The following is a 57,671-nucleotide window of genomic DNA, read 5'->3' on the forward strand; positions in this document are numbered from 1 at the left end:
TACCATCATCTAAAGTAGTAACGTTTATGGTGCTCTTACCACTGCTACCACTTACACTTCCAAGAGATAAAGCAATATCACCGCCTTCAGCTGCAGTATTGAAGTGAATATGAGCTGGATGCTGTCCTCCTTCGGCGTTCCATCTAGAGAAATATTAATGTTAATAGAAGCATCTTGGTTCTCTACAAAAGAAACTTTACCTGAGATTCCTGATACATCCTTAGTACCAAGGTTGTACGTAATAGAGTTTCCCGTTGGTGTGTAAAATTTGTAATCGAAATCATCTTCATTATTACAATTGTAAAATGCAAATGATAAGAATAATAAAATTAAGTTTAGTTTTTTCATAATATTGTTTTGTTTAATTATTTTAAACCAAAGTTAAACAAAACATTATTGAAAGATTGACTTATTAAGATTAAATAGTAACTCAAATAAAAAATTAACGTAACTTTAAGAAAATTAACAGTAATTGAGAAACTTTAAGAAGTTTTAAATTTATAGAAAAGTTTCTAAGGCTTTATTGTAAGCACTTTCAAAACTCATCGGCTTTATATTTGTAAAAGCTTTTTCTGCAGTAAAATACGATAATAATTTTTCGGTTGGCATGTTACCTGTTAAGTCGTCTTTTGCCATTGGGCAACCTCCGTAACCTTTAATAGCGCCATCAAACCTATTACAACCAGCTTTAAATGCTGCGTTTACTTTTTCGTGCCATTTATCCGGTGTTGTATGTAAATGTGCCCCAAATTCTATATTTGAGTATTCGGAATTAAATTTGAAAATAGATATTCTATAACATCCGGTGTAGAACTACCAATAGTATCTGAAAGCGATAAAATTTTAACGCCCATTTTAGACAATTTTTCTGTCCACTCACCTACTATTTCAACATTCCAAGGATCTCCGTACGGATTACCAAATCCCATTGATAAATAAGCCACAACTTCTTTATTAGACTTATCTGCAATGTTTAAAATAGCATCTAAGGTTTCTAAAGATTCTGCTATTGTTTTATGCGTATTACGCATTTGAAAGTTTTCTGAAATAGAAAATGGATATCCTAAATAATCTATTTCTTCAAAAACAGAAGCATCATTTGCACCTCTAATATTTGCGATAATCGCTAATAATTTACTATCTGTTTTCGATAAGTCTAATTTTGATAAAACAGCTGCCGTATCTCGCATTTGCGGAATAGCTTTTGGAGATACAAAACTACCAAAATCAATAGTATCAAAACCAACTTTTAAAAGAGAATTTATATATAATGCTTTTTGCTCGGTTGCAATAAAATGAGATTTTATACCTTGCATTGCATCTCTAGGACATTCTATAATTTTGACTTTTTTCATCAAATCAAAGATAAAAAAACAAACTGATTTCAATGTTAATTTTAAATTGAATATTACATTCTTTTCAATAAATTTGCTTTCTAAATGAAACATCACAAATTTGTTCTACTTATAATTGTTATTTCTCAATTCTGTTGTACGTCTTTATGGTTTGCAAGCAATGCTGTATTAACAGATTTAATTGATAACTTCAATTTAAAAACTAATGCCTTAGAAAATTTAACTTCTGCAGTTCAATTTGGTTTTATTTTAGGAACATTGTTATTTGCACTCCTTTCTATAGCAGATAGATTCTCGCCTTCTAAAGTATTTTTCTTTTGTGCCGCTTTAGGCGCAGTTTTTAATGGTTGTTTAACTTTTAATGAAAACACTTTATTTAGCTTACTTATATTAAGATTCTTAACAGGAATTTTCTTAGCAGGAATTTATCCTGTTGGGATGAAAATTGCTACGGATTATTTTGAAAAAGGATTGGGAAAATCTTTAGGTTATTTAGTAGGTGCCTTAGTGTTAGGAACTGCTTTACCACATTTACTTAAAGATAGTTTACAAGACTATTCTTGGCAAAATATTGTTTTATTCATTTCGATATTAGCCATTTTTGGTGGATTACTATTATTTATTTTAGTTCCTAATGGGCCTTATCGAAAAAAAGGAACCGCTTTAGACATTTCTATTTGTTATAAAGTTTTTAAAAACGACCAATTTAGAAAAGCTGCTTTTGGATATTTTGGTCATATGTGGGAACTTTATACGTTTTGGGCGTTTGTACCGATACTTTTAATTACATACTCTAACTTACATGAAGTTAACTTTAAAATTCCATTATTATCTTTTTTTATTATTTCTATAGGAAGTATTGGATGTATTGTTGGTAGCAATGTTGCGGCGGCTATTGGTACAAAAAAACAGCTTATTGGTCTTTACTTTTATCTTGTTTTTGTTGTTTGATTTCTCCTTTTATTTTTATGGTTGATAATGCAATAATTTTTATAAGTTTTCTATTATTTTGGGGAATAGTTGTTATTGCAGATTCGCCACTATTTTCTACACTCATTGCCCAAAGTGCACCTCAAAAAGATAAAGGTACAGCTCTTACAATAGTAAACTGTATAGGTTATGCCATTACAATTTTAAGCATTCAAATAATTAGTTATATATATCATACAACCAACACAACATTTATATACTTAATTTTAGCTATTGGTCCTATTCTAGGTTTAATCGCTTTAAAAACTAGTAGTAAACTTTCTAAAAACTAATATTATTTTTAAGATTGTAAAGGTATTTACGGTAATTTATTTTTAAAACTTGGCGCATTATCTCTGTAAGAAACAAGTTTCTTTTTAGATACAAGTACAATTAAATCTTCATTTAAAGTAAATAAGCAAGCTGTTCTAAATTTATTTACTAGTAAACTTTCTAATTCTGATTTTAATTCTTCTAAAGTAAATTGCTTAAATTGATTATCATCCGCATAACGATACTTTAATTCGAAAACATCTTTATTATCAATTTTAAACAAACGTGCATATACATTTAATAAACCTTCACTTTTTCTAATCGGTTTACTAACTGTTAATTTTACAAACTCATCGTTTGTTATACTTTCCTTTAAAACTTCAAAAAAATGGATAAATTCACTCATAGTACAAATATAAAAAACGCCACTAAAAAGTGGCGTTTTTAAGATATTAATAATCTTAGATTATTATAATCAAAAAGGTATTTTAAATATTGTTATGGTCTAAAATTAATTTTACGCATACGTAAGCTTTCTGGAGTAACTTCTAAATACTCATCAGCTTTAATATACTCCATACATTCTTCCAAAGAAAAATCAATTTTCGGTGCAATTTTAACACTATCATCTGTACCAGAAGAACGAACGTTGGTTAATTTTTTACCTTTAATTAAGTTTACACCCATATCATCGGCTTTCGAGTTTTCTCCTACAACCTGCCCAATATAAATATCTTGATTAGGATCAATAAAGAAACGACCTCTATCTTGTAATCTATCAATAGCATAAGCTGTTGCTTTACCTGCTGCAGATGATACAATTGCACCTTTAATATCCTCAGAGAAATCACCTTTATAAGGTCCATATTCAGAAAAACGGTGGTTAATAATAGCTTGACCTGCTGTTGCAGTTAAAATTTTATTACGTAAACCAATTAATCCTCTTGAAGGAATTGTAAATTCTAAATGTTGTAAATCTCCTTTTGGCTCCATGATTAATAAATCTCCTTTTCTAAGAGATACTAAATTAATTGCTTTGGAAGCAACATCTTCTGGAACATCGATAGATAAAGTCTCGTAAGGCTCACATTTCACTCCGTCAATTTCTTTTAAAATAACTTGTGGTCTACCTACTTGTAACTCGTATCCTTCTCTACGCATTGTTTCAATTAATACAGATAGGTGTAAAACTCCACGTCCGAAAACGTTAAATTTATCTTCAGAATCTGTAGTATCTACTCTTAATGCAAGGTTTTTTTCCATTTCTTTAAACAATCTGTCACGTAAATGACGAGATGTTACAAATTTACCTTCTTTACCAAAAAACGGAGAGTTGTTAATAGTAAACAACATACTCATTGTTGGTTTATCAATTTCTGTTCTTGGTAATGCCTCTGGATTTTCTAAATCTGCAATTGTATCACCAATTTCAAAATCTTCTACACCAGTAATAGCACAAATATCACCACAAGGTACTTTATCTACTTGTACTTTACCCATTCCTTCAAAAACATGTAATTCTTTAATTCTTACTTTTTTAGTAGAACCATCAGCTTTACATAACATATAATCTTTACCAGCTTCTAAATCACCTCTAAATACACGTCCAATTGCAATTCTACCTGTAAAAGCAGAAAAGTCTAAAGAAGTAATTTGCATTTGTGCAGTACCTTCGTTGTATTTAGTTTCTGGAATAGATTCTAATACAGCATCTAATAAAGGTACGATATTGTCAGTTTCATTTTTCCAGTCTGTAGACATCCAATTGTTCTTTGCAGAACCGTAAATTGTAGTAAAGTCTAATTGCTCTTCTGTTGCTTCTAAAGCAAACATCAAATCAAAAACTTTCTCATGAACTAAATCTCGAGTACAGTTTTCTTTATCTACTTTATTTACAACTACAATTGGTGTTAATCCTAATTCTAAGGCTTTACCTAATACAAAACGAGTTTGTGGCATTGGCCCTTCAAATGCATCCACTAATAATAAAACACCATCAGCCATTTTTAATACACGCTCTACCTCTCCACCAAAATCGGCGTGACCAGGAGTATCAATTACGTTAATTTTTGTGTTCTTATAATTTACAGATACGTTTTTAGAAAGAATCGTAATTCCTCTTTCACGTTCTAAATCGTTGTTGTCTAGCAATAAATCTGTACGTTCTTTACGTTCGTCTAAGATTTTTGCTTGATCTATAATTTTATCAACTAACGTTGTTTTACCGTGATCTACGTGGGCTATAATAGCGATGTTTCTAATTGGTTGCATTCTTGCGTTCTTAAATTTCGTGCAAAAGTAGTGTTTTTAGTTTAAAGATTGGTTTCAAACCAAAAAAGTTTAACTATCTAATAACTATTAATATATCTAAGAGAAGATTATGGTGTATTATTTTACGAAACAACCTCCTTTTAAATTAATTAATTTTAAAGAAGGAAAATACTCTTTTAAAATTCTGATAGCCTTTGTACTTCTTACACCTGATTTACAGTAAACAACTAAACTTTTATCAACATTTACCTCTTCTAGTCTTGATTTCAAATCACTTAACGGAATATGCTGACCTCCAATATGGTAATTTATTCTCTCGTCATCTTCTCGAACATCTAACAAATTGTAATCAGAAACATTGCTTTTTAAATAAGTAAGAGTAATTTCTTCAATGTCTAACTCTATTCCGCAGAAAACATCATAATTCTCTTCTAATTTCTGAATATCAATTTTAGTGTTTTTCTGATAATTTAAAGTTACTTGCTGCATTGTTAATGTATTATATAATAACAATTTATTTGACAACACATTTCCTATTCCACAAATAATTTTTATCGTTTCATTTGCTTGAAAACTACCTATAATACCCGGCAAAACACCTAATACACCAATTTCTGAACAATTTGGTGATTCATCCGGCTGTGGTGGCGTTGGATACAAACATCTGTAAGTTGCACTATTATTGTAATTAAAAACACTTACTTGGCCTTCGAATTTAAAAATTGCTCCGTAAACTAATGGTTTGTTTGCGATAACTGCTGCGTCATTTGCTAAATATCTTGTTGAAAAATTATCGGATCCGTCAACAACAATATCATATTTTTTAAATAATCGAATAGCATTTTCTCTTGTTAATTTCTCTTGATATACATCAAACTTAATATACGGATTTAATGCTGATAATCTTTTTGCGGCAACTTTAGCTTTCGACAAGCCAATATCATCAATAGTATATAAAATTTGACGTTGTAAATTACTTTGATCTACAACATCATCATCAATAATACCAATATTACCAACACCTGCAGCGCTTAAATATTGTAAAACTGGGCAACCTAATCCGCCAGCTCCAATTACTAAAACCTTTGCCTTTTTTAATTTTAATTGTCCTTGTTCTCCTATTTTATCTAAAATAAGATGACGATTGTATTGTTTATATTCTTCGGTAGATAAATTCATATAAATTATACCTTTTCAAAATGTTCCCAATCTTTCCAAACAACCTCTAAACCATTATTTTTTAACATTTTTACAACATCTTCTGTACTTCTTTCATCAGAAATTTCGAATTGTTCTAAAGATTGTGGTTCAACAGAATATCCACCAGGATTTGTTTTAGACTCTGCACTAATAGAAGTAATTCCTAATTTAACAATATGATTTCTAAATATTTCACTTTCTCGGGTAGACATAGACAATTCTACATCTTCATCAAACAAGCGAAATGCACATATAGTTTGTACTAAATCTTTATCCGTCATTTCTACTTTTGGTTCTAAACCACCGTAATGTGGTCTTAATCGAGGAAAAGAAATCGAATATTTAGTTTTCCAATACGTCTTTTGTAAATATTTTAGGTGTAAAGCTGTAAAAAAACTATCTGCTCTCCAATCTTCTAAACCAAATAAAGCGCCTAAACCAATTTTATGTACACCGGCTTTACCTAATCGATCTGGTGTATCTAGACGATAATCAAAATTAGATTTCTTCCCTTTTGGGTGATGTTTTTTATATTCTTCTCTATGATAGGTTTCTTGATAAACAAGTACGGCATATAATCCATTTTCTTTTAAAAGAATGTAATCTTCTGTATTTAAAGGCTGAATTTCTATAGTTATGTTAGAAAATTTACTGCGTATTAATTGAATCGCATTTTTTACATAATCTACACCAACGGTTCTATTTGCTTCACCAGTAACTAACAAAATATGATCATATCCCTTCTTTTTTAGGAAGGCAACTTCTTTTAAAATTTCTGCATCTGTTAGCGTTCTTCGCGGTATTTTATTAGTCATACTAAAACCGCAATACGTACAGATATTCTGACACTCGTTACTTAGATACATGGGCGCATACATTTGTATTGTATTCCCAAATCTCTTTTTAGTAAGTGCATGACTTTTTTGAGCCATTTGCTCTAAATATGGTTTTGCTGCCGGAGACAACAATGCCTTAAAATCTTCTAAATCTAAATTATCTTTTAAAAGCGCTAACTCAACATCTTTATTGCTTTTATTGTAAATACTATTTAAAGTTTCACTCCAGTTATAAGTATCAAAAAGTGTTTTAAAGTTGCGCATCTTTTAATTTAAAAATGATGTTAACGGACTACTTGCAACTGCTTTTTTATTTACAGGAGCCAACTTCGCTTCAAAAGCCATTCTACCAGCTTCAACTGCCATTCTAAAGGCGTTAGCCATTGCTACAGGGTTTTTAGAAACTGCAATTGCTGTATTTACAAGAACTGCATCTGCACCTATTTCCATTGCAAATGCTGCATGAGAAGGCGCACCAATACCTGCATCAACAATAACTGGCACATTCGATTGCTCGATAATAATTTCTAAAAAATCTACTGTTTTTAAACCTTTATTACTTCCAATCGGAGCACCAAGAGGCATTACACATTGTACACCTACCTCTTCTAATCGTTTACACAAAACAGGATCTGCATGAATATATGGCATTACTACAAAACCTTTTTTAACCAATTCTTCTGCAGCTTTTAGAGTTTCTATGGGGTCCGGCAACAAATATCTAGGATCTGGATGAATTTCTAATTTTACCCAATTTGTCTGTAAAGCTTCTCTAGATAATTCTGCAGCAAAAACGGCTTCTTTAGCATTTCTTACGCCGAAGTATTTGGTAATAAATTAATTCTTTCATGATTTAGATGTGTTAAAATATCATCCTCCTCATTCGTCACATCAACCCTTTTTAATGCTACCGTAACCAATTCGCTTTTACTCTCTAATAGTGCATCTTGCATTAAATTAGACGAACTAAATTTACCTGTTCCGGTAAATAGACGAGAATTGAATGTTTTATCGGCAATTATTAATTTTTCCATGCTATTTAATTTTTATCAAACTTAAATATTTGCTCTTGAGCTCTATCTTTAAGCAATATTTTATGAAAGTTTGAAATTACATTGTAATTATTAGTTATTTCTGATGAAACAGCCAATCCGTAAACACCTGTTTCAATAATTGACTCTGCATCGTTTAAAGTGATACCACCAACTGCAATTATTGGCACTGTAGTTTTTAATTCTTCTAAAATAACTTTGTAACCTGCTACTCCTAAAACCGGACTTAAATTTTCTTTTGTATTTGTAAATCTAAACGGACCTAAACCAATATAATCTACTTTTTTCTATTAAAGCTTCACAATCTTTTAAAGTGTTTGCAGTACCACCAATAATTTGCCAAGACGCTAATTCTTTACGAACCAAATTAGGACAAGCATCTGTTTTACCTAAATGAACGCCATCTGCTTTTATAGCAATTGCAACTTTGTAATAGTCGTTTATAATTAATCTAGTCTGAAAATTATCTGTAATTTCTTTAACCTTTTTTGCTGTTTCTAAAACGATATCTTCCTCTACATTTTTTAAACGTAGTTGAACTGTCTCTGCACCAGAGCTGCATGCATTTTTAATATTTTGCAAATGCTCTTCTGGTGATTTACCTTGAGATATATAATGTAATTTACTTATCATTTTTGTTTTTGTGATTTCCTAATAAACTTGTATTAGAATTTAAAAATTGTTCTGTATATAACTTTGTTTTTCTACAAGCATCATCTATACCAAAACCCAAAGCTATATTTGCAGCTAATGCAGATGATAAAACACAACCGCTACCATGTTTCTCGTAAACTTTTTCAGCAATTGGTGGTATATTTAACTGAACCAAACTATTGTAATAAACCTCATCTAAACCTTTCTGCTCTTTTCTGTGTCCGCCTTTTAAATACAGGTTTGTTTTATTCGCTATAAAGTCTATCGTTTCTTCAATATCTTTTTTAGGAAACAAAGCCTTAATCTCATCATAATTTGGTGTAACAAAAAAACAAGATGTGAGTATTTTTTCTAAAATTTTTAGATTTTGATTTGTATGAAAATTAAAACCACTAGTAGTTTTTAAAACAGGATCTAAAATTATTTTTATTGATGCTTTTAACGCTTTTAATTTATTTATAATGTTAAATAAACGTTCCCAAGATTCAATAACACCTATTTTAACTACATCAATAGAAAACCTTTCGAATAAAGTTTCTATTTGACTAATAATAACCTCTTCTGCAATCCAAAGACAATGTTTAAAATCAATATCATTCTGAACGGTTACAGCTGTACAAACAGACAAACCATATAAACCATGTGCTTCAAAAGTTTTTATATCTGCCGTTAAACCAGCACCACTAGATGGATCTAGACCTGCAATAGTTAAAATAAAATTATTATCATCTAACATAAAAATTAACCTTTAGCTACTTTATACTGATCTCTGATACCTTTAAAACTTTCAATAGGATTTTTCGCATTCCAAACTCCACCTAAAACTCCGATACCGTTATATCCTAAGGCTAAAACTTTTGGTATTGTTTCTTTATTTACGCCTCCCATACCAATGATTGGTTTATCAATATGATTTACATCAAAACCTCTACCTTGATAACCCTGTTTTGAAATTGAAGAAAAAACCGGACTTAATAAATTGTAATCAAATTTTATTTTACAACTTTCTAATTCTTTTGGTTCATGAAAAGAACTGCTTATCGTTTTACCCTTCAAATTAAAATTAGATAAATAATCTGCTCCAATTTCTAAAACATCTTTACGCTTTTGCTCTTGAAAATGAATTCCTTTCAAATTAAATTCGTGAATCAATTCATGATAATAATGTAAAACTATCTTAGAATGAAAAGCTGTATCTATTTGGCTTAAGTATTGTAAATATTCTTCTTTCGATTTATTGGGTTTTCTTAAATGATAATACTCTAACCCTTCTTTAAACAAAGTATCTAAAATTTCTATTTCATTAGAAATATCATTTTCTAGCGCAATAAGTATTATCATAAGTAGTAAAAATTATTTTAAAAACACCTTTTAATATTTCAATAATAATCAATGTATATTAAAGAAAAGCTCAACTACGTCTCCCCCAAGACGTAGAAGCGCTTTTATGGCAAAAGTATATTATAAATATACTTCTGAACCTTTATCTTTAAATTCCTTAGATTTTTCTTCCATTCCTTTTGCAAAAACCTCATCACCTGCAACCTTATTTTCTGCTGCAAAATCTCGAACTTCTTGAGAAATTTTCATTGAACAAAATTTAGGACCACACATAGAACAAAAGTGTGCAATTTTAGCTCCTTCTGCTGGTAAAGTTTCATCATGATATTCTCTTGCTAATTCTGGATCTAAACCTAAATTAAACTGATCTTCCCATCTAAACTCAAAACGTGCTTTACTTAAAGCGTCGTCTCTGTGTTGTGCACCTGGATGTCCTTTTGCTAAATCCGCAGCGTGTGCAGCTAATTTATAAGTAACCACACCGGTTCTAACATCTTCTTTATTTGGTAAACCTAAATGCTCTTTTGGAGTTACATAACACAACATTGCACAACCAAACCAACCAATCATAGCTGCGCCAATACCAGATGTAATATGATCATAACCTGGAGCAATATCTGTTGTTAACGGACCTAATGTGTAAAAAGGAGCTTCGTCACAAGCTTCTAGCTGTTTGTCCATGTTTGCTTTTATCATATGCATTGGCACATGACCTGGACCTTCTATAAAACATTGTACTTCGTGTTTTCTTGCTATTTTAGTTAATTCGCCTAAAGTTTCTAATTCTGCAAACTGAGCTTCGTCATTTGCATCTGCAATAGAACCTGGTCTTAAACCGTCTCCTAAAGAAAAGGCTACATCATAAGCTTTCATGATTTCGCAAATATCTTCGAAATGTGTATATAAAAAACTTTCTTTATGATGTGCCAAACACCATTTTGCCATTATAGAACCTCCACGAGATACAATACCCGTAATTCTTTTTGCTGTCATTGGCACATAACGTAAACGAACACCGGCATGAATTGTAAAATAATCTACACCTTGTTCTGCTTGTTCTATTAATGTATCTCTAAAAATCTCCCAAGTCAAATCTTCTGCTACTCCGTTTACTTTTTCTAAAGCTTGATAAATAGGCACAGTACCAACAGGAACCGGTGAATTTCTAATAATCCATTCTCTAGTTTCATGAATATTTTTTCCGGTAGATAAATCCATAATATTGTCTGCACCCCAACGACAAGCCCAAACCGCCTTTTCTACCTCTTCTTCTATAGAAGAAGTAGTAGCAGAATTACCAATATTAGCATTAATTTTAACCAAGAAATTACGACCTAAAATCATAGGTTCTGCTTCGGATGATTAATGTTTGATGGAATTACCGCTCTACCTCTTGCCACTTCTTCTCTAACAAATTCAGCGATATTTTTGCAGGAATACTTGCACCGAAATCTTGACCTGGATGTTGTTTAGACAAACGTGTAATCTCATCTATTTTTTGGTTTTCTCGAATTGCAATGTATTCCATTTCTGGAGTTATTATTCCTTTTTTAGCATAATGTAATTGTGTAACATTCTGCCCTTTTTTTGCTCTTAGTGGTTTTTGTAAATGATTAAAACGTAAATGATCTAAAGTTTTATCATTTAAACGTTCGTTACAATATTTAGAAGAAAAAGAATCTAACTGCTCAACATCATTTCTTTCTAAGACCCACTCTTCTCTAATTCTTTCTAAACCATTATGAATATTAATTTCTTTGGTAGGATCTGTATACGGACCCGAAGTATCATATACAGTAACGGGCTCGTTTGCTGTTCTTTTCTTAGTCATAGAATCTACCGTATCACTTAATTCTATTTCGCGCATTGCTACTTTAATTTTTGGATACAGTTTACCTTTTACATATACTTTTTTTGAATTAGGAAAAGGATTTCTAGTGATTCCTTTACTTGGTGCTGTGTCTTTTTCTTCATTTTTTATAGTTGTAAGTTTTATCCGCCTTGAGTAGATTTTATGATTAAAACTTTATCATTATTATGAAGTAAATTAGAAGACCAATTTTCTTTTTTTATAACATTAGAATTAACGGCAATAGCAATACCGTTTGTTTTTATTTTCAAAAAACAAATTAATTCTTCTATTGATATTTCTTCAGAAAATTGTTGATTTTCTTGGTTTACATTTATAGTAATCATAAGTATAAATATTACTGTAAACCAAAGAGAGGTAGTTATATAACTAAATCTAGGTAACTTTTTCCTACGTTGGTATTAACCAAATCAGGTTCTAAGGATGTTTCTCAAACTAATTTAATAGCTACTCCTAAAGTTTACAAGACAAATATATCTTTTATTTTTTTAAAATTATATTTTTTAAAATTATTTTACATCATCTCTAAACGCTGATGGTAAAATATCTGGTATTAATTTTATTAGTAAGGGTAATAGTAATGCACCACCCGGAAGCATAAAAACAGTAAAAGCAGGTATTGCTTTGCAAATATCTAATAACTGTACTTTTATTTTTAACTTCTCTTCTTCTGTTAAAGACGAATGTGTAGATTTTCTTATTAAATGCATTGCCTCTTTACTTTGCAACAGTTCTTGGTGCAATCTAAGTTTGTTTCGATGCAACAACATTTTTATTTCATCAATCGTCTGCATTATATTTTTCTGCGTTTACGCTCTGCTTTAATCAAATTTAATTCTCTACTTGTTTGTCCAGCTACAGATGTATTTTCTTCTGCTCTTCTAATTAAGTAAGGCATTACATCTCTAACAGGACCAAAAGGAACATATTTGGCAACATTATAACCTAAATCTGCTAGGTTAAAACTAATATGATCGCTCATACCATATAATTGACCAAACCACAAACGCTTATCATCTTTAGCTATTTTATATTGTTCTGCTAATTTTAAAAGTAAATAAGAACTTTCTTCATTATGAGTGCCTGCAAATAAAGCCATTTTTTTATGCTCCATCATATACAAAATAGCAGCATCATAATTTTTATCTGTTGCTTGTTTATCTGCACAAATAGGAGATTCATATCCTTTTTCTTCTGCTCTACTTCTTTCCTTTTCCATGTAAGCACCACGAACTACTTTCATACCAATATGAAAATCTTTTTGATAAGCTCTTTCGTATAAACCTTTTAAATACTCTAAACGATCGTGTCTATACATTTGTAATGTATTAAATACAATTGCTTTTTCTTTATTGTAGTTTCCCATCAATTCTTCAACTAAATCATCTGCTGCATCTTGCATCCAGCTTTCTTCGGCATCTATCAATAAAGGTACATCTTGTTTTACTGCTGCTTTACACACAGTATGAAAACGTTCTTTTACACGAATCCATTCAGATTTTTCTTCTACTGTTAAGGTTTGTTTTTCTGTAATTTTTTGAAAAAGAGCAAACCTACCAAAACCGAAGGTTTAAAAACCGCAAACGGAATCGATTTCTTTTCTTCACCAAAATTAATAATCTTTAAAATAGTCTTTAAAGTTAAGTCGAAAACCTCTTCTCCCTCTTTACCTTCTACTGAATAATCTAACACAGAAGATACTCCTTTTGTATACAATTTCTCTATATTTGGTAAACAGTCTTCTTCTGTTACACCACCACAAAAATGATCGAATACTGTAGAACGAATTAAACCCTCTACAGGTAAATGTGCTTTTAAAGCGAAATTTGTTACAGCTGTACCTATTCTAACCATTGGTTGGTTCTGTATCATCTTAAAAAGAAAGTATGCTCTTTCTAATTCTGAGTCTGTTTTTAATGAAAATGCAATTTCAGTATTATCAAAAAATTTCATTCGTTAGATTTTAATTTAGAACAAAGATAGTCTAAGACTGTAAATAATTCAATAATTTCTATTTAATTTGCACATTCAATATTAAAATGATGAAATCTATAAAAGCCGTAAGTTATCCTGTTCATTTTCAAGAAAAAGGATACGAAGAATTATCAAACTTAATTTCTAACAAAAACTACTCTACGCTATTTATTTTAGCTGATGAAAATACTTTTGAATGTTGTTACCCTAAATTTATTCCAAATTTAAAAACAGATATTCGTATAGAAGTTATAGAAATAGAATCTGGTGAAATAAATAAAAACTTAGAAACCTGTGCTGGCGTTTGGAACGCAATAACAGAATTAGGCGGAGATAGAAAAAGTTTGGTAATTACTCTAGGCGGTGGCGTTATTACAGATTTAGGTGGTTTTGTTGCTTCTTGTTACAAAAGAGGTATCGATTTTGTTAACATACCTACAACTTTACTTTCTATGGTTGATGCTTCTGTTGGTGGTAAAACGGGTGTAGATTTAGGTGTTTTAAAAAATCAAATTGGTTTGTTTGCAAACCCGAAATGGTTATTGTTGATACCAATTATTTGGAAACAGTTACAGAAAGAGAAATAAAATCGGTACTGCAGAAATTATTAAATACGGTATTACCTATGATAGTAAACTGTTTTATGAAATTAAAAACAACAAAGGCCTAGATATTAAAGACTTGATTTTTAGATCTATAGAAATTAAAAACGAAGTTGTTTTACAAGATCCTAAAGAACAAAACTTACGCAAAATTTTAAATTTTGGTCATACATTAGGGCACGCTATAGAATCTTTTTATTTAGAATCTGAAGACAAAGAAAACTTAACTCATGGCGAAGCTATTGCAATTGGTATGGTTTGCGAAAGTTATATGTCTGAAAAACTTTTAGGTTTTCCTACTGAAAAAGTTTTAGAGATTAAAGATGTTGTACTATCTATTTACGACAAAATTGATTTATTAAAAGAAGATTTTCCTGCAATTTTAGAATTATTAAAGCACGATAAGAAAAACGTAAACGGACAAGTAAACTTCGTACTTTTAAATGATTTTGAAGATTATAAAATTGATTGCAAAGTGCCCGTAGATTTAATTATAGAAAGTATGGAATTTTACAATAATTAATATATACTTTTACTCATATAAAAAAAGCCTTTTCAATTTGAAAAGGCTTTTTTTATATGTTGTAAAAATGAAATTATACTTTCTTAACTTTTACTGCATTCATACCACGCATACCTCTTTCTAATTCGAAAGAAACTTTATCGTTTTCTGCAATTTGATCTATCAAACCACTTACGTGTGTAAAATACTTTTCGTTATTTTCTGTATCGATAATAAATCCGAAACCTTTAGAAGTATCAAAGAAAGAAACTTTACCTTTTCTTACAGGATCTTCTTCTGGTAAATCTTCTTTTTTAGTTACAGAAATTTGAATATCTTCTAATTCATACTCTACTTTTAATTCGGATCTGGCGGAGTATCTGTTAAATTACCATTGTGATCTACATAAGCAAATTGAATTCCTGTAGACCCATTCTCTTCTTTGGCAGCTTTTCTAGCTTCCATTTTTTTAATCTTATCCTGACGTTTTTTTAAACGTTTCTTTTCTTTTTCACTTTTACTAAATGTTTGCTGCGATTTTGCCATTAAAATACAAAAGGTTTTTTTTATTAATATTTCTAGAAAGATAAAATACGTTACAAGAAAATCTAATTAAGGCTAACTAGTATAATGAAGGAATTGTATTCTGTCTTACAGCGACAAAGGTACAAAATTTAAAGGAATAATACATACTTTTTAATTGCTGATTACCAACAATATGGTAAAAATTAACTTTTTTCAGAAAAAAATCATTTTAAAAAAACCATACATCAAATTACTTCGTATGTATACCTGAAAACTAAAAATAAACAGAATGAAATCTATTAAAATTATGGCACTAGTATGTGCTACTACGCTTGGTTTAACTTCTTGTTCTAATAATGATACAGATTTAGACTTAGACCTACAAACAGAAACCAAAGTTTTATTTACCTCAAATAATTCTGATGGAAATGTAAATATGTACAATGTATCTGATATGAATAATATCTCAACATCTACAATAACAACTGCAACTACAAAAGCAGACGGAATTTATTATGACGGTTCAGAAGACCTTGTTGTACAAGCCTCTAGAAGCACATTTGGTTTAGAAGGTTATACAGGTATCGATGTTTCTGGTACTTCATTAACAGCTAATGTTGGTGTTACAGGTTCTTTAGATATGACAAGTCCGAGAGAATTGGCTGTAAGTGGTAACTTTTATGTGGTTGCAGATAATGCAGATGTAGACGGAGATGATACTACTAAAGATGGTAGATTATTTATCTACTCTAAAAATGGAAATTCTTTTACTTTAAGAAATACAATTACAACAAACTTTAAATTATGGGGAATTGTATTTAAAGGAAATGATTTATTTGCGATTATTGATACTACTAATGAATTAGCAGTATTTTCTAACTTTTTAAGTAATACAAGTACAGCAACTGTAGAGGCTACTAAAACAATTGCCATTGAAGGAATTGTTAGAACGCATGGTTTAACTTATGATGCTACAACCGATGTTATGATATTAACAGATATTGGTGAAGCTTCTAACGGACAAGACGATGGTGGTTTTCATATCATTGAAGATTTTACATCAAAATTTAACGCAACAGCTAACAATGCTACTTTAGCAGTTTCGCAACAAACAAGAGTTTCGGTGCAAGTACTTTATTAGGTAATCCTGTTGATGTTTCTTATGATAGCGATACAAAAACTGTATTTATTGCTGAAGCTGGAAACGGCGGAGGAAGAATATTAGCTTTTAATAACATAAATAATGGAGGTAATTTAACACCTTCTTACAATGCCACGTTAGCTTCTGCTTCTGCTGTGTATTTACATAAGGAATAAAAATTATACAAAAACATTTTTGGTTGAATGTTTTATGTTAATGTTGGGCCTTCCGTTAATTCGGAAGGCTTTTTTTGTGTATTAATTTATTGTTAAAAAAACACCAAATTTCAGTAACACTTTCTTTTTTAATAGTAATACTATTATATTTGCAATCTAAAATAGTTTCAGCATGAAAAACTTATTATCAATATTAAAAATTACAGTACCCGATAAGATTTTTATTAAAGATCCGAAACCTCGAACTTAGGTAAAAAAATAATTGAAAATAGTATTCTTCTAATAGACGAAATTGGCTTCGAAAACTTTACCTTTAAAAAACTAGGAACAAAGATACAATCTAATGAAAGTTCTATTTATAGATATTTTGAAAGCAAACATAAATTACTATTGTATTTATCGTCTTGGTATTGGGCTTGGTTAGAATATCAATTAGTTATAGAAACATTTAGCATATCAGACAATGAATTAAAACTAGAAAAAGCAATAGAGGTAATTACTAGAACGGTATCGTTAGACAGTAATTATTCTCATATAAATGAAGCTATTTTATATAAAATAATTGTAAATGAAAGTTCTAAATCTTTCTTAACAAAAGAAGTAGATACAGATAATAAAGAAGGTTATTTTGAAGTCTACAAAAGATTAATAACAAGAATAAAAGAAATGATATTAGCTTTAAAACCAGATTATGAATTTGCACTTAGCCTATCGAGCACAATTTTAGAAGGTGGTTTGCATCAACATTTTTTAAAAGAACATTTTCCGTCTATTACAAATAGTAAAAAAGGTGCCACACCTACTCGTTTCTTTACGCAACTTGTTAAAAACACACTAAAATAAAATGAATACTACAGATAAAATAACACCATGGAGACGTTTTGTGGGACTTTTAAAACTAGAAAAAAAGATATTTTTCAAATTTTCTATTATGCCATATTTGGTGGTGTTGTAGCACTATCATTACCTTTAGGAATACAAGCAATTATTAATTTAATTCAAGGAGCTCAAATATCTACTTCTTGGGTAATTTTAGTTATTGTTGTTACAATTGGCGTTATATTTTCTCGGCGCTTTGCAATTAATGCAATTAAGAATTATAGAAACAATTCAACAAAGAATTTTTACTAGAGCTTCTTTTGAGTTAAGCTATAGGTTTCCTAAAATTAAAATGAATGAGCTACGTAATAATTATCCGCCGTAATTAGCAAATAGATTCTTTGATACATTAACAATACAAAAAGGATTGTCTAAAATATTAATTGATGTACCTACCGCTTTATTACAAATAGTATTTGCTTTAATATTGCTTTCTTTTTATCATCCTTTCTTTATAATTTTTGGCATTCTTTTATTACTTCTAATTTATATCGTTTTTAAATTTACTGCACAAAGAGGTTTAGAAACTAGTTTAAAAGAATCTAAAATTAAATATAAAGTTGCCCACTGGATTCAAGAAGTTGCAAGAACCGTTGTAAGTTTTAAACTATCCGGTAATACAAATTTAGCATTAAAGAAAAATGACGATTTGGTAAGTAAATATTTAGAAGCTAGAGAAAATCACTTTAGAATTTTAATTTTACAATTTAGCCAAATGATAGGCTTTAAAGTTATTGTTACTGCTAGTTTATTATTAATTGGTGGTGCATTAGTTCTTAATCAAGAAATGAATATAGGACAGTTTGTTGTTGCAGAAATTATCATTTTATTGGTAATACAGTCTGTAGAAAAATTAATTGTTGGCTTAGAGTCTTTTTATGATGTACTTACATCCATAGAAAAAATAGGACAAGTTGTTGATAAAGAATTGGAATCGCAAGAAGGTGAAAAACCAATTTTTAAGAAAGGTTTATCTATAGAATTAGACAACGTTTCTTATGAGGTAGAGGATAGAAAAAAACCAATTATTAAAGATATTTCTTTAACTATAAAACCAGAATCTAGAATTCTTGTACACGGAGAAAGTGGCGCTGGTAAATCTAGCCTTTTAAGATTAATTGCTGGTGTAATAGAACCCACAGAAGGTAATATTTATATCAATAATTTATCTTTAAATAGCTTACACCTTAATCATTACAGATCTCAATTAGGTTTATCTCTTTCAGATGAAACACCTTTTGAAGGCTCTATTAGAAATAATTTAGTTTTTGGTAATCAAGAAATTACAGATGACACAATTTTTGAAGCTTTAGATATTGTTGGTTTAAATCAATTTTTAAAAGAACAACCTAACGGATTAGAAACTGTTCTATATCCGAAGGTAAACAAATGTCTTATACAATTGCTAAGAAAATAATTTTAGCAAGATCTATAATAAAAGCGCCAAAAGTAATGATCTTAGAAGATCCATTAGATCAATTTAATCTAGAAGAAACTGTTAAAATAATTAGCTATTTAACAGATGCTAGCAGACCTTGGGCATTAATTGTTGTAAGTAGTAAAAAGAGTTGGAAAACACAATGCAGTCAAATAATAACTCTAGAAAAAGGAGAAATTAAATCTATAAATTAATAATCATGTTAAATATTTCTAACAATCAATTAAATAATAAGGTAGATTTAAAACAATTTAAATCTGGTAAAGATATTTTTACAAAAAACTATTACAAATCTTTAAATAAATTTTTGTTAGCTTTTGCTATTATTGGTTTTATCCTTTTATTTTTACCTTGGACGCAAAACATTACTAGTCAAGGTTTAGTTACCACATTAACTCCGAACAAAGACCACAAAGTATACAATCTCAAATACCTGGAAGAATTGAAGAATGGTTTGTAAAAGAAGGAGATTATGTAAAAAAAGGAGATACTATTTTAAGAATCTCTGAAATTAAAAGTGATTATTTTGACAACCGATTAATCGAAAGAACAAACAATCAAATAAATGCAAAAAATTCTTCTGTAAATGCATATCAACAAAAATCTAATGCTTTACAAAGACAAATAAATGCATTAAAAGACGAGCAAGTTTTAAAAACTGCTCAATCGCAAAACAAACTTTTGCAATCTAAACTTAAAGTACAGAGTGATAGTATCGCTTTACAAGCTGCAAAAACTAATTTATCTATTGCAGAAAAACAGTTTTTAAGAACAGAAACGTTACAAAAAGAAGGTTTAAAAGCCGTTGTAGATGTAGAACAAAAACGTTTGAAACTGCAAGAAACTCAAGCTAAATTAATAGCTCAGCAGAATAAATTATTAGCAAGTAAAAATGATGTGATTAATGCGAAATTAGAATTATCTAGAATTAAAGCAACTTTTACAGATAAAATTTCGAAAGCACAAAGTGATATGTTTACTGCTAGATCTAATGGTTTTGATGCTGAAGCACAAGTCTCTAAATTAGAAAATAGCAATAGCAACTATAAAGTTAGAAATAGTCTGTTATACGTAACTTCTCCACAAAATGGATACATCAACAAAGCTATTAAAGGAGGTATTGGAGGCACTTTTAAAGAAGGTGAATCATTAGTTGGTATTATGCCAGAAAAGTATGATTTAGCCGTAGAGACTTATGTAAAACCAATAGATTTGCCACTTTTACACATAGGTGAAGAAGTAAGAGTTCAGTTTGATGGTTGGCCTGCAATAGTTTTTTCCGGATGGCCAAATGTATCTTATGGCACATATGGTGGTACCGTAGTTGCAATAGAAAACTTTATAAGTGACAACGGTAAATACCGTGTTTTATTGGCACCAGACGAAAGAGAAAATAAATGGCCGAAGCAATTAGGGTTGGCTCGGAGCAAAAACAATCGCATTATTAGAAGATGTGCCAATTTGGTTCGAGTTATGGAGACAGTTAAACAGCTTTCCGCCTAATTACTATCAACCAAATACAAACAAAAGCAAAAAAGAAACTAAAAAGTAAAACAATGAAGAAGTTTTTACTAATACTAACAATGTTATTTTTTTCTACCAATTATGCACAAGAAGAAATTAGCAATCAACTAACTTTATCAGAGTTTTTAAGTTACGTTAAAAATTACCATCCAATAGTAAGACAAGCCAATTTAGTTTTAAATTCTAGTGAAGCTAAATTGTTAAAAGCTAGAGGTGCATTTGACCCCAAGATAGAAGTAGATTTTGACAAAAAACTATTCAAAGAAAAAGAATATTACAACAAATTAAATAGTTCTTTTAAAATACCAACTTGGTACGGAGTAGAATTTAAAGCTAATTTCGAAAAAAATGATGGTTTATTTTTGAATCCAGAAAACAATGTACCACTAGATGGTTTGTACAGTGCAGGTGTTTCTGTATCTTTAGCTAAGGGTTTACTTACTAATAAAAGAATGGCTGCTTTAAAACAAGCAAAATATTATGTAAATCAAGCAAAAGAAGAACAACAAATATTGGTAAATAAAATTCTTTTTGATGCTTCATTAAGTTACTTTAATTGGTTAAAAGCATATAAAGAAAAATTAGTTTTTACTTCTTTCTTAGAAAATGCAAAAATTAGATTTGAAGGAACTAAAAGAGCTTTTCAAGAAGGTGAAAAACCAGCTATAGATACTTTAGAAGCAGGTATAACATTAAACTCAAGAAAATTAAATTTAGAAAAATCTGCAATATACTATACCAAAGCATCTTTAGAATTGTCTAATTTTTTGTGGCTGAATAACAATACACCTATCGAGTTAAAAGAAAATATAATTCCGGATTTAGAAGCAAAAAACTCTGTTGATAAAACATTTAATATAGCCTTATTTAATCAAGAAGATTTCGATATCGAAAATCATCCTAAAATAAAAGCGTTAGACTTTAAGGTGAAAAGTTTAATAGTAGAAAAGCGTTTAAAAAAGAATAATTTACTTCCAAAAATAGATCTTCAGTATAATTTTATTTCTGCGGATGGAAATCAAATTAATTCTTTTAATTCATCGAATTACAAAGCTGGTTTAAATTTTAGTTTTCCAATATTTATCAGAAAAGAAAGAGGTGATTTAAAATTAGCTAAAATAAAATTACAAGATCAACAGTTAGAAGCCAAAACTGCTAAAGTCACCATAAAAAACAAATTGAATAGTTTGTTATTAGAATTAGATTCTTTTGATAATCAAAATAACTTTACAGATGCCATAGTAAGAGATTATAATGTTTTATTAAAAGCAGAAGAAAGAAAGTTTTTCTTAGGAGAAAGCTCTTTATTCTTAGTGAATTATAGAGAAGAAAAATTTATTGATGCTCAGTTAAAAGCTATTAAATTAGAAAACAAGTTCTTTAAAACGAAAGCAAAACTATTTAAAGAAGCAGTTTTTACTATTAACGACGACTAATCTGATTCTTCTAACGTAAAAAATTCATTTACAGGTATCTTAAACACTTTAGACAACTTTAAAGACAAAACTGTAGAAGGCAACATACCTATTTTTTTCTATAGAGTTTATAGTTTGCCTAGAAACACCAATTGCTTTTGCTAAATCGTCTTGAGTTAAATTTAAAATAGCTCTTTGTACTTTTAAAGTGTTTTTCATGTTATCTATTTAGTCTTTTTAACTGCCAAAAAATCATTAGTTGCACAACTAACATATAAAATAACACTTCAAAATAAGTAAAGCCTACTAATTTTTCATCAGCATTAAAAAGTTTACCCACACCATAATTAATGATTGGTTGCAGTAAAGAGTATAAAATTGCTAAAACAAAAGCTATTCTGTATGATTGTGCTCTTAAAGTTTCTATAAACTCATCTTCTTCCCTATCTTTTGATATAGAAATTAGCAACATACCAACCAAAAGTAAACCGAGATAACAACGGTTTTACCCAAATTGGTTCGTCAAAAAACTTTTTGGCAATCATCAATCCAAAAATAAAAAAGGTAGCATAATAACCAATCTTTTTAAATTTATTTGACAATTGAAATTTATTCATTTTTTCAATATAACTTCTTTCTCGTTCACAAACAGACATTTTCGACATAACAAAACTATTTTACAATTAGACAAATAAACTTTATATAATATCAAATATACTTTACATTTTATAATTTTACAAATATTTTTAAGTATATTTAAAAATCAATCAACTAAACTTTTTTTAAATGACTACAAATTCGAATAAACCTAGTAAAGCTTTTTGGATAATTGGTATACTTGCTTTGTTATGGAATTTAATGGGTGCAAGCGCTTATTTGTTTCAAACATTAGCTACAGATGAAATGATTGCAAATATGCCACCGGAACAGCAAGCAGAAATGATGATAGAACATCCGGCATGGTTAACTGCATTATTTGCATTAGCTGTGTTTGGCGGAGTTATAGGTTGTATTTTTTTCTTGCTAAAAAGAAATTTTCTTATTATTTGTTTCTTTTATCAGGAATTTGTGCAACAATACAACAGGTTTATATTTTAATAGATATCGATTTAAGCATGTACGTTATGCCAATATTGGTAATTTTAGTTTGCCTATTTTTAATTTGGTATTCTAAAAAATGTATTGCAGACGGAATTCTAAAATAATTAGTATAAATGCTATTCAAAAAAAGCAGCTATAAATTCTGCCACACAAGCTGGTTTTTCTTGTCCTTTAATTTCTATTGTGCAAGAAAAAGTAGCTTTTATACCATTTTCACATAAACTTTCTGTTTTCTTTAATTTTGAAACCATTCTTAACTTGCTGTTTACAAGAACAGGGTTCGGAAAGCGAACTTTATTCAATCCGTAGTTTAAACCCATTTTTAAACTTTTAATAGTAAAAATGTTTTCTAACAATTTAGAAATCATAGAAACAGACATAAAACCATGGGCAATTGTGCATTTGTAAGGGCTTTCTTTTAAAGCTCTTTCTTCATCTACATGAATCCATTGTTTATCTAAAGTGGCATTAGCAAAATCATCAATCATTTTTTGAGTTACTGTATACCATTCGCCAACTGGCAAATCTTTACCTTCTAAACTTATAAACTCACTTAACGTATTTAATATTAATGGCTTCATTATATCTAATTTAAATGTTAAAAAATCAACTTCTAATTTAACAAAATAAACAAGTACTAAACTATATCAAATTATTAATTTAGAAAAAATTTTAAAACCATGAAACAACTAACCTATTTCCTCATTTTATTTACGTGTATTTTAAGTGCACAAACAAATCCAAAATGGCTAAGACATTCTAGTATCTCACCGAGACGGATCTAAGATTGCTTTTACTTATAAAGGTGATTTATATACTGTAGCAAGTTCGGCGGAACCGCAAAACAACTTACTTTTCATAGTGCGCATGATTTTATGGCAACTTGGAACAAAGATGGATCTAAAATTGCTTTCGCATCTAATAGGTATGGTAATTTTGATGTTTTTGTAATGAATGCAAACGGAGGAACCGCAAAAAGATTAACTTTTCATTCAAATAACGAAACTCCGTATAGCTTTACATCAGACAATAAAAATGTAGTTTTTGGTGCTTTAAGACAAGATGATGTTCGTCACAGACAATATCCGCACGGTTCTCAAACAGAACTTTACACTGTACCAGTAAAAGCTGGTAAAGTACAGCAATTGTTAACCATTCCTGCAGAATACACACAATTTTCTAAAGATGGTAAAACAATGCTTTATCAAGATAAAAAAGGAGGCGAAAACGAATGGAGAAAACATCACACATCTTCTATTACCAGAGATATTTGGATATATAACACCAAAACTCAAAAGCATAAAATGATTACTACAAATACTGCAGAAGATAGACAACCTGTTTTTTCTTCGGATGAAAAAAGCTTGTATTTTTTAAGTGAAAGAAACGGAACCTTTAATGTATTTAAGTCTAATTTAGAAAGCGGAGCTTCTGCAGAACAAATTACAAACTTTAAAACTCATCCTGTACGTTTTTTAAGTATTGCTAATGATATGCTTTCATTTGGTTATGATGGTGAAATTTATACATTAAAAGAAGGTGAAAAACCTAAAAAAGTTGCCATAACAATTACTACTCAAGATAAAGAAAATACAGATAAATATGTTTCTGTAAATGGCGGGATTAACGAAATGGCTGTTTCACCAAATGGTAAAGAAATTGCTTTTATTGCTCGTGGTGAAGTGTTTGTTACTTCTGTAGATAAAACTTTTACAAAAAGATTAACCAACACACCAGAAAACGAACGTTTTGTAAATTGGAGTTCTGATGGAAAATCTGTAATATATTCTAGTGAAAGAAATGGAAAATGGAGCGTTTTTAAAACTGAAAAACAACGTAAGGAAGAACCTTTCTTTTACGCAGCTACACTTGTTAAAGAAAGTGCTTTAATAAATAATAAAAAAGACAATTATTTAGCACAATACTCACCGGACGGAAAAAAATTGCTTTTATTGAAGGAAGAAGAACTTTAAAAATTTTAGACGTAAAATCTAAGAAAGAAGTAACTCTTTTAACTCCTAAAGATTTATTTCACATGAGAGATGGCGACAAGAATTTTACTTGGAGTCCTGATAGTAAATGGCTACTTGTAGATTGGTCTAAAACCTTAAACAATGGTGAAATTTTATTAATGGCCGCAGACGGTTCTAAACGTGTAAATTTAAACGAAAGTGGTTATTACGATTCGAATCCTAAATGGGTAAATAATGGTAAACAAATGATTTGGTTTAGCAACAGAAACGGATTAAAATCTTACGCAACAAGTGGTAGTTCTCAAAGCGATGTTTATAGCATGTTTTTTACACAAGATGCTTGGGATGAGTTTAATCTTAGTGATGAGGATTATAAACTAATGAAAGCGATTAAAGAGGAAGAAAAGAAAAACTCTAGCAAGAATAAAGAAAAAGATACGAAGAAAAAAGATGCCGATAAAAAAGACAAAAAAGAAGTTAAACCTTTACAGTTCGATTGGGATAATTTACAAGATAGAACTAAGAGATTAACAATTCATTCTTCTCGTTTAGGTGATGCTGTACTTTCTAAAGATGGCGATAAACTTTATTATTTATCAAGTTTTGAAGGTCGTTCTAATTTATGGACTACAAATTTAAGAACCAGAGCTACAAAAATGCTAATGAAATTAAATGTTGGTTACGGTAGTTTAACTTGGGATAAAGAAATGAAAAATCTGTATTTACTTAGCAGCGGTAGAATCACAAAATTAAATCCAAGTACAAATAAACAAAAACCAGTTAGCATTAAAGCGGAAATAGAGTTTGATAAAATTGCAGAAAAGCAAGCAATGTTTGATCATGTTTGGCTAAGGACAAACGCCGTTTTTTATCATTCGAATTTTCATGGAAAAGACTGGAAAAAATTAAAAAAAGAATATCAGAAATACATCCCATATATTGGTAATGAATTTGAGTTTTCTGAAATGTTATCAGAGTTATTAGGAGAATTAAATGTATCACATTCTGGTGCTGGTTTTAGAGGAGGAAATGTTAAAAATGCAGATGCTACAGCTTCTTTAGGTATTTTTATGAACCATAATTTTAAAGAAGACGGTATTTTAATTGATGAAGTTATTAAAGGCGGTCCTTTAGACAAAGCTAAATTTAATATTAAAGCTGGCATGATTATTAAAAAAATTAATGGCGATTTAATTGACAAAAATACAGATGTTGCCAAATATTTAAATCGTGCAGCAAATAAATTTATGCTGTTAGAAATAGAAAATCCATCAACAAAAAAGTCACAAACAATTACAGTTAAACCTATCACATTAGGACAAGAAAACAGATTATTATACAAAAGATGGGTAAAAATAAATGAGAAACAAGTAGAAAAAGAAAGTAATGGCCAATTAGGCTATGTTCATATTCCTGGTATGAGTGACGGACCTTATAGAAGTATTTACCAAGACATGATGGGTAAATATATAGATAAAAAAGGTGTAATAATCGATACTCGATTTAACGGTGGTGGAGATTTAGTTGCAGATTTAGCAATGTTTTTTACGGGTGTACCATTTTTAACTTATGAAACAGAGGCTAAAGTTGTTGGCGGAGAACCAACTTCGAGATGGACAAAACCAACTTTATCTATATTTAATGAAAGTATGTATTCAGACGGACATTGTTATGCTTACGGTTATACAGATTTAAAAATTGGTAAAACTGTGGGTATGCCAGTTCCAGGAACTTGTAGTTTTGCAGGATGGGAAACGTTACCTAATGGCAGTTATTGGGGAATTGTACCTGTTTCAGCTAAAAATAAAGCTGGAGAATGGATGGAAAACAACCAAACAGAACCTACAATAAAAGTAAAAAATATGCCAGGTAAAATAGATAATGGCATCGATGAGCAATTAATTATATCTATTCGAGAATTATTAAAAGATGTAAACTAGAAGTAAAAAAATGCGAAGAGAAATCTTCGCATTTTTTATTTAAGTTTACCAAAAAGATCGTCTTTAATTCTAGGTAATTGTAAATGATATTTTACAGAAATTGCCCGTATAGTTATAACCACCAAAGCCGCAATTATAAAAATAAATTTCTCTCGGTAAAATTGAGAATTTAAAAAGTAATAAATAAATTATTCCGCCAGCTAAACAAGCAGAAGCGTAAATTTCTTTTTCAAAAATTAAAGGTACTTTATTTGTTAAAACATCTCTTAAAACACCTCCAAACACAGCAGATATCATTCCCATAATTAAAGCAATTATTGGGTGTAAATTAAAAGAAAGTCCTTTTTGTAAACCTAACAAAGTAAAAACACTAATACCAATGGTATCAAATAAAAACATGGTTCTACTTAAAAATGCTATTTTACTTTTAAACAAAAATGTAAATACAACAGCAGTAAAAATTACATACAAATAATTTAGATCTGCAATCCAATTTATAGGATGTGCATTTATTAAAACATCTCTTAACATTCCGCCACCTACCGCGGTTACAAAAGCAATTATAATTACACCAAATAAATCGAACTTTTTATCAGAAGCTACTAAGGCACCACTTACCGCAAAAGCAAAAGTTCCTAAAATATCTAGTACATAAACAACATCCATTTTAAACGCTAACTTCTGTAAATTTGATGTTTAATTCTTTTTGAATTTGATGCACTTTATCTAATTCATTAGAAAGAATAAAAGCCAAAGAAGTACCAGTATTTCCTGCTCTTGCGGTTCTACCACTTCTATGTGTATAATATTCTAATTGTTCTGGTAATTGATGATGAATTACAAATTCTAAACCACTAACATCGATACCACGAGCAGAAACATCTGTAGAAACTAAATATTGTAAATTTTCTTTTTTGAAAGCACGCATAACTTTATCACGCTCTTTTTGTTGCATATCACCTTCTAAAGCGCCTGCAGAAAAACCTTCTTCTATTAAAAAATTTGCAAGATTTTGCGCACCTGCTTTAGTTCTACAAAATATAATACCTCTTTGCGTACCTCTTTTTCTAAAAACGTAACAATATCATCTGCTTTCGTTTTTAAAGTAGTTTTTACAAATTGATGTCTAATATTTGCATTTACCAAAGCATTTTTATTGACTTCGATTCTTGGCGCATTAGCATCCATGTAAGTTTTAATAATACGCTTAATTTCTTCCGGCATCGTTGCAGAAAACAACCAAGTATTACGATTACTTTGAGAAGAGAATTTTAAAATTCTATTTAAATCTTGCTTAAAACCCATGCTCAACATTTCATCAGCCTCATCTAAAACAACTGTTTTTACATGACTAATATCAATATCTCCTCTTTCTATTAAATCGATTAATCTACCAGGTGTAGCAACTACAATATGAGTAGTTCTTTTTAGATTATTGATTTGTCTGTCAATTTTTTCTCCACCAAAAACAGCTTCAACAAAAATTTTATCTTCATTAAATTTCGTAAACTTAAAAAGTTGCTTTTTAATTTGCTGAACCAATTCTCTAGTTGGTGACAAAATTAACGTTTGAATATGATCAGATTTAGCATCAATATGGTGTAAAATAGGCAATCCAAAAGCTGCAGTTTTACCCGTACCAGTTTGCGCTAAACCAATAAAATCTGTTTTCGATTTTATTAATACAGGAATTGCTTTTTCTTGAATTTCTGTTGGTTTAGAAATACCTAATTCTTTAATCGATTTTATATATGAAGGTTTGATACCTAATTCTGAAAATGATGCCATTTTGTCTCTAAATTTTGTGCAAAGATACTTTTATTTAACAGGTTGTAATACTTTTAGAACATTTTCTCTAATTCTAGAAGGTTTATAGCTTTTAGCATCTAACATTCCCCAAACAGTTTTAGCTTTTACAAGTAAAATATTATTTTTATAAAACTCCATTAAACGTTCAGATTTAAAACCTTTGGTTTCACCAACCCAAGTTTTAACAGTAATTACGTCTCCAATTACAGCTTGTTTTAAATATTCAATTTCGTGCTTAATTACAACCCAAACATATTCCGGTAAAGGATTGTTTCTAGTTAAATATGCCCAATGTTCAAAAGCAACTTTATCCATCCATTCTACATAAACCACATTATTTACATGGTTTAAATCATCAATATCATTAGAAGTTACTGTAATATTTAATTCAAAAATATCTTTCATTTATTAATTTTCTACAAAACTAAAACATTAATAATTCTATAACAATAAAAGTGGTTTCATTTTCTATTTAAATACCGTAATTTGCAACTTCTTCTATGAATAAACTTGCAAACAAATTAGGTACAGAAAAAATTAGCAAATTGCTTTTAAAACAAGCAGTTCCTGCAACTATTGGTATTTTAGTAATGTCTTTAAACATGATTGTTGATACTATTTTTGTAGGACAATGGATTGGTGTTTTAGCTATTGCAGCAATAACTGTAGTTTTACCAATTGCTTTTTTAATTTCTTCTATCGGAATGGGAATCGGTATTGGAGGAAGTTCAATCATTTCGAGAGCTTTAGGCGCTAATAATACCGAAAAGGCTTTTTTAACCTTCGGAAATCAAATTTGTTTAACAGTAATTTTAGCGATACTATTTGTAGTTTTAGGAAATGTTTTTAGCATTCCTATTTTAGATTTATTCGGTGCTAAAGGTGAAATTTTACCAATTGCATCAGAATATTTTAGTGTTATTATTTACGGTGTTCCTTTTTTAGCATTTGCAATGATGGGAAATCCAACCATTCGTGCTGAAGGAAAACCAAAATTTGCAATGTATGCAATGATGGTGCCTGCAGTTTTAAATGTTGTTTTAGATATTTTATTTATAAAATATTTTAATTGGGGAATGTGGGGTGCTGGTTTAGCAACATCGCTTTCTTATGCTAGTTGTGGTTTGTATATTTTGTATTTCTTTTTATCATCTAAAAGTGAATTAAAAATTATACCAAAAAACTTTAAACTTAATTTTAATATTGTAAAAGAAATTGCACAATTAGGTAGTATTTCTATTGTAAGACAAGGTGCAGTAAGTATTTTAATGATTGTTTTAAACTACTCTCTTTTTACCTATGGTGATGAAATTTCGATTGCTGTTTTTGGGATTATTAATAGAGTGATGATGTTTGCCTTCTCTCCTATTTTAGGTGTTTCACAAGGTTTTTTACCTGTAGCTGGATTTAATATTGGAGCAGAAAAAAACGAAAGAGTTAAAGAAACCATTAAAAAATCTATTTATTTTGGATCAATTATTGGAACCATCATATTTATAGCAGTTGCAACTTTTAAAGAGCAAATAATTTGGATATTTACTAACGATGCTACACTTTTAGACAAAACACCCAATTCAATGCTAATTGTATTTTTAGTAACACCGGTTGTGGCGATGCAATTGATAGGTTCTGCCTACTTTCAAGCAGCTGGTAAAGCAATGCCAGCATTATTTCTTACGCTATTAAAACAAGGAATTTTCTTAATTCCGCTAGCGTATATCTTACCAAAATATTATGGTGTTCTTGGGGTTTGGTGGTCTTTTCCGATTGCCGATTTATTATCAACGATAATAACTGTTATAGTTTTAAAAAGAGAAATAGATAAAAATCTACAATAACGATTCTCCGTTTAAATTAGTAGTTAAAATATCGCTAAACAAGTTAAAAAACGGTCGTAAAGCTTTAAAACTTTTATCTACTTCTTCTATAAAATTTGGCGCTAATACTTCTGTATCTGTAAAATTTCTTGTGGCAATAAAACCTTTTTTCCTTAAAAGATTTACATCTGGATGCTCTTTATCAAAACCTCTTGGAGCCGTTTTTAATTCAGAAAAACTACCAAATTCTTTTCCAAAATATTTTTGATAATTTTTATCCTTTAAAATATCTTTTATTTCTGATGCATCTAACTCTATTTCTTTACGAATTCTAAATAAATCTTCTTTATTTGGCTCCCAAAACCCGCCAGCTAAAAAAGATTCTCCTGGTCTTATTCTCAAAAAATAACCACCTCTTAATTCTTTACCTAATCTAGAAAAAGAATTTGCAAAATGGGCTTTATACGGTGTTTTATCTTTAGAAAAACGAACATCTCTATAAATACGCATCATTTTTGATTTCTCAATATCATCATGCTTTTGTAGGTTTAAATGTACTTCTTCAAAAAAAGCTTTTGCCTTTTTTTGCTCTAAAACATAAGTTTCTTTATGTTCTGCAAACCAATCTCTATTATTGTTTTTTTGTAAGTCTTTTAAAAATTTTAAAGTAGATTTTTCGATTTGCATTTTATAGATCTTTTAAAGTATAAATTTACAAAATAGATTTGTAACTTCGAATTTGATATGCATCAAAAAAAAGATATTCAGAAAAGATTCGACGGATTTTTACAGACTCATAATCTGTGGAAAAATAACGCTGTTTTTAATTTAAATCAGTTTGAAACACCTTATAAATCATCAAAAATTGATATTGAAATTGATGAAAAATTAAGATTAGGGAAATACATAGAGCGTTTTGTTTCTTTTGAATTATCTCAAAACAAATCCATAGAAATTTTAGCCGAAAACATACAAATTCAAAGAAATAAAATTACACTTGGCGAGTTAGATTGTCTGTTATTAAAGAACAACTCTCCTATACATTTAGAAATTATTTATAAATTTTATCTTTTTGATGATAAAATTGGTGATACTGAAATTGAGCATTTTATTGGGCCAAACAGAAAAGATGCTCTAATAGAAAAACTAACAAAACTTAAAGGTAAACAACTGCCAATTTTGTTCGCAAAAGAATGTGAAAATCTACTTGATAACTTAGGAATTTCTTTAAAAGATATCTCGCAACAAATTTATTTTAAAGCACAATTATTTGTGCCGATAAATAAAAAGAACATTAATTTAAGTGTATTAAATAACAATTGTATAGTTGGTTTTTATTGTAATTTAAAAGATTTAAGTCAGTTTCTTACCTGTAAATTTTATATACCAATAAAAAAAGATTGGTTAATTATTCCGCATAAAAATGTGAATTGGTTACAATTCTCAGACTTTCAAAATGAAGTTACATCTATTTTAAAAAGACAATTTTCTCCTTTATGTTGGTTGAAAAAAGAAAACGGAGAAATTGAGAAATTTTTTCTTGTTTGGTGGACATAAAAAAACTGAATAAAATTAATTATTCAGTTTTATTTTATAAGTAATTAAACTTTGGGCTTTTTAAAATATTTTAAAGGTACAAAGAGCATCCCAAAACATTGGCTATCTTCTTTCCCCATGTTTTTATGATGTATTTTATGAGCTTTTCTTAGTCCTCTTAAATAGTTGTTATTGGTATTTTTAAACCATTTAAATCTTTGATGTATTAAAACATCGTGCACCAAAAAATACGCTAAACCATAAAATAAAATACCTAAACCAATAAAAAATAAATAGGTATGTTCTGTATAAGTTCCAAAATAAAATAACGCAATACTTGGTATAGCAAATACTACAAAAAAAACGTCATTTTTTTCAAATCCGCTATATTTTGGTTGATGATGATCTTCATGTAAAAACCAACCAAAACCATGCATTACATATTTGTGTGTACACCAAGTTACACATTCCATTATTAAAAAAACCGCTAATGTTATAAGGGCATAAATCATTAAATAATATTTAATTTATATTTTACGTAACTTCTTGCTAACAAATTAATTTTCATAGGATTAGAAATTCTAATTCTAGAATCCATAATCTGTTCTGATGGCACCATTTTTAACTTTTTTAGTAACCTTCTGTAATATCTGTAAGCTGTATAAACTCCGAATTTTGCTTCAACCGGTAATTTTAAAATTCCGTTGCTGTATGCATATTCAAAATCAGCTTCAATTTCATCAATAATTATTTGTTTAGAAGATGCATCTAATTTTCCTAAGTCAATATTTGGAAAATAAGAACGGTTTAAAGTCTCAAAATCATCTTTTAAATCTCGTAAAAAATTTACTTTTTGAAACGCAGACCCCAAACGCATTGCAGCATCTTTTAATTCTTCGTATTTTTTATCATCTCCATCAACAAAAACTTTTAAACACATTAAACCAACTACATCTGCAGAACCATAAATATATTCGTCATACTCTTGTTTTGTATTATAAGTAGTTTTGTGTAAATCCGCTTTCATGCTTTTTAGAAAGGCTTGCACCATTTCATCCGGAATTTTATATTTCTTTATGGTACGCTGAAAAGAATTTAAAATAGGATTTAAACTAATACCATGCTCTTTAGAAAGATAATAATCTCTTTCAAAATGTTGCATTAAATGTTCTTTATCATAATCATGAAAAGAATCTACAATTTCATCTGCAAAACGCACAAAGCCGTAAATATTATAAATATCTTCTCTAATTTTTGGCGATAACATATTAACCGCAAGAGAAAATGATGTACTATATTTTTTAGTAACTAATTTGCTACAATCATTAGAAACACTATCAAATAATTCTTTCATTTTATTATTGGTTTTTAATTATTAGTTCTGTTGCAATCTTTCCAGAAATTAAAGCTGGTGGCACACCTGGTCCCGGAACTGTTAATTGCCCTGTAAAATACAAATTTTTAACTTTACCACTCTTAATTTTTGGTCTTAAAAATGCAGTTTGCAATAACGTATTCGCCATTCCGTATGCATTACCTTTATAAGAATTGTATTCTTGCTTAAAATCTTTAACACAAAAAGACCTTTTAAACAATACGTGTTTTTTAACTTCTTGGTTTGTTAAAGTCTCAAATCTATCTAAAATTTTATGAAAATATTCTTCTCTTAAAGCCTCAGTATCTTCTATTCCGGGTGCTAAAGGAATTAGAAAAAAACCTGCTTCTTTACCTTCTGGCGCAGAAGTTTTATCTGTAATAGATGTAAAATTTGCATAAAACAATGGATCTGAAGGCCATTTAGGATTATCATAAATTTCTTTTGCATGTAATTCAAAATCAGTATCAAAAAATAATGTATGATGACTTACATTTTCTATTTTCTTATCGAAACCTACATAAAAAAGCAAAGACGAAGGCGCAAAAGTTTTCTTACTCCAGTATTTTTCTGAATACTGTTTTTCATCTTCATTTAATAAAGTTTCTGTATGATGATAATCTGCACCACTCAATACTAAATCTGTATCAATTTTTTGGCCATTTACAACTAAACCAGCAACTTCATTATTACTATTTGTAACAATTTTATCTACATTAGCATTTACTTTAAACTCTACGCCTAAACTAGTTGCTAAAGCGACCATTCCTTCAACTACTTTATACATTCCTCCTCTTGGATGCCAAGTACCTAAACCAAAATCTGCATAATTCATAAAATTATAAAAAGCAGGTGTATCGCTAGGTTTTGCACCTAAAAACAACACAGGAAATTCTAATATTTTTATGAGTTTTTTACTCTTTATATTCTTTCTGACTTGTTTAGATATGGTAGAAAAAAATTGAGAAACTCTAGTAACAGTTTTTGTTGTTACCAATTCTAAAGGAGAAACACCAGGTTTATAAACTAGATCTTTTATTGCTGTATCATAATTTGATTTTGCAGAACTTATAAAACTTTTTAAATGCTTTGCACTACCAGCCTCTTCGTTCTCAAACATTTGATAAATCTCTTCTAAATTTTCAGAAATTTTTAACGATGAGTTTTCTCCGAAATATACTTCATAGCCAGGATTTAATTTATCCAAAACATAATAATCTGATGCTTTTTTACCAAAATCTGCAAAAAACCTTTCAAAAACATCTGGCATCCAGTACCAAGACGGACCTAAATCAAAAGTAAAACCGTCTTTTTTAAATTGTCTTGCTCTACCACCTAAAGTATCATTTTTTTCTAATACTGTAACCTTATATCCTTCTTTAGCTAAATAACAAGAAGCTGATAAAGCAGAAAAACCAGAACCAATAATATATATATTTTTGCTCATATTTAATTTTGTTTAACAAATATATATAATTATTAAACATTTTATTTATTTAATGTAAATTTTATATTTGTTTTAACACATCTGTAACAGTATCAAAAAATGATACATTAAAGTTATAGGTATTATGTTTTATTAAATTTGTTTTTCTTCCTATTGCAATAAAATCGTGATGTGTGTTTTGTAAAATTTCTTCAATTTCATTAAAATAGTCTTCCACTTTATCTTCATAAGGCTGCACTGTTAATGAAGTTACAAAACAAAGTTTAGTATTGTGTTTAAAGAAATAATTAAGATTGTTTAGAGGTAAATTTTGCCCCAAATAAATCGTATTATATCCTTTAAGAACTAATTCATAATTTAAATATAATAAACCTAATTCATGAATTTCGTTTTCTCGGAAGAAATAATACAAAAACTTTATCTGAAGCTGTATTTTGCTGTTCTAAATTTTCTGTTTTTATGTGAATTTTTTGAGAAATTAAATTCGATATAAAATGTTCATGCGCTGGCAACACAGTATCTGTTTGCCATAATAAACCTATATAATTTAAAAACGGAATAAAAACATCTTTAAAAATGTCTTTAAAAGATTTAACCTCTAATAATCTATTGTAAGTTTCATTAAATAAAACTTTATCAAATTGAAGCATCGATAACTTAAATGCATTAATTGCTTCGTCGTTTAAACCTTCTTTAAAAGCTACTTCTCTAGAATTTTCAAAAATTTCTTCATCAGTCATTTTTGCTATTTTAGATATTTTAAAGTTGTTTTTAGATAGTAAAACAACATTTAATAGCTTTTGTAAATTCTTATGAGAATAATATCTTATGTTGGTATTTGTTCTTTGTGGTTCTAGCAAATTATACCTTTTTTCCCAAATACGTATAGTATGTGCTTTTATACCGAGATATATTTTCTAGGTCCTTAATCGTAAAATCTTGCTTAATATTGTTCAATGTTTCTCGTTTATTATTCAACAAATGTAAAGAAATTTAATTCAAAAAAATATTTTTTATAATAATTGTAACATTTTCTACATTTACGCTACTTATAAATAACTAACCTAATTACAAAAGTGCAAAAAGATTTAGAAGCTAAATTTTTAGTAGACTTTGAAACAAATCAAAATATTGCGCATAAAATTTGTAGAATTTATACTACAAATAAAGATGCTCATAACGATTTGTTTCAAGAAATAACCATACAAGTTTGGAAAAACTACCCAAAATTTAGGGGAGATTCTAAATTTAGTACTTGGATGTATAGAGTAGCTTTAAATACAGCAATTTCATTATATAGAAAATCTACACGAAGAGTAAAAACTCAAGATTTTAGTGATGTTGCCTTTAAAATTAAAGCTACAGATTATGATGATACCGAAGAAGTGCAATTAAAAGCACTTTATAAAGCGATTCATAGGTTAAATGATATTGATAAAGCGCTCATTTTTTTATACTTAGAAGATAAACCGTATAAAGAAATTTCGGAAACACTGGGAATATCTAGTGTAAATGCAAGAGTTAAAATGAATAGAGCAAAAGAAAAGTTAAAAAACATTCTAAACCCATAAACTATGGATTTATTAGATAATTATAAAAAAGCCTGGAAAAATCAACCGAAGAAGAAAGTAAATTTTCTACTGTAGAAATTTACAAACTTGCACAATCTAGATCATCATCTATTGTAAAATGGATATTTATTATTGGTATTTTAGAATTTGTAATTTTAAATTCTATGTACTTTTTTGTTGATATGGATGAAGCGTATGACGAATACAAAAAGTTAGGTTTAGAGAACTTTGTATATTATTCACAAATATTAGCCTATTTAATAATTTTCTATTTTTTGATAATGTTTTATAAGAACTACCAAAAAATTTCAACATCTGATTCTACAAAATTGTTGATGAAGAAAATTCTTAAAACAAGAAAAACTGTTAGAAACTACATGCTATTTAATTTAGGTTACATGGCTTTATTGCTAATAATTGTTTCTGTAGCTAATATCAATTTAAATATTGATGATTTATCAAGAAAGCAAATACTACTTATTATATTACTAACATTAGTAGTTACAATAGTAGCATTAGCTATATTGTGGTTATTTTATCAATTACTTTATGGATTTTTATTAAGAAAACTAAATAGAAATTATAAAGAATTAGCTAAATTAGACGGCAACTTATAAAATTAAATGCCATGAAAAAGATTTTTTACTCGTATGTCTAGGTTTATCACTGTCTTCATTTTCTCAAAAGTCAGATTTTTGGGAAAACATACAATTTGGCGGTGGTGTTAGTTTAGGTTTCGGAAGCCAAACTACTATTGGTATTTCACCGAGTGCCATATATAATTTTGATAACGGTTTTGCTTTAGGTGCAGGTTTAAATTATTTGTATTCAGAAATTAACGATTTTTCTACAAGTGTTTATGGCGCAAGTATTATCTCTTTATATCAAACAAAATTTGGTGTACAATTATCTCGGCGAATTTGATTATAATTTTGCGAATCAAAAAGATCAATTTGCATCTGTAAATACAAATTTCCCAGCACTACACTTGGGTGTGGCTTACAACCAAGGTAGATTTGCTGTCGGAATTAGATATGATGTTTTATATGATGAAAATAAAAGTGTTTTTGCTTCACCTATTTCTCCTATAGTTCGCTTTTACTTCTAAAAATTTTTTAATTCTCTTAATAAGATTTCATGCATCTCATTGGTATAATCTAAATGCGTTACAATTCTTATTTTACCTTCTCCCATAGGAGTTAATAAAATATTTTTGTCTTTCATTTTAGCTATAAAATTATCTGCTCCTATTTCTTTATCAACATAAAAAATAACAATATTTGTTTCTATACTTTCTACTTTAGTAATGTAAGAGCAAGATTTTAAAACTGTTCCTATTTCTTTTGCTTTTTGATGGTCTTCTGCTAATCTATTAACATGATTGTCTAATGCATAAATTCCCGCAGCTGCTAAAAAACCAACTTGTCTCATACCACCACCCAATAATTTTCTTAACCTTAAGGCTTTTTCTATATCTTTTTTAGAACCTAATAAGATTGATCCAATTGGGGCACCTAAACCTTTGGATAAACAGATAGAAATAGTATCAAACAATTGCCCGTATTGTTTTGGAGTTTCATTTTTAGCGACTAAAGCATTAAATAAACGTGCTCCGTCTAAATGAAATTTTAAATTATTATCTTTAGTTACTTTTTTAATTTTTTCTAATTCAGAAAAATCCCAACATGCTCCACCACCTTTGTTTGTTGTATTTTCTATACAAACTAATTTATTAAAAGGTAAATATATTTGAGGTGTTGTACTAGCAACTTCTTCTAACTGTTCTGCAGTAAACATACCTCTGTTACCATCAATCAATTTACAAGTTACACCGTAATTAAAAGCAACACCACCACCTTCGTAATTATAAACATGTGCATATTTATCGCAAATTAATTGATCTCCTGGTTGCGTATGTAATTTTATAGCTGTTTGATTTGCCATCGTACCGTAAGGAAAAATAAAGCAGCTTCCATACCAAACATTTTAGCAGCTTTTTCTTGCAATTCATTTACCGTAGGATCCATGTTAAAAACATCATCACCAACTTTAGCACTCATCATCGAAGCCAACATTTCTTTTGTTGGTCTTGTAACTGTATCCGAAATTAAATCTATAATCATGTATTAATCTTTCTAAACTTTTAATTAAAACTTCCTATTGGCGAACCATCTCGGAATTTTTGGTGCTCTTGTTTTTTTATATGACGCTGGATTTTTCATAAAATTATCTATCATTTTAATCAACGATAAATTATACATTTTCTGAACTCCTGTTTTATTCGTGTTTTTTAAATAATCTTTAATCTCATTTAAATTATAATCTACAATTGCATTTACTTGTTTGTACTGATTTTTATTAGCTGCTAAATAAAATAATTGTTCTAAAACCTTAACATTTATAACATTTTGAAGTTCTTGGTAATAAGAATCGTTGTAATTCTTTTTTATTGATTTTGTAATCAATTCTTGCAATAACTCATTGAAACCTAAATTATTTTTGTTTAAGCTTTTATGAGCTACTAATCTAGAAACTCTTTGCGGATTCAATAATAAATTCAACGTCATTTCACTTGCTGTTTCTACTGCACTAAAAGCATCAAACTCTACACCTAATTTACTTTTAAAAGATTCTCTAGATCTGCCAAACCCCATTGCTCTTGGCGGAAATAAAGACAACTTATCTTTCGGAATTGCGATTTCATTTACATCAATAGTTTTTAAAACAGCTTGCAATGCTATTCTTTCTGATGCACCGAAGCGTTTTTTACAACTGTTTCTTTACCATCTTTTACTGCATAAGAATACTCTAAACCACCAATAATTTTCACAGTAGCTTCTGTTTGAAATCTATGGAAAAAATACAGCGGAACAAATACATCTTCTAAAACAGAATATGGTTGATTAGATTTTATATTATCCGTAGAAAAATCTTGAATTGCATTTTTTCTAATTTCTAAAATATTATATAATTCATCGTGAACATTACCACCATTATCCCACAAATGCGCAGAAATACTTGCACTTCCTTGTGATCTAGCATCAGAATCTGATAAGTATTTTAAACCTTTTGCAGTTGCATTGTCTAAAATTTTATTCAGTTCGTTTTCTTCATCTTTTTCAAAATCTTGATAAAAATAAGCAACAGTAACCTTATCCCAATCACCTATTTTATCATCATAAGCCTTAGAAAAATCAATTTTACCATTTTTTAATGAAAACTGCGGATGCGGATAATCCATAACAGAAGCTCTACCATTTGTACTTGCAGCAAAATTATGTGCAAAGCCTAATGTATGCCCTATTTCGTGTGCAGATAATTGTCTAATTCTTGCAATTGCCATTTGCAAAGCAAAATCATCTTCTGCTTTTTTATTCTTATAAGGAGCTTGTAAAGCTTGTGCTATTAAAAAATCTTGACGAATTCTTAAACTCCCCAAACTAACATGTCCTTTTAAAATTTCACCTGTTCTTGGGTCAGAAATACTTCCACCGTAACTCCAACCTCTTGTAGATCTATGAACCCATTGTACCATGTTGTAGCGAATATCTAAAGGATCTGCACCTTCGGCAACATTTTCATTTGAAAAGCATTTTTGTAACCAATTGCCTCGAAAGCTTGATTCCACCATCTACCACCTTCTAATAAAGCCGAACGTACAGGTTCGGTGTACCTCTGTCTAAATAATAAATTATAGGTTCTACAGCTTCAGAAACTGCGGCTTTCGGATTTTTCTTTTCTAATCGATGTCTATAAACAAATCGTTTTGTAATCGATTCGTTTACAGGAGTCGCATAATCTAAATAAGACATTGGATAACCACCAGATCTTGGATCAAATTTTCTTGGTTTGTAATTATCATCCGGTAATTCTACAAAAGAATGGTGTTGATTTACAGTAACCAAACTTGCATCTGGCGTAACACTTCTAATATTATAACCTCTAGCACTTCCTTTAAAAGTTAATAAAACATCGAATTCTACATTTTTTGGAAACGCTTTGGTACGCTCTAAATTAAACGCAGATTTGCTTTTATCTAAACTATAATTACCCTGATTATTTCTTGCCAAAGTTCTTGCAACACCATGCGCATCTCTCATAAAAAAAGAGGTTGCATCAACCAAAAACTTGTCATTTTTTTCTTCTTTAATTACAAAACCATGTAAAACAGATTTAGCAAAGGCTTCTTTAACAGATTGCTTTTCTTCTTTATTAGAAGTTATTGCTCTAAAATCTTGATTTGGCTGAACAAGTAATAATTTATTACCCGCTTTTTTAAAATGCACAACTACGCCGCTACCCAATTGCCCTCGATCTAACCCAATATCGTTAGAACCCACACCTTCCGAAAGAGAACGAACATATAAAAAATCTGAATCTATTTTTTCTACTTGAAGGTAAATTTTATCTGAATTTACATCATAATAATACGTAAAATAACCTTCGTATTTTGTAATTCCTTTTTGCATTTTGTCACTTTTTTTATCAGTAAAAAATTGCGAAAATCCATCAAAAGAAATCGTAATAAAAAAGAGAATAAGTAGTAGTTTTTTCATGTTTGGTATATTTTTTATAAATCTATAAAATAACTATCAACTTAAAAAACAAGAAATCTTAAAATTTCATTTATTTTTGCTTTATATATGGTTACACAAGAACAGTTAAAAGACATAGCTACAAGAATAGATAAATTAAAATCTTATTTAGAAATTGATAAAAAACTCATTGAAATTGCCAATGAGGAAGAAAAAACTGCAAACCCGCATTTTTGGAACACCCCAAAAGAAGCAGAAGTATTAATGAAAGAATTAAGGTTCAAAAAAAGTGGGTAGAAGACTACAATAAAACCATTTCTTTATATGAAGACACAAATGTGCTATATGAATTTTATAAAGAAGGCGAAGTAGATGAAAGTGAAGTAATAGCCCAGTTTGAAAAAACAAGTACTTTTTTAGAGGATTTAGAATTTAAAAATATGCTTTCTGATGAAGGAGATTCTTTATCTGCAACGATACAAATTAATGCAGGTGCTGGCGGAACAGAAAGTTGCGATTGGGTAGAAATGTTATCGAGAATGTACACAATGTGGGCAGAAAAACAAGGTTACAAACTTAAAACTTTAAATTATCAAGCTGGCGATGTTGTTGGTATTAAAACTATAACAATAGAAATTGAAGGCGATTATGCTTTTGGTTGGCTAAAAGGAGAAAATGGTGTGCATCGATTGGTTAGAATTTCTCCGTTTGACTCGAATGCAAAAAGACATACAACTTTTGGTTCTGTTTACGTTTTTCCGGTTGCTGATGATTCTATAGAAATAGAAATTAATCCTGCTGATATTGAAATTGTAACTGCTAGATCTAGTGGTGCCGGCGGACAAAATGTAAATAAAGTTGAAACAAAAGTACAACTAACGCATAAACCAACCGGAATTCAAATTTCTTGCTCTAACTCTAGATCTCAACACGATAATAGGGCTACAGCTTTAAAAATGTTAAAATCTCAATTGTATGAAATCGAGTTACAAAAACAACAAGCAACACGAGACGAAATAGAATCGGAAAATTAAAAAATGAATGGGGAAGCCAAATTAGAAACTATGTAATGCATCCTTATAAATTAGTAAAAGATGTTAGAACTGCCCATGAAACCGGTAATGTAGATAATGTAATGAATGGTGATATTAATCCGTTTTTAAAATCTTATTTAATGATGAACGGACAAAAAGAAACCTCTTAAAAATAATCCTAATTATGATAAAAATATACCACAATCCGCGTTGTTCTAAATCTAGACAAGGTTTAGCAATATTAGAAGAATCTAAAAAAGATTTCGAAATAGTTAAATATTTAGAAGAAATTCCATCAGAAAAAGAATTAAAAGCTATTATTGAAAAACTAGGCATCTCTCCTATTCAATTAGTTAGAAAAACAGAAAAAATCGGAAAGAAAATTTTAAAGGAAAAGAGCTTTCTAATGATGAAATAGTTACTGCTATGATAGAAAACCCTAAATTAATAGAAAGACCAATAGTTATAAATAACAACAAAGCAGTAATTGGTAGACCGCCGGAAAATATTACTACAATTTTATAGTTAAAAATGAATTAGCATTTCTTTAACTTTTCTTTAACTGAGTTGGATTAAACTATAAATGATTTTTGTAGTCTTAAAAGAAAACCCAACTCAGTTTTGATAAAAAAATTTACATTCTTTATTTGTTGTTTATTTACTATTTCAACAACATTCTCGCAAAGCAAAGACGCTACAAACACAATTAAAATTTTTGGTAAAGTTATAGATGCTAAAACTAATCAACCTTTAGAATACGCTACTATAATTATAAAAAACACCAAAACAGAAAAAGTTTCGGAGGAATTACAGATCTAGACGGAAACTTTTCGATTCAACTACCAAAGGCTAATTATCAAATTAGTGTAGAATTTATCTCTTTTAAATCGATAAATTTTCCTGCAGAAGAAATTACATCCAACAAAAATTTAGGTACAATTAAACTAGCAGAAGATACTAATAGTTTAAATGAAATTGTAATTGTAGCAGAAAAATCTACAGTAGATATTCGTTTAGATAAAAAGATTTACAATGTTGGTAAAGATATGACAGTAAAAGGTGGTACCGCTTCTGATGTTTTAGACAATGTACCTTCTGTTGATGTTGATCCGGAAGGAGCAGTAAGTTTAAGAGGAAGTGAAAACGTAAGAATTTTAATTGACGGAAAACCATCTGCTTTAGTAGGTTTAAATGGTGCAGACGCCTTAAGACAGTTACCTTCTGATGCCATAGAACGTGTCGAAGTTATTACATCACCATCTGCAAGATATGATGCTGAAGGTACTGCAGGAATTTTAAATATTATTTTAAGAAAAGGAAAAGCTGTTGGTTTTAATGGTTCTGTAAATGTAACTGTAGGTGATCCGCAGAACTATCAAGGTGCCGTAAATTTAAATATGCGTACAGAAAAAGTTAATGTTTTTTCTAATTTTGGCTATAATGATAGAAAAGGACCTGGTAATTATTTGGCAGATATTACTTATTTATCTAACGGTGCAATCGATAGTTTAAGAACAGAAAAAGAAACTTCGACAGAAATCGTGCTGGTTTTAATGGTAATGTAGGTTTAGAGTATTATTTAAATGATGATAGTTCTATTACAGGTACTGTTTTTGTAAGAAGTTCTAATAACAATTCTTATTCTACAAACAACATAAGTTCTTTTGATCCTTCGGTAACAATTTATACAACTCGTTAAGAATTCAAGATGAAGACGAAAAAGACGAATCTTTACAATTCTCTTTAAATTATGCTAATAACTTTAATGACAAAGGTCATAAACTTACTGTTGATTATCAGTACAACGCTAGTAATGAATTTGAAAGTGCAGATATTTTTGACACAAATTTAGAGTTTAATTCAACAAAAGAGATTTCTGTTGACAACCTATTTCAGGCAGATTATGTTTTACCAATCGGAGAAAGCGCGCAATTTGAAGCTGGTTATAGAGGTAATTTTCAAGATTTAACTTCTAATTATCTAGTTGTTGCTCCTAATTTAGATCCAAGATTTAATCCGTCTAATAACTTAGAATTTACTCAAAACGTAAATGCATTTTACACTCAATTCGGAAACAAGATAAATAAGTTCTCTTATTTATTAGGTTTAAGAGCAGAAATTACAGCAATAGATATAAATCTTTTAACAACTCAAGAAAATTATAAGAAAAGATTTACAGACTTTTTTCCTACGGTAAATTTAGGCTATGAAGTTAACGATGATCAAAGTTTTACTTTGGGTTATAGTAGAAGATTAAGAAGACCAAGATCTCGTTTTTTAAATCCGTTTGAAAACAGAGCCAGCGAAACTGTTATTTCTAAAGGTAACGTTAACTTAGACCCAACTTATACAAATTCTTTTGATTTAGGTTACTTAAACCGTTGGGGAAAATTAACATTAAACTCTTCTATTTATTATCAGCATTCTACAAACAACATTGTACGAGTAAACAGAGAAGAAGTGAGAATTATAAATAATAAAGAAACAAATGTATTGGTTAGAGAGCCTATTAATTTGGCTTCGGAAGATAGAATGGGCTTCGAGTTTAATGCCAACTACAATCCATCAAGAAAAATAAAGCTTTACGGTAGTTTTAACTTTTTTCAGTTTGAAACAAACGGAGAATATACTTATGATATAACAAACCCAACAACGAATACAGTTAAAAGTGTTACACAAGATTTTGATGCAAAAAATACATCTTGGTTTACAAGGTTTGACGCAAGAGTTAGCTTGCCTTTAGATATCGAATGGCAAACAAGATTGTTTTACAGAGGACCAAGAAGTGATGCTCAGAGTGACACAGATGGAATTTTCTCTGCAAACTTAGCTTTTAGTAAAGATATTTTAAAAGACAAAGGTACATTGGTCTTAAATGTTAGTGATGTTTTTAACTCTAGAAAATATGTAACAAACGCTTTTGCACCAAGTAGAGAAAACCCTACAAATATTTCGAACCAAACCTTTCAATGGCGTGTTCGTCAAGTTTCTTTAAACTTTACATATAGATTTAATCAGAATAAAAGCCAGAAAGAAAGAAACCAACGACAAAGAGATGATGATGGTGGCGGAGACGAATTTTAACATTAAACGCTCAGAGTTTTATAAAACTCTGAGCGTTTATATTTAGATAGAAAATTAATTATGTAAAATCCCTCAGAATTAAAAACAAAAAAACTCGTTCAAATAAATTGAACGAGTTTTTTTAATATTTTAAGAAAAAAGACTATTTACCTTCTGCTGCCTTTTTTGCATCACTTTTAAGTTTTAAATTCTCCCAAATAGTTCCACCAATCCAATAAGGTACTACAAATGTTAACAAGAAAATTAACAACCAAAAACCAGCTGTAAAAATAAACATAAATAAAACTAAACCTGAAAATTGTGAAAAATCTAACATTTATATATTTTGAAAAATTATTACAGCAAAAATAATACTAATTTTTAAAAATTACTATCAAAAATTATTTTTTTCAATAGTATTTAATAGTTTGTATTATTAAGATTTAGCTTAGTTTTTGTAAATTTGTTCGATCTAAAATAAAGTTAAAATGTCAAAATACAGAATAGAAAAAGACACAATGGGAAATGTAGAAGTTCCTGCTGATAAATATTGGGGAGCACAAACACAACGTTCTCGAAACAATTTTAAAATTGGTGCTGCAGCTTCTATGCCTCTAGAAATAGTATATGGTTTTGCATATTTAAAAAAAGCAGCAGCTTTTACAAATGCAGAGTTAGGAGTTTTAGCTACAGAAAAAAGAGATTTAATTGCACAAGTTTGTGATGAAATTTTAGAAGGTAAACTAGATGATCAATTTCCATTAGTTATATGGCAAACAGGTTCTGGTACGCAATCTAATATGAATGTAAATGAAGTTATCGCAAACAGAGCTCATGAAATAGCTGGAAAAGTTATCGGTGAAGGCGAGAAAACAATTCAACCCAATGATGATGTAAACAAATCTCAATCTTCTAACGATACATTTCCAACAGGAATGCATATTGCAATTTATAAGAAGATTAAAGAGACAACAATACCAGGTATAATAAAACTTAGAAATACTTTAAATGATAAAGCCGTTGCTTTTAAAGATGTAGTTAAAATTGGTAGAACTCACTTAATGGATGCTACACCTTTAACTTTAGGGCAAGAATTTTCTGGTTATGTAGCACAATTAGATTTTGGCTTAAAAGCTTTAGAAAATACTTTAGCACATTTAAGTCAGTTAGCACTTGGTGGTACAGCTGTGGGTACAGGTTTAAATACACCTGCAGGTTATGATGTAATGGTTGCTAAATATATAGCAGAGTTTACCGATTTACCTTTTATTACTGCAGAAAATAAATTCGAAGCTTTAGCTGCTCATGATGCATTGGTAGAAACACATGGCGCTTTAAAGCAAATTGCCGTTTCTTTAAATAAAATAGCAAACGATATTCGTTTAATGTCTTCGGACCAAGATCTGGAATAGGAGAAATTATTATCCCTGCAAACGAACCAGGGTCTTCTATAATGCCAGGTAAAGTAAATCCTACACAAGCAGAAGCAATAACAATGGTTTGTGCGCAAGTTATGGGTAATGATGTTGCCGTAACAATTGGTGGTACGCAAGGTCATTATGAACTTAATGTTTTTAAACCAATGATGGCTGCAAATGTTTTACAATCTGCACAATTAATTGGTGACGCATGTGTTTCTTTTGAAGAAAATTGTGTTACAGGTATAGAGCCAAATCACTCTAGAATTACAGAGTTGGTAAATAACTCTTTAATGTTAGTTACTGCCTTAAACACTAAAATAGGATATTACAAGGCTGCAGAAATAGCTAATACTGCTCATGCTAACGGAACAACACTAAAAACAGAAGCAGTTCGTTTAGGGTATGTTACTGAAGCAGAATATGACGAATGGGTTAAACCAGAAGAAATGACTGGTAGTTTAAAATAAAAATGAAATTACAAGAATTAAAAAGCTGTAATTAATTTTGCAGCTTTTTTTGGCTTAGAAAATAATTATAATTAAAGTTAATGAAGATGACAAATCACGAAGGATTTATGAGTGAAGCAGTAAAAGCTGCATTAAAAGGAATGAGTAACAATGAAGGAGGACCTTTTGGTTGTATTGTTGTAAAAAACGGTGAAATTGTAGGTAGAGGAAACAACAAGGTTACTTCTACAAACGACCCAACAGCACACGCTGAGGTTACTGCTATAAGAGATGCTTGTAAAAACTTAAACTCTTTTCAGTTAGATGGCTGTATTGTTTACACTTCTTGCGAGCCTTGTCCTATGTGCTTAGGTGCAATCTATTGGGCAAGACCGGATAAAGTTTATTACGGAAGCAATCAGCAAGATGCTGCAAATATTGGTTTTGATGATGAGTTTATATATAAAGAAATTCCGTTACCTTACGAAAAAGAAGTATTCCTTTTGAACAAATTGGAAGAGAAATTGCTTTAGAACCTTTTCAAAAATGGTCTGAAAAAGAAGACAAAACCGAATATTAAATAAAAAAACCGAAGCTTAAATGCTTCGGTTTTTTTTACAAATATCTTTCTGTTATAATATTTACATGATGTAATTGGTGACCTGAGAATAAATAACCTAATGCCCTAACTGAAATTGAGTTTTTAGAAGCAATTCCTTTTCTTAAAAGAGCTTCTGAAGTAAAACTTTTAAACATTTGTATGGTTGATTTTCTTAAAACATCCATTTCTGAAAGTAACTCATAAAAATCTCTATCGTTTGCATTATCATTATCAACAAAAATATCTTGATCAAAACCTGGCAATTCTGTTTTATCATTTCTAGCGAAACATAATGCTCTGTAACAAAATACTCTCTCTGTATCTATTACATGTTGTATCAGTTCTTTTAACGTCCATTTACCTTCATCATAAGCATAGTTATGTTTTTCTACAGGTAAATTGTCTAATAAATTATGAAACTCTTTTTGAGATGCTTCTAAATTATCAATTATAGACATCTCTTTTACAGAAACCAACTGCATGTATTGCTCAAAATAAGGTGCGTATTCTGATTTAGAAATCATTTATAAAATTATTTTTTAGGTTTAAAAATATTAAATACTCTAGACATAAAACTCGTGCTTTCCTCATTCTCGTGATATCCATAACCGTACTTACCATAACCGTAGCCGTAACCATATCCGTAGCCATAACCGTAACCATATCCGTATTTGTTTTTGATAGAAAAATCATTTAAAACATAACTAATATTAGCAACTTCTTTATTTTTGTACTTATCATCAATCATTCTCATCATACCTCTTTCTGTGTAATTCTGTCTAACCACATAAATAACAGCATCAGAATGTTTAAATAATTCTAAAGCATCAGAAACTAAACCAACAGGAGGCGTATCAATAATTACATAATCGTAATCTTTTTTCAATTGTTCTATCATTTCATCGGCAGCATTACCTAATAATAATTCCGACGGATTTGGAGGTATTGGACCTGATAAAATTAAATCTAAGTTTGGTATTTTTGTTGGTGTAATTACTTCTTCTAAAGTTTTTTGCTTAATCAAGTAATTAACAATTCCTATGTCATTTGGCAAATTAAAATCGTCATAAATTTTAGGTTTTCTTAAATCTAAACCTAATAATACTGTCTTTTTACCACTTAATGCAAAAACAGTTGCCATGTTTATAGATATCATGGTTTTACCTTCTCCACTTACAGAAGAAGTTAAAATCAGGGTTTTAGAATCCTTATTACTTGCATCTTTAAATAAGAACTGAATATTAGACCGAAGAGCTCTAAAAGATTCTGCTACCGAAGATTTTGGTCTCTCGAAAACAGCTAAATTGTTATTACCTGCATTATTACCAACTACACCTAAAACAGGAATTGAATAATTATTTTGAATTTCTTCTGCAGTATGAATCTTATTATCTAAAATTTCTTTAATAATAATGTAAAATAACGGTAAAATACCACCTAACATAATAGCTACTAAATAGTTAAAGCTAGGTATTGGATAATTTGGCCCTTGACCTAAATCTTTAGCAGTATCAATAATTTTAACATCAGAAACATTTGCAGCAATAGCTGTACCTGCTTCATATTTTTTTTGCTTTAAATAATTATAATTTGCCTCAGACAATTCATAATCTCTTTGATAAGTTATTAACCCCTGCTCTTTCTTAGGTAATTTTCTCTTTTGAGACTGATACTTATTTAGATTTGCATTTAATTTTCTTAACCTATTACTGTTTACCTCTTCTAAAGAAGAAATATTTTCTAGTAAATTATTTTTAATAATCTCAATCTCTCTAGATATTTGAATAACATCTCGGATGATTGTCTTTTACAAGATTTCTTAAACTTTCTCTAAAACTAGATTTTGTAACCAAGTTATTAATTAATTCAGCTATTTTAAGATCTTCTATTTGAAGTGTAGCCGGAACTAAATTATCTCTGTTGTATTTATTATTAGATTTTATGTAACTTTTTAAATTATTTAAATACTCTCTATAACTTAGTATTTGTTGTTTCTCTTTTTCTATGCTTATCGCTTCACCAAAAATTTCTGTTCCTTGAGTAGATAAATCGAAAATATTATTCTTCTCTCTATATTCACCTAATTCTTTTTCTAGTTTTATTAATTTCTGTTCTTCATCTTTAAATAATGTATCAATATAAGCTCTGGTTTTGACTGCATATTCAATTTTCTGAACTTGCTTAACAGAATCTAAAACTTTTACCGTTGCATTTAAATAATCTTCTAATCTTTTTTTATTAACACCATCTTTACGAAGCCTTAGCATCGAAGCTGCATTTGTTATCGTACTTACAGAAACACCTTTATTAGCACCAACAGTACCATCAAAACTAGCAAACTTTATAAAAAATTGTTCTCCTGCATTAAAAGGAGCTAATTGTTTAATTGTAAAACTAAAAAATGGAGTTTCTATTAGTTCACCTACTTTATAATCTTTTGAATAATTTAATTCTGATGAAGGTAAACTTGATATTGTATTCGTATCATAATTAATTATCGCATTATTTCCCGATTCATTAAAATCAAAAGAAAGTTTGAAAGTTGTATCACTAGTAAATTCAATATTGATTAATTTATTAAGTAATTGAGGTTTAGTGGTATTTAAATTAACTATAAACGGTGTATAACCATATTTATCTTCTAACCTAAACTTACCATCTTGAAAATATTGAATATAAAAGTTTAGACGTTTAACTACTATTTCATTATGAGATCTAGATTGTAAAATAACTTTTACCGTTTCTAGTTCATCACTAGAACCACCCCAATTAAATGCAATATTTGTTCCTGTAGAAAACAACGGATTATTTTCTTCTTTTACAGAAATAACAGTCTCTAAACTAAATGTTTTCTGCAAGTAACCATTCATAAATTTGGCTACAATTAAACCAATAATTATAGTTACCAAAAATAATTTCCAATAAGCCAGCACTTTAAATAGATAGTCTTTTACATCTATGTTTGCTCCGCTATTTTGAACACCTTTAGATTGATTATTCATAGTATTTTATAAATTTCTTGCTAAAATTATTGTTGTAGAAATAAGTGTTAATAAAGAAACTATCGTAGTTAAACTCTGCAAACCAGTAGTACCAGTTCCCCAAGATTTTTCTTTTAATGGTTTAATATTAATTATATCATTAGGCTTAATATAAAAAGCTTCATCGTTTAATACATCTATATCAGTTAAGTCTACTACAAACTTTTTAGTTCCATTACCTGTTTTTCTAATAATCTCAACAGCTTTTCTATTACCAACATCTGTAATATCACCTGAATTTGCGATTGCATCAATAATAGAAACTCTATTTTGATAAATTATATTAGTTCCTGTTTGATTAATTTCACCTAAAATAGTATATCTAATTCCAGAAAGTTTCACAGAAACATATAAGCTTTCGTCATTATTAATATAATCTTGTCTTAAAATATCTTCGATTTTCCTTCTTGCTTCTAACTCAGTATAACCTAACACATTTATTTCACCTAATGTTGGTATTCTAATGTTACCATAGTTATCAATACTGTAATCAGAAAAATAACCTTGATTATTTTCATTTGAACCACCACTATTCATTAAATTGCTATTTAAATTTTGTTTTTGAAAAACAGCAACAATTTCTGGTTTCTTAGAAGATATTGTAATATTCAAAATATCGTCTACTTGTAATTTATAAGGTATATTGTTAATCCTTTTAATTTCTGAATTAGAAGTTGGGTTTCCTTGTAGATACGTTAACTCTTTGTTCGATAAACAAGAACTAAAAAAACTACCCCAAAGAGTAATATTAAGTATTTTTTCATTTTAGATTTTAATGTCAATAATTACAAATATACTTTTTATAAGTGTAAAGCTATAATTTTATTTTATTTTCGTTTTTTCATTTATCTATAATGCTGTATCAACAAAAAAATATCTTCAATTTTTACTAAAATCTAGCAATCAACATGGTGTTCATTCCCCTTTTGTGTATAAATTGGTTACCAAAGGATTGTATTCTAAAAAAAGTAAAAAACTTTGGTCTGAATTCAAAAATATTAAACAGCAATTATTAGACAATAAAAAAATAATTGAAGTCACAGATTTTGGGTCGGGTTCAAAAGTTTTTAAAAATAATAAAAGACAAGTTTCTAAAATAGCCAAAGTTGCTGGTATTTCAAATAAAAAAGCTTCCATTCTTTTAAAAATTGTAACTTATTTTAAGCCATTAAATATCTTAGAGTTTGGTACATCTCTTGGTTTAGCCACTTCGGTATTTAAAATTGCAAATCACTCTGCAAAAATTACAACTTTAGAAGGATGCCAAGAAACAAGTAAAATAGCAAAAAACCTTTTTGAAAGTAATCATTTTAAAAATATTGAAGTTAGAGTTGGCGACTTTAGTAAAACACTAAATACATCAATAAATGAAAGAGAATTCGATCTAATTTATTTTGATGGAAATCATACTAAAGAAGCTACGTTAAAATATTTTAATGATTGTTTACAAACTATACATAATGAATCAATATTTATTTTTGATGATATTTATTGGAACCAAAAAATGCAAGAAGCATGGTTAGAAATAAAAAACGATGAGAATGTAACCGTTACAGTAGATTTATTTTATTTCGGATTGGTATTTTTTAGAAAGGAACAAGCTAAAGAACATTTTAAAATTAGAGTTTAACAAAACTCTAAAGAATAACTTTCGTAAATTTGAAAATATTAAATTCAGACAAAATTAAATGAAAATATATACAAAAACCGGTGATGCCGGAACAACTGCTTTATTTGGAGGAACTAGAGTTAAAAAATACAATTTACGCATCGATAGTTATGGCACAGTAGATGAATTAAATGCATATATTGGCTTAATTAAAGACCAAGAAATTGATTCAGAAATTAAAACTTCACTTTTCAAAATTCAGAACGAATTATTTACTTTAGGAGCAATGTTAGCAACTCCACCGAAAAAGAAACGCTAAAATCTGGTAAAGAAAGATTGAATATTCCTAAAATTAATGAGAACTCTATTTCGTTTTTAGAAAAAGAAATTGATAAATTGGATGCCGAATTACCGCAAATGACTCACTTTATTTTACCAGGAGGTCATCAAGCAGTGTCATTTTGTCACGTTGCAAGGTGTGTTTGTAGAAGAGCAGAACGTTTATCTGTAGAGTTAAACGACCAAGAAACTATTAATAATGAGATCTTAAAATATTTAAACAGACTTTCTGACTACCTTTTTGTGTTGGCACGAAAATTGTCTAAAGACTTACAAGTAGAGGAATTAAAATGGATTCCTGAGAAAAATTAATAAGTTCTTTTTTTATCGATTTGAAGTTTTTTTTAGATTTAAAACACTAATTTTAAGTGATTCACAAAATTTAATAATTACTTCACAATAAATTTCTTAAAAAAGACTTGCATAATTCAGCAAAAAAATTATTTTTGCACAAAATTAAACGATAAGAAATGTATTGGACATTAGAATTAGCATCTTATTTAGCAGATGCGCCTTGGCCAGCAACCAAAGATGAGTTAATAGATTATGCTATTAGAACCGGTTCTCCTTTAGAAGTAGTAGAAAATCTACAAGACATAGAAGATGAGGGTGATGCATACGACTCGATTATTGAGATTTGGCCGGATTATCCAACCGAAGATGATTATCTTTGGAACGAGGATGAATACTAAACATGATAATTAAATATAAAAGTCTCTAAAGAGGCTTTTTTTGTTTTCTTTTTAACAGATGAAAACAAAAATTTATTATTTATAAAAACCTGATATACAACCAAATAATAAAGCTATTTTTTTAGCTACTAAAAACATATTAATAAATGAGTATTTTAAATTCTGTAATAAAACTTTTTGTAGGTGATAAACAACAGAAAGATTTAAAGATTTTACAACCAGTTGTAGATGATGTAAAAAAGTTTGAAATAACTTTTTCTAAACTTACTAACGATGAATTACGAGCTAAAACCATCGAGTTTAAAGAAAGAATTAAAACGGCAACTAAAAAGTTTGACGATCAAATAACTGCTTTAGAAGAAGAAGCTGTTAAAGCAGATATAGACAGACAAGAAGAAATTTATGCAGAAATTGATACTTTAAAAGATGACGCATACAAAGTTTCTGAAGAAACATTAATGCAAATTATGCGGAAGCTTTTGCTGTAGTTAAAGAAACAGCAAAACGTTTTGTAGAGAATAAAGAAATAGTGGTTACTGCATCTCCTTATGATAGAGAGTTATCTGGCGAAAGAGATCACGTTACATTAGATGGTGACAAAGCTATTTGGGCAAATTCTTGGGATGCTGCGGGGAAACCTGTAACTTGGGATATGGTACATTATGACGTGCAATTAATTGGTGGTTCTGTTTTACATCAAGGTAAAATTGCAGAAATGATGACAGGTGAAGGTAAAACTTTAGTTTCTACTCTTCCTGTTTATTTAAATGCATTAACAGGTAATGGTGTACACTTAGTTACTGTAAATGATTATTTAGCAAAACGTGATAAAGCTTGGATGGGACCAATTTTTGAATTCCATGGCTTTACAACAGATTGTATCGATTATCACCAACCAAATTCAGATGCACGTAGAAAAGCTTATAATGCGGATATTACTTACGGAACAAATAACGAATTTGGTTTCGATTACTTAAGAGATAATATGGCAAGTTCTAAAGACGATTTAGTGCAAAGAGCGCCAAATTATGCTATTATTGATGAAGTTGATTCTGTTTTAATTGATGATGCAAGAACGCCTTTAATAATATCCGGCCCCGTACCACAAGGAGACAGACACGAGTTTAACGAGTTAAAACCTTTAGTTAACGAATTAGTAGGAATACAAAGTAAGTATTTAATAGGTGTTTTAGCAGAAGCTAAAAAACTTATTGCTGCTGGAGATACAAAAGAGGGTGGTTTTCAATTATTAAGAGTTTACAGAGGTTTACCAAAAAACAAAGCATTAATTAAGTTTTTATCTCAAGAAGGAATTAAGCAAATTCTTCAAAAGACAGAAAACTACTACATGCAAGACAATAACAAATTAATGCCGAAGTAGATGAGGCACTTTGGTTTGTTATCGAAGAAAAAAATAATCAAATTGATTTAACAGATAAAGGTATAGCACATTTATCAGAAAAAACACAAAACGAAACTTTCTTTGTTTTACCAGATATTGGTGTAAAAATAGGAAGTATCGATAGTTCTGATGCTTCACCAGAAGAAAAAGCTTCTTTAAAAGAAGAACTTTATAAAGACTTTAGTATTAAAAGCGAGCGTATTCATACAATGAACCAACTTTTAAAAGCGTATACCGTTTTTGAAAAAGATGTAGAATATGTTGTCATGGATAATAAAGTTATGATTGTTGATGAACAAACGGGACGTATTATGGATGGTCGTCGTTATTCTGATGGTTTACACCAAGCAATCGAAGCTAAAGAAAATGTAAAAATTGAAGATGCTACGCAAACTTTTGCTACAGTTACACTTCAAAATTACTTTAGAATGTACCGTAAATTATCTGGTATGACAGGTACTGCAATTACAGAAGCAGGAGAATTATGGGAAATCTACAAGTTAGATGTTGTAGAAATCCCTACAAACAGACCAATTCAAAGAGACGATAAAGAAGATTTAGTTTACAAAACTGCTCGTGAAAAATACAATGCAGTTATAGAAGATATAGTTAAATTAGTTGCAGAAAAAAGACCAGTACTTGTTGGTACAACATCTGTAGAAATATCAGAATTATTAGGTAGAATGTTACAAATGCGTAAAATTCCTCATAATATATTAAATGCAAAATTACACAAAAGAGAAGCAGATGTAGTTGCAGAAGCTGGTAAACCTGGTGTTGTTACAATTGCAACAAACATGGCAGGTCGTGGTACAGATATTAAACTTTCAGATGAAGTTAAAGCTGCTGGTGGTTTGGCTATTATAGGTACAGAACGTCATGATTCTCGTCGTGTAGACAGACAATTAAGAGGTCGTGCTGGTAGACAAGGTGATGTTGGTTCTTCTCAATTTTATGTTGCTTTAGATGATAACTTAATGCGTCTTTTCGGTTCTGATAGAATTGCAAAAATGATGGATAGAATGGGATTAAAAGAAGGTGAAGTAATTCAACACTCTATGATTTCTAAATCTATTGAAAGAGCTCAGAAAAAAGTAGAAGAAAACAACTTTGGTATTCGTAAACGTCTTTTAGAATATGATGATATTATGAACGCTCAAAGAGAGTTTGTTTATAAAAGAAGAAGAAATGCTTTAGACGGTAAACGTTTGCAATTAGATATTGCAAATATGATTTATGAAACTTGTGAATCAATAATAAATAACAATAAAGCCGCAAGAGATTATCAGAATTTCGAATTCGAATTAATTAAGTTTTCTTCAATGACTTCTCCTTTTTCAGAAGAAGAATTCAACAAGCTTTCAGAAAAAGAATTGGCAGATAAATTATATGATCTAATAACAGAACATTACAAAAACAAAATTGAAAGAAATGCAGTTTTAGCTTTTCCTGTAATTAAAGATGTTTTTGAAAATGAAGGTGATCGTTATGAGAGAATTGTGGTTCCTTTTACAGATGGTATAAAATCTTTACAAGTTGTTACAAACTTAAAAGAAGCATATGAAAGTGAAGGTAAAAGTTTAGTAACAGATTTCGAAAAAAATATAACTTTAGCTATTATAGATGAAAACTGGAAAGAGCATTTGCGTAAAATGGATGAATTGAAGCATTCTGTACAAAATGCATCTTATGAACAAAAAGATCCTTTATTAATTTATAAGTTTGAAGCGTTCGAGTTGTTTAAGAAAACTGTAGATGAAATCAATAAAGAAGTATTATCATTCTTATTTAAAGGTGAATTACCAACACAAGATTCTAATCAGATTTCTGAAGCAAAAGAAGTTAGAAGAGAGAGTTTAAATACAAGTAAAGCCGATGTTCAAAATACTACAGAGCAAGCTATTTCTAACTCTAAACAACAGCCATCTGAACCTGTAGAAACAATTGTTAGAGACCAACCCAAAGTTGGTAGAAACGAGCGTGTTACTATTAAAAACGTTATGAGTGGCGAAGAAAAAGTAGTGAAATTTAAACAAGCAATACCTTTAATTGAAAAAGGTGAATGGGTTTTAGTTAACAAATAAAATACCAATTTATTATATACAAAAAAGCCGTTTAGAAAAATCTAAACGGCTTTTTTAATGTATGGTAATATTTACTAAATTTAGAATTTAGTATCCATTTTAAGATAGTCTAAAAACTCTCTTTTTGTTTCTTTTTCGTTAAACTTTCCGCCAAATTCTGCGGTTACAGTAGAACTTTCGATATCTTTAATTCCTCTTGAGTTCACACACAAATGTTTTGCATCTATTACACAAGCAACATCGTCTGTACCTAATGCTTCTTGCATTGCCTGAACTATTTGCATAGTTAAACGTTCTTGCACTTGTGGTCTTTTTGCAAAATACTCAACAATTCTATTCATTTTAGAAAGGCCAATTACTTTACCGTCAGAAATATAAGCAACATGAGCTCTACCAATAATTGGTAACAAGTGGTGCTCGCAAGTAGAATAAACAACAATGTTTTTTTCAACTAGCATTTCGCCATAATTGTAGTTATTATCGAATGTAGAAGCTTTTGGCTTGTTTTTAGGATCTAAGCCCATAAACATTTCATTAACAAATGCTTTTGCAACTCTTTTAGGTGTTCCTTGCATACTATCATCTGTTAAATCCATACCAAGAGTGTATAGAATATCTTTAACACTTTCTTCTATCTTTGCTATTTTTTCTTCGTTAGAAATATCAAAAGCATCCGGTCTTACAGGGTTTTCTGCAGATGTTGCCACGTGATTTTCTCCTAAATCTTCAATTCTTTCGTCATTCATTTTGCTGTTCAATTCAAACATTTCATTCTTAATTATAGTGCAAATTTACGTCTTTGCAACGTATTATCTCAATTTCTTAATAAATATAAACT

Annotated in this window: 41 protein-coding genes, 21 pseudogenes and 1 riboswitch; of the genes and pseudogenes, 27 read left to right on the forward strand and 35 right to left on the reverse strand. The window is 29.4% G+C overall.

What is annotated here, in order from left to right; genetic code table 11:
• Positions 1-498: 498 nt before the first annotated feature.
• Positions 499-1,355 (reverse strand): annotated as a pseudogene (locus ACZ1HD_RS09690) (beta/alpha barrel domain-containing protein).
• Positions 1,356-1,439: 84 nt separating this feature from the next.
• Between ACZ1HD_RS09690 and ACZ1HD_RS09695 the strand changes: the two are divergent.
• Both ACZ1HD_RS09695 and ACZ1HD_RS09700 read left to right on the forward strand, forming a co-directional pair.
• The gene (locus ACZ1HD_RS09695; protein ID WP_472687324.1) at positions 1,440-2,306 is read left to right on the forward strand and encodes an MFS transporter; all 867 of its coding nucleotides are present in this window, start codon (positions 1,440-1,442) and stop codon (positions 2,304-2,306) included.
• A 17-nt stretch (positions 2,307-2,323) separates the two neighbouring features.
• Positions 2,324-2,617, forward strand: coding sequence for a hypothetical protein (locus ACZ1HD_RS09700; protein WP_472687325.1), 294 nt, complete (start codon positions 2,324-2,326; stop codon positions 2,615-2,617).
• 26 nt (positions 2,618-2,643) lie between these two features.
• Here the strand turns inward: ACZ1HD_RS09700 and ACZ1HD_RS09705 are convergent, their stop codons facing one another.
• The 13 genes and pseudogenes from ACZ1HD_RS09705 to ACZ1HD_RS09765 all read right to left on the reverse strand — a co-directional run bounded on the left by ACZ1HD_RS09705 (position 2,644) and on the right by ACZ1HD_RS09765 (position 13,774).
• Positions 2,644-3,003 (reverse strand): hypothetical protein, encoded by a 360-nt coding sequence (locus ACZ1HD_RS09705; protein WP_472687326.1) that lies wholly within the window; start codon positions 3,001-3,003, stop codon positions 2,644-2,646.
• Positions 3,004-3,095: 92 nt separating this feature from the next.
• The gene (gene typA / locus ACZ1HD_RS09710; protein WP_472687327.1) at positions 3,096-4,868 is read right to left on the reverse strand and encodes a translational GTPase TypA; all 1,773 of its coding nucleotides are present in this window, start codon (positions 4,866-4,868) and stop codon (positions 3,096-3,098) included.
• Between the two features lie 117 nt (positions 4,869-4,985).
• Positions 4,986-6,047 (reverse strand): molybdopterin-synthase adenylyltransferase MoeB, encoded by a 1,062-nt coding sequence (moeB, locus tag ACZ1HD_RS09715; protein ID WP_472687328.1) that lies wholly within the window; start codon positions 6,045-6,047, stop codon positions 4,986-4,988.
• Between the two features lie 5 nt (positions 6,048-6,052).
• Positions 6,053-7,168, reverse strand: coding sequence for a 2-iminoacetate synthase ThiH (thiH, locus tag ACZ1HD_RS09720; RefSeq protein WP_472687329.1), 1,116 nt, complete (start codon positions 7,166-7,168; stop codon positions 6,053-6,055).
• Positions 7,169-7,171: 3 nt separating this feature from the next.
• Positions 7,172-7,938 (reverse strand): annotated as a pseudogene (locus tag ACZ1HD_RS09725) (thiazole synthase).
• Between the two features lie 5 nt (positions 7,939-7,943).
• Positions 7,944-8,228 carry a thiamine phosphate synthase gene (locus ACZ1HD_RS09730; RefSeq protein ID WP_472689323.1) on the reverse strand — a complete coding sequence of 95 codons (285 nt, stop codon included), beginning with the start codon at positions 8,226-8,228 and terminating at the stop codon, positions 7,944-7,946.
• Positions 8,209-8,589 carry a thiamine phosphate synthase gene (locus tag ACZ1HD_RS09735; protein WP_472687330.1) on the reverse strand — a complete coding sequence of 127 codons (381 nt, stop codon included), beginning with the start codon at positions 8,587-8,589 and terminating at the stop codon, positions 8,209-8,211. The genes ACZ1HD_RS09730 and ACZ1HD_RS09735 overlap by 20 nt, the downstream gene beginning before the upstream one ends.
• On the reverse strand, positions 8,579-9,346 hold the full coding sequence (locus tag ACZ1HD_RS09740; RefSeq protein WP_472687331.1) for a hydroxymethylpyrimidine/phosphomethylpyrimidine kinase: 768 nt from the start codon (positions 9,344-9,346) through the stop codon (positions 8,579-8,581). Before ACZ1HD_RS09740 ends, ACZ1HD_RS09735 begins: the two co-directional genes overlap by 11 nt.
• A 5-nt stretch (positions 9,347-9,351) precedes the next feature.
• Positions 9,352-9,951 carry a thiamine phosphate synthase gene (locus tag ACZ1HD_RS09745; RefSeq protein WP_472687332.1) on the reverse strand — a complete coding sequence of 200 codons (600 nt, stop codon included), beginning with the start codon at positions 9,949-9,951 and terminating at the stop codon, positions 9,352-9,354.
• A gap of 120 nt (positions 9,952-10,071) precedes the next feature.
• Positions 10,072-11,932, reverse strand: a pseudogene (gene thiC, locus ACZ1HD_RS09750) (phosphomethylpyrimidine synthase ThiC).
• An 11-nt stretch (positions 11,933-11,943) separates the two neighbouring features.
• Positions 11,944-12,147: a sulfur carrier protein ThiS gene (gene thiS / locus ACZ1HD_RS09755; RefSeq protein WP_077809536.1), complete on the reverse strand. Its 204-nt coding sequence runs from the start codon at positions 12,145-12,147 to the stop codon at positions 11,944-11,946.
• Positions 12,148-12,191: 44 nt separating this feature from the next.
• Positions 12,192-12,286: riboswitch (TPP riboswitch) on the reverse strand.
• A gap of 44 nt (positions 12,287-12,330) precedes the next feature.
• The gene (locus ACZ1HD_RS09760; RefSeq protein WP_340933502.1) at positions 12,331-12,615 is read right to left on the reverse strand and encodes an LETM1 domain-containing protein; all 285 of its coding nucleotides are present in this window, start codon (positions 12,613-12,615) and stop codon (positions 12,331-12,333) included.
• Positions 12,615-13,774, reverse strand: a pseudogene (locus ACZ1HD_RS09765) (proline dehydrogenase family protein). The gene ACZ1HD_RS09760 and the pseudogene ACZ1HD_RS09765 overlap by 1 nt, the downstream one beginning before the upstream one ends.
• Before the next feature lie 89 nt (positions 13,775-13,863).
• Between ACZ1HD_RS09765 and aroB the strand changes: the two are divergent.
• Positions 13,864-14,920: pseudogene (aroB, locus tag ACZ1HD_RS09770) on the forward strand (3-dehydroquinate synthase).
• Between the two features lie 73 nt (positions 14,921-14,993).
• Here aroB and ACZ1HD_RS09775 read toward each other — a convergent pair.
• A pseudogene (locus tag ACZ1HD_RS09775) lies at positions 14,994-15,445 on the reverse strand (cold-shock protein).
• Positions 15,446-15,713: 268 nt separating this feature from the next.
• On the opposite strand from ACZ1HD_RS09775, the gene ACZ1HD_RS09780 reads away from it, so the two are divergent.
• From ACZ1HD_RS09780 to ACZ1HD_RS09800, 5 genes and pseudogenes are all read left to right on the forward strand, one after another.
• Entirely contained in the window at positions 15,714-16,565 is an 852-nt protein-coding gene (locus ACZ1HD_RS09780) for a hypothetical protein (RefSeq protein ID WP_472687333.1), read from the forward strand.
• Positions 16,566-16,913: 348 nt separating this feature from the next.
• Positions 16,914-17,584 (forward strand): annotated as a pseudogene (locus tag ACZ1HD_RS09785) (TetR/AcrR family transcriptional regulator).
• Between the two features lies 1 nt (position 17,585).
• A pseudogene (locus ACZ1HD_RS09790) lies at positions 17,586-19,252 on the forward strand (peptidase domain-containing ABC transporter).
• Between the two features lie 5 nt (positions 19,253-19,257).
• Positions 19,258-20,610, forward strand: a pseudogene (locus tag ACZ1HD_RS09795) (HlyD family secretion protein).
• A 4-nt stretch (positions 20,611-20,614) separates the two neighbouring features.
• Positions 20,615-22,018, forward strand: a complete 1,404-nt coding sequence (locus tag ACZ1HD_RS09800) for a TolC family protein (protein ID WP_472687334.1) — start codon at positions 20,615-20,617, stop codon at positions 22,016-22,018.
• 48 nt (positions 22,019-22,066) lie between these two features.
• Here the strand turns inward: ACZ1HD_RS09800 and ACZ1HD_RS09805 are convergent, their stop codons facing one another.
• The 3 genes from ACZ1HD_RS09805 to ACZ1HD_RS09815 are packed head-to-tail and all read right to left on the reverse strand — an operon-like array spanning position 22,067 to position 22,614.
• Entirely contained in the window at positions 22,067-22,216 is a 150-nt protein-coding gene (locus ACZ1HD_RS09805) for a helix-turn-helix transcriptional regulator (RefSeq protein ID WP_472687335.1), read from the reverse strand.
• Between the two features lies 1 nt (position 22,217).
• Complete coding sequence (locus ACZ1HD_RS09810) at positions 22,218-22,469, reverse strand: hypothetical protein (protein WP_472687336.1); 252 nt, start codon at positions 22,467-22,469, stop codon at positions 22,218-22,220.
• Positions 22,441-22,614: a hypothetical protein gene (locus ACZ1HD_RS09815; RefSeq protein ID WP_472687337.1), complete on the reverse strand. Its 174-nt coding sequence runs from the start codon at positions 22,612-22,614 to the stop codon at positions 22,441-22,443. Before ACZ1HD_RS09815 ends, ACZ1HD_RS09810 begins: the two co-directional genes overlap by 29 nt.
• 169 nt (positions 22,615-22,783) lie before the next feature.
• Between ACZ1HD_RS09815 and ACZ1HD_RS09820 the strand changes: the two genes are divergently transcribed.
• Positions 22,784-23,095, forward strand: a complete 312-nt coding sequence (locus ACZ1HD_RS09820) for a hypothetical protein (RefSeq protein ID WP_472687338.1) — start codon at positions 22,784-22,786, stop codon at positions 23,093-23,095.
• A gap of 119 nt (positions 23,096-23,214) precedes the next feature.
• Here ACZ1HD_RS09820 and ACZ1HD_RS09825 read toward each other — a convergent pair whose 3' ends face one another.
• Positions 23,215-23,679: a MaoC family dehydratase gene (locus ACZ1HD_RS09825; RefSeq protein WP_472687339.1), complete on the reverse strand. Its 465-nt coding sequence runs from the start codon at positions 23,677-23,679 to the stop codon at positions 23,215-23,217.
• A gap of 294 nt (positions 23,680-23,973) precedes the next feature.
• Here ACZ1HD_RS09825 and ACZ1HD_RS09830 point away from each other — a divergent pair, with 294 nt between their 5' ends.
• A complete protein-coding gene (locus tag ACZ1HD_RS09830) occupies positions 23,974-25,071 on the forward strand; it encodes a hypothetical protein (RefSeq protein WP_472687340.1) in 1,098 nt (365 codons plus the stop codon).
• A 62-nt stretch (positions 25,072-25,133) separates the two neighbouring features.
• Positions 25,134-27,011 carry a S41 family peptidase gene (locus ACZ1HD_RS09835; protein WP_472687341.1) on the forward strand — a complete coding sequence of 626 codons (1,878 nt, stop codon included), beginning with the start codon at positions 25,134-25,136 and terminating at the stop codon, positions 27,009-27,011.
• Between the two features lie 35 nt (positions 27,012-27,046).
• Here the strand turns inward: ACZ1HD_RS09835 and ACZ1HD_RS09840 are convergent.
• The 3 genes and pseudogenes from ACZ1HD_RS09840 to ACZ1HD_RS09850 form a co-directional block, all read right to left on the reverse strand.
• Positions 27,047-27,677 (reverse strand): annotated as a pseudogene (locus tag ACZ1HD_RS09840) (trimeric intracellular cation channel family protein).
• 1 nt (position 27,678) lies between these two features.
• Positions 27,679-28,799: pseudogene (locus tag ACZ1HD_RS09845) on the reverse strand (DEAD/DEAH box helicase).
• A 30-nt stretch (positions 28,800-28,829) separates the two neighbouring features.
• On the reverse strand, positions 28,830-29,225 hold the full coding sequence (locus tag ACZ1HD_RS09850; RefSeq protein ID WP_472687342.1) for an acyl-CoA thioesterase: 396 nt from the start codon (positions 29,223-29,225) through the stop codon (positions 28,830-28,832).
• 95 nt (positions 29,226-29,320) lie between these two features.
• Between ACZ1HD_RS09850 and ACZ1HD_RS09855 the strand changes: the two genes are divergently transcribed.
• A complete protein-coding gene (locus ACZ1HD_RS09855; RefSeq protein WP_472687343.1) occupies positions 29,321-30,658 on the forward strand; it encodes an MATE family efflux transporter in 1,338 nt (445 codons plus the stop codon).
• On the opposite strand, the gene ACZ1HD_RS09860 is transcribed toward ACZ1HD_RS09855, so the two are convergent.
• Positions 30,650-31,324, reverse strand: a complete 675-nt coding sequence (locus ACZ1HD_RS09860) for a DUF2461 domain-containing protein (RefSeq protein WP_340933470.1) — start codon at positions 31,322-31,324, stop codon at positions 30,650-30,652. The genes ACZ1HD_RS09855 and ACZ1HD_RS09860 overlap by 9 nt on opposite strands.
• A 57-nt stretch (positions 31,325-31,381) precedes the next feature.
• Between ACZ1HD_RS09860 and ACZ1HD_RS09865 the strand changes: the two genes are divergently transcribed.
• Positions 31,382-32,194, forward strand: coding sequence for a DUF1853 family protein (locus tag ACZ1HD_RS09865; RefSeq protein WP_472687344.1), 813 nt, complete (start codon positions 31,382-31,384; stop codon positions 32,192-32,194).
• A gap of 44 nt (positions 32,195-32,238) precedes the next feature.
• On the opposite strand, the gene ACZ1HD_RS09870 is transcribed toward ACZ1HD_RS09865, so the two are convergent.
• From ACZ1HD_RS09870 to ACZ1HD_RS09885, 4 genes and pseudogenes are all read right to left on the reverse strand, one after another.
• Positions 32,239-32,685, reverse strand: coding sequence for a sterol desaturase family protein (locus ACZ1HD_RS09870; RefSeq protein ID WP_472687345.1), 447 nt, complete (start codon positions 32,683-32,685; stop codon positions 32,239-32,241).
• Entirely contained in the window at positions 32,685-33,527 is an 843-nt protein-coding gene (locus ACZ1HD_RS09875) for a phytoene/squalene synthase family protein (protein ID WP_375240425.1), read from the reverse strand. Before ACZ1HD_RS09875 ends, ACZ1HD_RS09870 begins: the two co-directional genes overlap by 1 nt.
• Positions 33,528-33,531: 4 nt before the next feature.
• Positions 33,532-34,995: a phytoene desaturase family protein gene (locus tag ACZ1HD_RS09880; protein WP_472687346.1), complete on the reverse strand. Its 1,464-nt coding sequence runs from the start codon at positions 34,993-34,995 to the stop codon at positions 33,532-33,534.
• Between the two features lie 61 nt (positions 34,996-35,056).
• Positions 35,057-35,952, reverse strand: a pseudogene (locus tag ACZ1HD_RS09885) (MerR family transcriptional regulator).
• Between the two features lie 119 nt (positions 35,953-36,071).
• Here ACZ1HD_RS09885 and ACZ1HD_RS09890 point away from each other — a divergent pair.
• From ACZ1HD_RS09890 to ACZ1HD_RS09900, 3 genes are all read left to right on the forward strand, one after another.
• Complete coding sequence (locus ACZ1HD_RS09890; protein WP_077809560.1) at positions 36,072-36,566, forward strand: RNA polymerase sigma factor; 495 nt, start codon at positions 36,072-36,074, stop codon at positions 36,564-36,566.
• Between the two features lie 164 nt (positions 36,567-36,730).
• On the forward strand, positions 36,731-37,183 hold the full coding sequence (locus ACZ1HD_RS09895; RefSeq protein WP_472687347.1) for a hypothetical protein: 453 nt from the start codon (positions 36,731-36,733) through the stop codon (positions 37,181-37,183).
• A 242-nt stretch (positions 37,184-37,425) separates the two neighbouring features.
• Positions 37,426-37,674 (forward strand): hypothetical protein, encoded by a 249-nt coding sequence (locus ACZ1HD_RS09900; RefSeq protein WP_472687348.1) that lies wholly within the window; start codon positions 37,426-37,428, stop codon positions 37,672-37,674.
• On the opposite strand, the pseudogene ACZ1HD_RS09905 reads toward ACZ1HD_RS09900, so the two are convergent.
• Positions 37,671-38,689: pseudogene (locus ACZ1HD_RS09905) on the reverse strand (threonine aldolase family protein). The gene ACZ1HD_RS09900 and the pseudogene ACZ1HD_RS09905 sit on opposite strands and share 4 nt — an antisense overlap.
• A 20-nt stretch (positions 38,690-38,709) precedes the next feature.
• Positions 38,710-41,122 (reverse strand): annotated as a pseudogene (locus ACZ1HD_RS09910) (zinc-dependent metalloprotease).
• 87 nt (positions 41,123-41,209) lie between these two features.
• Here ACZ1HD_RS09910 and prfB point away from each other — a divergent pair.
• From prfB to ACZ1HD_RS09935, 5 genes and pseudogenes are all read left to right on the forward strand, one after another.
• Positions 41,210-42,305: pseudogene (gene prfB / locus ACZ1HD_RS09915) on the forward strand (peptide chain release factor 2).
• Between the two features lie 14 nt (positions 42,306-42,319).
• Positions 42,320-42,660: pseudogene (arsC, locus tag ACZ1HD_RS09920) on the forward strand (arsenate reductase (glutaredoxin)).
• A 308-nt stretch (positions 42,661-42,968) separates the two neighbouring features.
• Positions 42,969-43,058: pseudogene (locus ACZ1HD_RS09925) on the forward strand (hypothetical protein); the annotation flags it as partial.
• Between the two features lie 123 nt (positions 43,059-43,181).
• Positions 43,182-43,700, forward strand: a complete 519-nt coding sequence (locus ACZ1HD_RS09930; protein ID WP_472687349.1) for a TonB-dependent receptor plug domain-containing protein — start codon at positions 43,182-43,184, stop codon at positions 43,698-43,700.
• Positions 43,701-43,836: 136 nt separating this feature from the next.
• Entirely contained in the window at positions 43,837-45,219 is a 1,383-nt protein-coding gene (locus ACZ1HD_RS09935; RefSeq protein WP_472689324.1) for an outer membrane beta-barrel family protein, read from the forward strand.
• A gap of 142 nt (positions 45,220-45,361) precedes the next feature.
• Here the strand turns inward: ACZ1HD_RS09935 and ACZ1HD_RS09940 are convergent, their stop codons facing one another.
• Entirely contained in the window at positions 45,362-45,535 is a 174-nt protein-coding gene (locus tag ACZ1HD_RS09940; protein ID WP_172830837.1) for a hypothetical protein, read from the reverse strand.
• A gap of 151 nt (positions 45,536-45,686) precedes the next feature.
• On the opposite strand from ACZ1HD_RS09940, the pseudogene fumC reads away from it, so the two are divergent.
• Together fumC and ACZ1HD_RS09950 are read left to right on the forward strand one after the other, a co-directional pair.
• Positions 45,687-47,086, forward strand: a pseudogene (gene fumC, locus ACZ1HD_RS09945) (class II fumarate hydratase).
• 86 nt (positions 47,087-47,172) lie between these two features.
• Positions 47,173-47,645, forward strand: a pseudogene (locus ACZ1HD_RS09950) (nucleoside deaminase).
• 35 nt (positions 47,646-47,680) lie between these two features.
• Here the strand turns inward: ACZ1HD_RS09950 and ACZ1HD_RS09955 are convergent.
• The 4 genes from ACZ1HD_RS09955 to ACZ1HD_RS09970 all read right to left on the reverse strand — a co-directional run bounded on the left by ACZ1HD_RS09955 (position 47,681) and on the right by ACZ1HD_RS09970 (position 51,319).
• Positions 47,681-48,190 (reverse strand): DinB family protein, encoded by a 510-nt coding sequence (locus ACZ1HD_RS09955; protein WP_472687350.1) that lies wholly within the window; start codon positions 48,188-48,190, stop codon positions 47,681-47,683.
• 8 nt (positions 48,191-48,198) lie between these two features.
• A complete protein-coding gene (locus ACZ1HD_RS09960) occupies positions 48,199-49,269 on the reverse strand; it encodes a polysaccharide biosynthesis tyrosine autokinase (RefSeq protein ID WP_472687351.1) in 1,071 nt (356 codons plus the stop codon).
• A gap of 169 nt (positions 49,270-49,438) precedes the next feature.
• Positions 49,439-50,668 carry a GumC domain-containing protein gene (locus tag ACZ1HD_RS09965; protein WP_472687352.1) on the reverse strand — a complete coding sequence of 410 codons (1,230 nt, stop codon included), beginning with the start codon at positions 50,666-50,668 and terminating at the stop codon, positions 49,439-49,441.
• Between the two features lie 6 nt (positions 50,669-50,674).
• The gene (locus tag ACZ1HD_RS09970; RefSeq protein ID WP_472687353.1) at positions 50,675-51,319 is read right to left on the reverse strand and encodes a polysaccharide biosynthesis/export family protein; all 645 of its coding nucleotides are present in this window, start codon (positions 51,317-51,319) and stop codon (positions 50,675-50,677) included.
• A gap of 340 nt (positions 51,320-51,659) precedes the next feature.
• On the opposite strand from ACZ1HD_RS09970, the gene ACZ1HD_RS09975 reads away from it, so the two are divergent.
• From ACZ1HD_RS09975 to secA, 4 genes and pseudogenes are all read left to right on the forward strand, one after another.
• Complete coding sequence (locus tag ACZ1HD_RS09975) at positions 51,660-52,337, forward strand: O-methyltransferase (RefSeq protein WP_472687354.1); 678 nt, start codon at positions 51,660-51,662, stop codon at positions 52,335-52,337.
• A gap of 58 nt (positions 52,338-52,395) precedes the next feature.
• Positions 52,396-52,967: pseudogene (locus ACZ1HD_RS09980) on the forward strand (cob(I)yrinic acid a,c-diamide adenosyltransferase).
• 158 nt (positions 52,968-53,125) lie between these two features.
• A complete protein-coding gene (locus tag ACZ1HD_RS09985) occupies positions 53,126-53,347 on the forward strand; it encodes a DUF2795 domain-containing protein (RefSeq protein ID WP_077809574.1) in 222 nt (73 codons plus the stop codon).
• A gap of 146 nt (positions 53,348-53,493) precedes the next feature.
• Positions 53,494-56,833, forward strand: a pseudogene (secA, locus tag ACZ1HD_RS09990) (preprotein translocase subunit SecA).
• 80 nt (positions 56,834-56,913) lie between these two features.
• Here secA and folE read toward each other — a convergent pair.
• On the reverse strand, positions 56,914-57,579 hold the full coding sequence (gene folE / locus ACZ1HD_RS09995; protein WP_231963621.1) for a GTP cyclohydrolase I FolE: 666 nt from the start codon (positions 57,577-57,579) through the stop codon (positions 56,914-56,916).
• Positions 57,580-57,671 lie beyond the last annotated feature (92 nt).

Source organism: Polaribacter sp. HA6-7 (assembly GCF_055693625.1).

Coding starts and splice junctions, on each gene's coding strand:
- ACZ1HD_RS09695 (WP_472687324.1), top strand. CDS start 1,440: ATGAAACATCACAAATTTGTTCTACTTATAATTGTTATTTCTCAATTC.
- ACZ1HD_RS09700 (WP_472687325.1), top strand. CDS start 2,324: ATGGTTGATAATGCAATAATTTTTATAAGTTTTCTATTATTTTGGGGA.
- ACZ1HD_RS09705 (WP_472687326.1), bottom strand. CDS start 3,003: ATGAGTGAATTTATCCATTTTTTTGAAGTTTTAAAGGAAAGTATAACA.
- typA (WP_472687327.1), bottom strand. CDS start 4,868: ATGCAACCAATTAGAAACATCGCTATTATAGCCCACGTAGATCACGGT.
- moeB (WP_472687328.1), bottom strand. CDS start 6,047: ATGAATTTATCTACCGAAGAATATAAACAATACAATCGTCATCTTATT.
- thiH (WP_472687329.1), bottom strand. CDS start 7,168: ATGCGCAACTTTAAAACACTTTTTGATACTTATAACTGGAGTGAAACT.
- ACZ1HD_RS09735 (WP_472687330.1), bottom strand. CDS start 8,589: ATGATAAGTAAATTACATTATATATCTCAAGGTAAATCACCAGAAGAG.
- ACZ1HD_RS09740 (WP_472687331.1), bottom strand. CDS start 9,346: ATGTTAGATGATAATAATTTTATTTTAACTATTGCAGGTCTAGATCCA.
- ACZ1HD_RS09745 (WP_472687332.1), bottom strand. CDS start 9,951: ATGATAATACTTATTGCGCTAGAAAATGATATTTCTAATGAAATAGAA.
- thiS (WP_077809536.1), bottom strand. CDS start 12,147: ATGATTACTATAAATGTAAACCAAGAAAATCAACAATTTTCTGAAGAA.
- ACZ1HD_RS09760 (WP_340933502.1), bottom strand. CDS start 12,615: ATGCAGACGATTGATGAAATAAAAATGTTGTTGCATCGAAACAAACTT.
- ACZ1HD_RS09780 (WP_472687333.1), top strand. CDS start 15,714: ATGAAATCTATTAAAATTATGGCACTAGTATGTGCTACTACGCTTGGT.
- ACZ1HD_RS09800 (WP_472687334.1), top strand. CDS start 20,615: ATGAAGAAGTTTTTACTAATACTAACAATGTTATTTTTTTCTACCAAT.
- ACZ1HD_RS09805 (WP_472687335.1), bottom strand. CDS start 22,216: ATGAAAAACACTTTAAAAGTACAAAGAGCTATTTTAAATTTAACTCAA.
- ACZ1HD_RS09810 (WP_472687336.1), bottom strand. CDS start 22,469: ATGTTGCTAATTTCTATATCAAAAGATAGGGAAGAAGATGAGTTTATA.
- ACZ1HD_RS09815 (WP_472687337.1), bottom strand. CDS start 22,614: ATGAATAAATTTCAATTGTCAAATAAATTTAAAAAGATTGGTTATTAT.
- ACZ1HD_RS09820 (WP_472687338.1), top strand. CDS start 22,784: ATGACTACAAATTCGAATAAACCTAGTAAAGCTTTTTGGATAATTGGT.
- ACZ1HD_RS09825 (WP_472687339.1), bottom strand. CDS start 23,679: ATGAAGCCATTAATATTAAATACGTTAAGTGAGTTTATAAGTTTAGAA.
- ACZ1HD_RS09830 (WP_472687340.1), top strand. CDS start 23,974: ATGGCAACTTGGAACAAAGATGGATCTAAAATTGCTTTCGCATCTAAT.
- ACZ1HD_RS09835 (WP_472687341.1), top strand. CDS start 25,134: ATGAGAGATGGCGACAAGAATTTTACTTGGAGTCCTGATAGTAAATGG.
- ACZ1HD_RS09850 (WP_472687342.1), bottom strand. CDS start 29,225: ATGAAAGATATTTTTGAATTAAATATTACAGTAACTTCTAATGATATT.
- ACZ1HD_RS09855 (WP_472687343.1), top strand. CDS start 29,321: ATGAATAAACTTGCAAACAAATTAGGTACAGAAAAAATTAGCAAATTG.
- ACZ1HD_RS09860 (WP_340933470.1), bottom strand. CDS start 31,324: ATGCAAATCGAAAAATCTACTTTAAAATTTTTAAAAGACTTACAAAAA.
- ACZ1HD_RS09865 (WP_472687344.1), top strand. CDS start 31,382: ATGCATCAAAAAAAAGATATTCAGAAAAGATTCGACGGATTTTTACAG.
- ACZ1HD_RS09870 (WP_472687345.1), bottom strand. CDS start 32,685: ATGATTTATGCCCTTATAACATTAGCGGTTTTTTTAATAATGGAATGT.
- ACZ1HD_RS09875 (WP_375240425.1), bottom strand. CDS start 33,527: ATGAAAGAATTATTTGATAGTGTTTCTAATGATTGTAGCAAATTAGTT.
- ACZ1HD_RS09880 (WP_472687346.1), bottom strand. CDS start 34,995: ATGAGCAAAAATATATATATTATTGGTTCTGGTTTTTCTGCTTTATCA.
- ACZ1HD_RS09895 (WP_472687347.1), top strand. CDS start 36,731: ATGTACTTTTTTGTTGATATGGATGAAGCGTATGACGAATACAAAAAG.
- ACZ1HD_RS09900 (WP_472687348.1), top strand. CDS start 37,426: ATGGCGCAAGTATTATCTCTTTATATCAAACAAAATTTGGTGTACAAT.
- ACZ1HD_RS09930 (WP_472687349.1), top strand. CDS start 43,182: ATGACAGTAAAAGGTGGTACCGCTTCTGATGTTTTAGACAATGTACCT.
- ACZ1HD_RS09940 (WP_172830837.1), bottom strand. CDS start 45,535: ATGTTAGATTTTTCACAATTTTCAGGTTTAGTTTTATTTATGTTTATT.
- ACZ1HD_RS09955 (WP_472687350.1), bottom strand. CDS start 48,190: ATGATTTCTAAATCAGAATACGCACCTTATTTTGAGCAATACATGCAG.
- ACZ1HD_RS09965 (WP_472687352.1), bottom strand. CDS start 50,668: ATGAATAATCAATCTAAAGGTGTTCAAAATAGCGGAGCAAACATAGAT.
- ACZ1HD_RS09985 (WP_077809574.1), top strand. CDS start 53,126: ATGTATTGGACATTAGAATTAGCATCTTATTTAGCAGATGCGCCTTGG.
- folE (WP_231963621.1), bottom strand. CDS start 57,579: ATGAATGACGAAAGAATTGAAGATTTAGGAGAAAATCACGTGGCAACA.